This is a genomic window from Pseudomonas sp. NPDC087697 (genome assembly GCF_044743155.1).
Taxonomy (GTDB): Bacteria; Pseudomonadota; Gammaproteobacteria; order Pseudomonadales; family Pseudomonadaceae; genus Aquipseudomonas.
This window is the reverse complement of record NZ_JBIUVW010000013.1, coordinates 1-55,591: the sequence shown is the minus strand read 5'-3', so window position 1 is coordinate 55,591 and position 55,591 is coordinate 1. Positions and strand designations below refer to the sequence as shown.

At 58.6% G+C, this 55,591-nt stretch carries 50 protein-coding genes; 19 read left to right on the top strand and 31 right to left on the bottom strand.

The window, feature by feature from the left end; genetic code table 11:
• Nucleotides 1–292 precede the first annotated feature (292 nt).
• Nucleotides 293–859: a dCTP deaminase gene (gene dcd / locus ACIPIN_RS12160; RefSeq protein WP_401118794.1), complete on the top strand. Its 567-nt coding sequence runs from the start codon at nucleotides 293–295 to the stop codon at nucleotides 857–859.
• 107 nt (nucleotides 860–966) lie between these two features.
• A complete protein-coding gene (locus ACIPIN_RS12155) occupies nucleotides 967–1,185 on the top strand; it encodes a hypothetical protein (protein WP_071551564.1) in 219 nt (72 codons plus the stop codon).
• 33 nt (nucleotides 1,186–1,218) lie between these two features.
• Here the strand turns inward: ACIPIN_RS12155 and ACIPIN_RS12150 are convergent, their stop codons facing one another.
• The 6 genes from ACIPIN_RS12150 to ACIPIN_RS12125 all read right to left on the bottom strand — a co-directional run bounded on the left by ACIPIN_RS12150 (nucleotide 1,219) and on the right by ACIPIN_RS12125 (nucleotide 8,108).
• Entirely contained in the window at nucleotides 1,219–1,983 is a 765-nt protein-coding gene (locus ACIPIN_RS12150) for an ABC transporter ATP-binding protein (protein ID WP_401118790.1), read from the bottom strand.
• Between the two features lie 13 nt (nucleotides 1,984–1,996).
• The gene (locus ACIPIN_RS12145; protein WP_401118789.1) at nucleotides 1,997–3,115 is read right to left on the bottom strand and encodes a succinylglutamate desuccinylase/aspartoacylase family protein; all 1,119 of its coding nucleotides are present in this window, start codon (nucleotides 3,113–3,115) and stop codon (nucleotides 1,997–1,999) included.
• A 27-nt stretch (nucleotides 3,116–3,142) separates the two neighbouring features.
• Nucleotides 3,143–3,853 (bottom strand): ABC transporter permease, encoded by a 711-nt coding sequence (locus tag ACIPIN_RS12140; RefSeq protein ID WP_401118787.1) that lies wholly within the window; start codon nucleotides 3,851–3,853, stop codon nucleotides 3,143–3,145.
• Nucleotides 3,850–4,578, bottom strand: coding sequence for an ABC transporter permease (locus ACIPIN_RS12135; protein ID WP_401118784.1), 729 nt, complete (start codon nucleotides 4,576–4,578; stop codon nucleotides 3,850–3,852). The genes ACIPIN_RS12140 and ACIPIN_RS12135 overlap by 4 nt, the downstream gene beginning before the upstream one ends.
• A gap of 58 nt (nucleotides 4,579–4,636) precedes the next feature.
• Complete coding sequence (locus ACIPIN_RS12130; protein WP_401118782.1) at nucleotides 4,637–5,416, bottom strand: transporter substrate-binding domain-containing protein; 780 nt, start codon at nucleotides 5,414–5,416, stop codon at nucleotides 4,637–4,639.
• Between the two features lie 241 nt (nucleotides 5,417–5,657).
• A complete protein-coding gene (locus ACIPIN_RS12125; protein WP_401118780.1) occupies nucleotides 5,658–8,108 on the bottom strand; it encodes a penicillin acylase family protein in 2,451 nt (816 codons plus the stop codon).
• A 260-nt stretch (nucleotides 8,109–8,368) separates the two neighbouring features.
• Between ACIPIN_RS12125 and ACIPIN_RS12120 the strand changes: the two genes are divergently transcribed.
• On the top strand, nucleotides 8,369–8,926 hold the full coding sequence (locus tag ACIPIN_RS12120; RefSeq protein ID WP_401118945.1) for a cysteine hydrolase family protein: 558 nt from the start codon (nucleotides 8,369–8,371) through the stop codon (nucleotides 8,924–8,926).
• A 116-nt stretch (nucleotides 8,927–9,042) separates the two neighbouring features.
• Here the strand turns inward: ACIPIN_RS12120 and ACIPIN_RS12115 are convergent, their stop codons facing one another.
• The 4 genes from ACIPIN_RS12115 to ACIPIN_RS12100 all read right to left on the bottom strand — a co-directional run bounded on the left by ACIPIN_RS12115 (nucleotide 9,043) and on the right by ACIPIN_RS12100 (nucleotide 10,852).
• Nucleotides 9,043–9,261 carry an SEC-C metal-binding domain-containing protein gene (locus tag ACIPIN_RS12115; protein WP_046046248.1) on the bottom strand — a complete coding sequence of 73 codons (219 nt, stop codon included), beginning with the start codon at nucleotides 9,259–9,261 and terminating at the stop codon, nucleotides 9,043–9,045.
• 5 nt (nucleotides 9,262–9,266) lie between these two features.
• Nucleotides 9,267–9,752: an LEA type 2 family protein gene (locus ACIPIN_RS12110; RefSeq protein ID WP_401118777.1), complete on the bottom strand. Its 486-nt coding sequence runs from the start codon at nucleotides 9,750–9,752 to the stop codon at nucleotides 9,267–9,269.
• A 121-nt stretch (nucleotides 9,753–9,873) separates the two neighbouring features.
• A complete protein-coding gene (locus ACIPIN_RS12105) occupies nucleotides 9,874–10,350 on the bottom strand; it encodes a YchJ family protein (protein ID WP_401118774.1) in 477 nt (158 codons plus the stop codon).
• Between the two features lie 4 nt (nucleotides 10,351–10,354).
• Entirely contained in the window at nucleotides 10,355–10,852 is a 498-nt protein-coding gene (locus tag ACIPIN_RS12100; RefSeq protein ID WP_401118772.1) for a DUF6231 family protein, read from the bottom strand.
• A 253-nt stretch (nucleotides 10,853–11,105) separates the two neighbouring features.
• Here ACIPIN_RS12100 and ACIPIN_RS12095 point away from each other — a divergent pair, with 253 nt between their 5' ends.
• Together ACIPIN_RS12095 and ACIPIN_RS12090 are read left to right on the top strand one after the other, a co-directional pair.
• A complete protein-coding gene (locus ACIPIN_RS12095) occupies nucleotides 11,106–11,384 on the top strand; it encodes a DUF1145 domain-containing protein (protein WP_401118771.1) in 279 nt (92 codons plus the stop codon).
• Entirely contained in the window at nucleotides 11,377–12,135 is a 759-nt protein-coding gene (locus ACIPIN_RS12090; protein ID WP_401118769.1) for a collagen-like protein, read from the top strand. Before ACIPIN_RS12095 ends, ACIPIN_RS12090 begins: the two co-directional genes overlap by 8 nt.
• A 130-nt stretch (nucleotides 12,136–12,265) precedes the next feature.
• Here ACIPIN_RS12090 and ACIPIN_RS12085 read toward each other — a convergent pair whose 3' ends face one another.
• The gene (locus ACIPIN_RS12085; protein WP_401118767.1) at nucleotides 12,266–12,730 is read right to left on the bottom strand and encodes a CopD family protein; all 465 of its coding nucleotides are present in this window, start codon (nucleotides 12,728–12,730) and stop codon (nucleotides 12,266–12,268) included.
• A gap of 99 nt (nucleotides 12,731–12,829) precedes the next feature.
• On the opposite strand from ACIPIN_RS12085, the gene dinG reads away from it, so the two are divergent.
• The 5 genes from dinG (at nucleotide 12,830) to pdxH (ending at nucleotide 20,640) form a co-directional block, all read left to right on the top strand.
• A complete protein-coding gene (dinG, locus tag ACIPIN_RS12080; protein ID WP_401118764.1) occupies nucleotides 12,830–14,974 on the top strand; it encodes an ATP-dependent DNA helicase DinG in 2,145 nt (714 codons plus the stop codon).
• Between the two features lie 94 nt (nucleotides 14,975–15,068).
• Nucleotides 15,069–17,456 (top strand): beta-galactosidase, encoded by a 2,388-nt coding sequence (locus tag ACIPIN_RS12075; protein WP_401118762.1) that lies wholly within the window; start codon nucleotides 15,069–15,071, stop codon nucleotides 17,454–17,456.
• Between the two features lie 159 nt (nucleotides 17,457–17,615).
• A complete protein-coding gene (locus ACIPIN_RS12070; protein WP_401118760.1) occupies nucleotides 17,616–18,761 on the top strand; it encodes a serine hydrolase domain-containing protein in 1,146 nt (381 codons plus the stop codon).
• A 144-nt stretch (nucleotides 18,762–18,905) separates the two neighbouring features.
• The gene (locus tag ACIPIN_RS12065; RefSeq protein WP_401118757.1) at nucleotides 18,906–19,952 is read left to right on the top strand and encodes an OmpA family protein; all 1,047 of its coding nucleotides are present in this window, start codon (nucleotides 18,906–18,908) and stop codon (nucleotides 19,950–19,952) included.
• 40 nt (nucleotides 19,953–19,992) lie between these two features.
• A complete protein-coding gene (gene pdxH, locus ACIPIN_RS12060; protein WP_401118755.1) occupies nucleotides 19,993–20,640 on the top strand; it encodes a pyridoxamine 5'-phosphate oxidase in 648 nt (215 codons plus the stop codon).
• Between the two features lie 5 nt (nucleotides 20,641–20,645).
• Here pdxH and ACIPIN_RS12055 read toward each other — a convergent pair whose 3' ends face one another.
• Nucleotides 20,646–20,882 carry a hypothetical protein gene (locus ACIPIN_RS12055; protein ID WP_123428313.1) on the bottom strand — a complete coding sequence of 79 codons (237 nt, stop codon included), beginning with the start codon at nucleotides 20,880–20,882 and terminating at the stop codon, nucleotides 20,646–20,648.
• Between the two features lie 168 nt (nucleotides 20,883–21,050).
• On the opposite strand from ACIPIN_RS12055, the gene ACIPIN_RS12050 reads away from it, so the two are divergent.
• Nucleotides 21,051–21,515, top strand: a complete 465-nt coding sequence (locus ACIPIN_RS12050; protein ID WP_123428311.1) for a glycine zipper 2TM domain-containing protein — start codon at nucleotides 21,051–21,053, stop codon at nucleotides 21,513–21,515.
• A 76-nt stretch (nucleotides 21,516–21,591) separates the two neighbouring features.
• Here the strand turns inward: ACIPIN_RS12050 and ACIPIN_RS12045 are convergent, their stop codons facing one another.
• The 3 genes from ACIPIN_RS12045 to nhaA form a co-directional block, all read right to left on the bottom strand.
• Nucleotides 21,592–21,822, bottom strand: coding sequence for a hypothetical protein (locus ACIPIN_RS12045; protein WP_401118752.1), 231 nt, complete (start codon nucleotides 21,820–21,822; stop codon nucleotides 21,592–21,594).
• The gene (locus ACIPIN_RS12040) at nucleotides 21,819–23,003 is read right to left on the bottom strand and encodes a colicin E3/pyocin S6 family cytotoxin (RefSeq protein ID WP_401118750.1); all 1,185 of its coding nucleotides are present in this window, start codon (nucleotides 23,001–23,003) and stop codon (nucleotides 21,819–21,821) included. The genes ACIPIN_RS12045 and ACIPIN_RS12040 overlap by 4 nt, the downstream gene beginning before the upstream one ends.
• Nucleotides 23,004–23,124: 121 nt before the next feature.
• Nucleotides 23,125–24,312 carry a Na+/H+ antiporter NhaA gene (gene nhaA, locus ACIPIN_RS12035; protein WP_401118748.1) on the bottom strand — a complete coding sequence of 396 codons (1,188 nt, stop codon included), beginning with the start codon at nucleotides 24,310–24,312 and terminating at the stop codon, nucleotides 23,125–23,127.
• A gap of 283 nt (nucleotides 24,313–24,595) precedes the next feature.
• Between nhaA and ACIPIN_RS12030 the strand changes: the two genes are divergently transcribed.
• Nucleotides 24,596–25,690, top strand: coding sequence for a PLP-dependent cysteine synthase family protein (locus tag ACIPIN_RS12030; protein ID WP_401118746.1), 1,095 nt, complete (start codon nucleotides 24,596–24,598; stop codon nucleotides 25,688–25,690).
• A 131-nt stretch (nucleotides 25,691–25,821) separates the two neighbouring features.
• On the opposite strand, the gene ACIPIN_RS12025 is transcribed toward ACIPIN_RS12030, so the two are convergent.
• The 3 genes from ACIPIN_RS12025 to ACIPIN_RS12015 all read right to left on the bottom strand — a co-directional run bounded on the left by ACIPIN_RS12025 (nucleotide 25,822) and on the right by ACIPIN_RS12015 (nucleotide 28,914).
• On the bottom strand, nucleotides 25,822–27,435 hold the full coding sequence (locus ACIPIN_RS12025; protein ID WP_401118744.1) for an NAD(P)/FAD-dependent oxidoreductase: 1,614 nt from the start codon (nucleotides 27,433–27,435) through the stop codon (nucleotides 25,822–25,824).
• Nucleotides 27,436–27,545: 110 nt separating this feature from the next.
• Nucleotides 27,546–28,220 carry a COG3650 family protein gene (locus tag ACIPIN_RS12020; protein ID WP_401118742.1) on the bottom strand — a complete coding sequence of 225 codons (675 nt, stop codon included), beginning with the start codon at nucleotides 28,218–28,220 and terminating at the stop codon, nucleotides 27,546–27,548.
• A 94-nt stretch (nucleotides 28,221–28,314) separates the two neighbouring features.
• Entirely contained in the window at nucleotides 28,315–28,914 is a 600-nt protein-coding gene (locus tag ACIPIN_RS12015) for a short chain dehydrogenase (RefSeq protein ID WP_401118739.1), read from the bottom strand.
• Between the two features lie 104 nt (nucleotides 28,915–29,018).
• On the opposite strand from ACIPIN_RS12015, the gene ACIPIN_RS12010 reads away from it, so the two are divergent.
• Nucleotides 29,019–29,933, top strand: a complete 915-nt coding sequence (locus ACIPIN_RS12010) for a LysR family transcriptional regulator (protein ID WP_401118736.1) — start codon at nucleotides 29,019–29,021, stop codon at nucleotides 29,931–29,933.
• On the opposite strand, the gene ACIPIN_RS12005 is transcribed toward ACIPIN_RS12010, so the two are convergent.
• The 10 genes from ACIPIN_RS12005 to ACIPIN_RS11960 form a co-directional block, all read right to left on the bottom strand.
• On the bottom strand, nucleotides 29,924–30,427 hold the full coding sequence (locus ACIPIN_RS12005) for a DoxX family protein (RefSeq protein WP_401118734.1): 504 nt from the start codon (nucleotides 30,425–30,427) through the stop codon (nucleotides 29,924–29,926). The two genes, ACIPIN_RS12010 and ACIPIN_RS12005, sit on opposite strands and share 10 nt — an antisense overlap.
• The gene (locus tag ACIPIN_RS12000; RefSeq protein WP_401118732.1) at nucleotides 30,424–31,197 is read right to left on the bottom strand and encodes a DUF2063 domain-containing protein; all 774 of its coding nucleotides are present in this window, start codon (nucleotides 31,195–31,197) and stop codon (nucleotides 30,424–30,426) included. The genes ACIPIN_RS12005 and ACIPIN_RS12000 overlap by 4 nt, the downstream gene beginning before the upstream one ends.
• Nucleotides 31,194–32,087 carry a DUF692 domain-containing protein gene (locus ACIPIN_RS11995; protein WP_401118730.1) on the bottom strand — a complete coding sequence of 298 codons (894 nt, stop codon included), beginning with the start codon at nucleotides 32,085–32,087 and terminating at the stop codon, nucleotides 31,194–31,196. The genes ACIPIN_RS12000 and ACIPIN_RS11995 overlap by 4 nt, the downstream gene beginning before the upstream one ends.
• 23 nt (nucleotides 32,088–32,110) lie before the next feature.
• Nucleotides 32,111–32,419, bottom strand: coding sequence for a DUF2282 domain-containing protein (locus tag ACIPIN_RS11990; protein ID WP_401118728.1), 309 nt, complete (start codon nucleotides 32,417–32,419; stop codon nucleotides 32,111–32,113).
• A 135-nt stretch (nucleotides 32,420–32,554) separates the two neighbouring features.
• Nucleotides 32,555–37,810, bottom strand: a complete 5,256-nt coding sequence (locus tag ACIPIN_RS11985) for a dermonecrotic toxin domain-containing protein (protein ID WP_401118726.1) — start codon at nucleotides 37,808–37,810, stop codon at nucleotides 32,555–32,557.
• Nucleotides 37,811–38,023: 213 nt separating this feature from the next.
• On the bottom strand, nucleotides 38,024–38,725 hold the full coding sequence (locus ACIPIN_RS11980; protein ID WP_401118723.1) for an ABC transporter ATP-binding protein: 702 nt from the start codon (nucleotides 38,723–38,725) through the stop codon (nucleotides 38,024–38,026).
• Nucleotides 38,726–39,493 (bottom strand): high-affinity branched-chain amino acid ABC transporter ATP-binding protein LivG, encoded by a 768-nt coding sequence (gene livG / locus ACIPIN_RS11975; RefSeq protein ID WP_401118720.1) that lies wholly within the window; start codon nucleotides 39,491–39,493, stop codon nucleotides 38,726–38,728.
• On the bottom strand, nucleotides 39,490–40,746 hold the full coding sequence (locus ACIPIN_RS11970) for a high-affinity branched-chain amino acid ABC transporter permease LivM (protein ID WP_401118718.1): 1,257 nt from the start codon (nucleotides 40,744–40,746) through the stop codon (nucleotides 39,490–39,492). The genes livG and ACIPIN_RS11970 overlap by 4 nt, the downstream gene beginning before the upstream one ends.
• Nucleotides 40,743–41,666, bottom strand: coding sequence for a high-affinity branched-chain amino acid ABC transporter permease LivH (livH, locus tag ACIPIN_RS11965; RefSeq protein WP_401118716.1), 924 nt, complete (start codon nucleotides 41,664–41,666; stop codon nucleotides 40,743–40,745). Before livH ends, ACIPIN_RS11970 begins: the two co-directional genes overlap by 4 nt.
• A 231-nt stretch (nucleotides 41,667–41,897) precedes the next feature.
• A complete protein-coding gene (locus ACIPIN_RS11960) occupies nucleotides 41,898–43,025 on the bottom strand; it encodes a branched-chain amino acid ABC transporter substrate-binding protein (RefSeq protein ID WP_401118713.1) in 1,128 nt (375 codons plus the stop codon).
• A gap of 348 nt (nucleotides 43,026–43,373) precedes the next feature.
• On the opposite strand from ACIPIN_RS11960, the gene ACIPIN_RS11955 reads away from it, so the two are divergent.
• Entirely contained in the window at nucleotides 43,374–43,679 is a 306-nt protein-coding gene (locus tag ACIPIN_RS11955; RefSeq protein WP_401118711.1) for a DUF2288 domain-containing protein, read from the top strand.
• Nucleotides 43,680–43,941: 262 nt separating this feature from the next.
• Here the strand turns inward: ACIPIN_RS11955 and ACIPIN_RS11950 are convergent, their stop codons facing one another.
• A complete protein-coding gene (locus ACIPIN_RS11950) occupies nucleotides 43,942–46,119 on the bottom strand; it encodes a hypothetical protein (RefSeq protein ID WP_401118709.1) in 2,178 nt (725 codons plus the stop codon).
• Nucleotides 46,120–46,314: 195 nt separating this feature from the next.
• Here ACIPIN_RS11950 and ACIPIN_RS11945 point away from each other — a divergent pair, with 195 nt between their 5' ends.
• Complete coding sequence (locus tag ACIPIN_RS11945) at nucleotides 46,315–47,211, top strand: NAD(P)-dependent oxidoreductase (RefSeq protein WP_401118706.1); 897 nt, start codon at nucleotides 46,315–46,317, stop codon at nucleotides 47,209–47,211.
• Here the strand turns inward: ACIPIN_RS11945 and ACIPIN_RS11940 are convergent.
• Nucleotides 47,102–49,387 carry a putative bifunctional diguanylate cyclase/phosphodiesterase gene (locus ACIPIN_RS11940; protein WP_401118703.1) on the bottom strand — a complete coding sequence of 762 codons (2,286 nt, stop codon included), beginning with the start codon at nucleotides 49,385–49,387 and terminating at the stop codon, nucleotides 47,102–47,104. The genes ACIPIN_RS11945 and ACIPIN_RS11940 overlap by 110 nt on opposite strands.
• A gap of 294 nt (nucleotides 49,388–49,681) precedes the next feature.
• On the opposite strand from ACIPIN_RS11940, the gene ACIPIN_RS11935 reads away from it, so the two are divergent.
• Nucleotides 49,682–51,031: a spinster family MFS transporter gene (locus ACIPIN_RS11935; RefSeq protein ID WP_401118700.1), complete on the top strand. Its 1,350-nt coding sequence runs from the start codon at nucleotides 49,682–49,684 to the stop codon at nucleotides 51,029–51,031.
• 186 nt (nucleotides 51,032–51,217) lie between these two features.
• Here ACIPIN_RS11935 and rapA read toward each other — a convergent pair whose 3' ends face one another.
• Nucleotides 51,218–54,064, bottom strand: coding sequence for an RNA polymerase-associated protein RapA (gene rapA, locus ACIPIN_RS11930; protein WP_401118697.1), 2,847 nt, complete (start codon nucleotides 54,062–54,064; stop codon nucleotides 51,218–51,220).
• Between the two features lie 206 nt (nucleotides 54,065–54,270).
• Here rapA and ACIPIN_RS11925 point away from each other — a divergent pair, with 206 nt between their 5' ends.
• From ACIPIN_RS11925 to ccoM, 3 genes are all read left to right on the top strand, one after another.
• On the top strand, nucleotides 54,271–54,612 hold the full coding sequence (locus ACIPIN_RS11925) for an aspartate-semialdehyde dehydrogenase (RefSeq protein WP_123428264.1): 342 nt from the start codon (nucleotides 54,271–54,273) through the stop codon (nucleotides 54,610–54,612).
• Nucleotides 54,613–54,759: 147 nt separating this feature from the next.
• Nucleotides 54,760–54,921, top strand: a complete 162-nt coding sequence (locus ACIPIN_RS11920; protein WP_007906621.1) for a hypothetical protein — start codon at nucleotides 54,760–54,762, stop codon at nucleotides 54,919–54,921.
• Between the two features lie 144 nt (nucleotides 54,922–55,065).
• A complete protein-coding gene (gene ccoM, locus ACIPIN_RS11915) occupies nucleotides 55,066–55,182 on the top strand; it encodes a cytochrome c oxidase subunit CcoM (RefSeq protein ID WP_007926603.1) in 117 nt (38 codons plus the stop codon).
• Nucleotides 55,183–55,591 lie beyond the last annotated feature (409 nt).

Here is a 55,591-nt window from a genome sequence, read left to right as displayed (position 1 = left end):
CAAAGAGCAGGAAAAATTCTTGTAGATGGTTGGATCGAAATTCAACATATCGTGTAGAGATTCTCAGTGACACAAGCAGCACAGTGACGCCACCTTAACCCTTTTTCCTGAACGTGCCAATGGTCTTTGCGAAGGTTTCTCTGTTTTCATGACTGACGGTGCGCTGTATTGCCGCGAAGGCCCGGAAATCGTGGGGGATCGGCGAGAATTGTGCCCCGGACTTTGAACCGGCGGCGCGCCCCGGTAAGATGCCGGACAGAATTTTTCCACCTCGCTATTCAGGACACCCGCCATGAGCATCAAATCGGACAAGTGGATTCGCCGCATGGCGCAAGAGCACGGCATGATCGAGCCCTTCGTAGAGCGCCAGATGCGTGGCGAAGGCGCCGACCGGCTGATTTCCTTCGGTGTGTCGAGCTACGGCTACGACGTGCGTTGCGCCGATGAATTCAAGGTGTTCACCAACATCAATTCGGCGACCGTCGATCCGAAGAACTTCGACGAGAAGAGCTTCGTCGACGTCAAAAGCGACGTCTGCATCATTCCACCGAACTCGTTCGCGCTGGCCCGTACCGTCGAGTTCTTCCGTATTCCGCGCAACGTGCTGACGATCTGCCTGGGCAAGAGCACCTACGCTCGCTGCGGCATCATCGTTAACGTCACGCCGTTGGAACCGGAGTGGGAAGGCCACGTGACCCTGGAGTTCTCGAACACCACCACATTGCCGGCGAAGATCTACGCCAACGAAGGCGTGGCACAGATGCTGTTCTTCGAATCTGATGAAGAGTGTGAAGTGTCCTACAAGGACCGTGGTGGCAAGTACCAGGGCCAGCGTGGCGTGACCCTGCCGCGTGCCTGAGTCAGCCGTCTGACAAACCGTTGGAATTCCTGAGCGGGCGTACACTCTATGGAGTGTACTGCTTCGATGCGCGCAAGGCGCATCGGGCCATCGCTCAGGAGTGCTTCATGAAGATCGATCCGCGAATCAGTGCCGAACTGGCAAGGCTTGAGCCCAATCAAGTGGGCCTGCTGGCCTGGTCATTGCTGGCGCATCCGCCTGTCACGCTGGCCGGCGGAATCCCTGGTCAGCCCGACCCCGATACCCCGAACGAACAACCGACCGAACCTGGCGAGCCTGGCGAACCCACCTTGCCGGATAAGCCGCCTCCCGCGCCAGTTGCCTGACGAAAAGCGATTTTCCGAGGAGTTGGGCCGGTGTTATTTCAGGTTGCCGCTAAGGAATTGCTTGAGGCGTTCGCTTTTCGGATTGCCCAGCACGTCTTCGGGTGCTCCTTCTTCCTCCACCAGTCCCTGATGCAGGAACAGCACCTGATTGGACACCTTGCGGGCAAAGCTCATTTCGTGGGTGACCATGATCATGGTCCGGCCTTCTTCGGCCAGGCCCTGGATCACCTTGAGCACTTCACCCACCAGTTCCGGGTCCAGCGCCGAGGTCGGTTCGTCGAACAGCATGACTTCCGGTTCCATCGCCAGCGCACGGGCAATGGCGACACGCTGTTGTTGGCCACCTGACAGAAATGCCGGGTATTGATCCGCCACACGGGCCGCCAGGCCGACCTTGTCCAGATAGCGTCGGGCGCGATCGTCAGCGTCCTTCTTGCTGACACCCAGCACCCGGCGCGGAGCCATGGTGATGTTTTCCAGCACGGTCATGTGGCTCCACAGGTTGAAGTGCTGGAACACCATCGCCAGTCGGGTACGGATCCGTTGCAACTCGGCTTCGTCAGCCACCCGCATGCCGTGGTGGTCCTTGATCATGCGGACCGCTTGGCCGTCCAGGCTCATGGCGCCGTCGTTGGGTTGTTCGAGAAAATTGATGCAGCGCAAAAAGGTACTTTTGCCCGAGCCGCTGGCGCCGATCAGGCTGATCACGTCACCGGTCTTGGCCTTGAGCGAAACACCCTTGAGCACTTCATGGGTGCCGTAGCATTTATGCAGGCCTTCGATGGTCAGTTTGTACATGGGGCATGCATCCTCAAGGCGAAAGTAGGTAGCCGGTGCGATAGGCTTCGAGGCCTGCAACATGGGCGATCACCATGCCGGCGGTGGCCATCCGGCGGGTCGAACGGGCGTAGAGCAGGCCGGCGTTGGCGCAATGAACCGGGGTCACGCGGTCGCCGATCGGATCGATGATTTCGGCGATCAGTTGTCCCGCCTCCAGGTACTCGCCGGGCAGCACGCTGTACACCAGCAAACCGCCGACCGGTGTCGCGACCGGTTCTACCGCAGCCAGCGGAGTGGCGGGGTAGGGCAGTTCGGGCAAGGGCGCGGCCTCACCTTCGATGGCCCCAAAATGAATCAGATAGTCGATCAATGCCTGGCAGTCGAGGCTGGCCAGCGGATGATTGACGTCGCCTTGACCACGCAACTCGACGGTGACCGAGAAGCTGCCCAGCGGTATATCGAACTGCTCACCGAAGCGCTCTTGCATTTGCCACCAGACCAGGGTGAAGCACTCGTCGAACGAATGGCCGCCGGAGTCGGTGGCCAGCAGGCTGGCTTCTGCACCGATATAGCGTGCCAGTGGCTCGACCTGCGGCCAGGCCTCGGGCGTGGTGTACAGGTGCGCGACGGCTTCGAAATCACAATGCAGGTCGAGCACCATGTCGGCGTCGCAGGCCAGTGTTTGCAAAGTCAGGCGCTGGGATTGCAGTTGCGTGCTGGCGGTCTGCCGAGCCAGTGCGTTGCGCAGGCCGCTGCGGATCAGCTCAAGGTTGTGCTGCGGGTCGTCGCTCAGTTGTCCTTCGATCTCGTTGCCGATCTCTTCACCGAGGTCTACGAACCAGCGGTTGAAGTTCTGTCCGCTTTCCAGCTCGTAGCGGCCCAGAGGCACGTCCATCAACACTTGTTCGAGACCAATCGGGTTCGCCACGGGCACCAGCACAATCTCGCTGCGCAGACGGCCGGCGGCTTCGAGTTCCGCCAGGCGCAGCTTGAGGTGCCAGGCCACCAGCATTCCGGGCATTTCGTCGGCGTGCAGCGAGGACTGTATGTAGATCTTGCCTTTGGCCTGGGTCGGGCCGAAGTGGAAGCTGTGGATTTGTCGTGCAGTGCCCGGCAGCGGGGCAAGCAGGTCATGGATCTGGTGGCGCATTTGCTTTTGTGTCCTGAAGCAGGAGAGCTAGTGAGTCGGCCCAAGGAACGCCAGCCATCGGCGTTCGGCGAGTCGGAACAGGCCGACCAGCGCAAAGGTGACGGTCAGGTAGATCAGCGCGGCAATGCCGAACGATTGAAAGGTCAAAAAGGTCGCCGAGTTGGCGTCGCGAGCGACTTTCAGGATATCCGGGACGGTGGCGGTGAAGGCTACGGTGGTCGAGTGCAGCATCAGGATCACTTCGTTGCTGTAGTAGGGCAACGAGCGACGCAGGGCCGACGGCATGATCACGTAGGCATAGAGCTTCCAGCCCGTCAGACCGTAGGCCTTCGCGGCTTCGACTTCGCCATGGGCCATGCTGCGAATCGCCCCGGCGAAAATCTCCGTGGTGTAAGCGCAGGTGTTCAGGGCAAAGGCGAGGATGGTGCAGTTCATTGCATCGCGAAAGAACGCATCGAGCACCGGCTGCGCGCGGACCGCGGCCAGGCTGTAGATCCCGGTGTAGCAAATCAGCAACTGGATATACAGCGGCGTGCCACGGAACAGGTAGGTGTAGAACTGCACCGGCAAACGCACGTAGAGCTTGCGGGAAACCCGGGCAATCGACAGCGGGATCGACACCAGAAAGCCGATGAAGATCGAGGCGCTGAGCAGCCACATGGTCATGGCCAGGCCGGTGATGTGGTAACCGTCGGTGTAAAGGAACGGTTTCCAGTAGTCCTGTAGAAGATCGATCATCGTATGGCCTCCCGGGCACCGGCGGCATAACGGCGTTCTAGCCTGCGCAGGACATAATTCGAAGCGCTGGTGATCAGCAGGTAAATCAAGGCGGCCAGCACCAGGAAGTAGAACAGTTGATAGGAGCTTTTACCGGCGTCCTGAGCGGCCTTGACCAGATCGGCCAGGCCGATGATCGACACCAGCGCGGTGGCCTTGAGCATCACCATCCAGTTGTTACCGATACCCGGCAGGGCGAAACGCATCATTTGCGGGAACACCACGAAGCGGAACCGCTGGCCGCGTTTGAGGCCGTAGGCAGTGGCGGCTTCGACCTGACCCCTGGGCACGGCAAGGATCGCGCCGCGAAAGGTTTCAGTGAAGTACGCGCCATAAATGAAGCCCAGGGTGATGACCCCGGCGCTGAATGGGTTGATTTCGATGTATTCCCATTCCATAAAGTCGGTCAGGGAAGTCAGCCAGGTTTGCAGGCTGTAGAAAATCAGCAGCATCAACACCAGGTCCGGCACGCCGCGAATCAGTGTGGTGTAGACCTGGGCCGGAACCCGCAGCAGTTTGACGCTGGAGAGTTTGGCAGTGGCGCCGAGCAGGCCGAGCAACACGGCCACCAGCAGCGACAACACCGATAATTTGATGGTCATCCAGGTGCCTTGCATCAGCAGCGGGCCAAAGCCCTTCAAGCTGAAGGCAGAAAGCCCCAGGTTTTGTAATAGCTCTTCGAACATAAAATCTGCGACCTGATAGCGTGAAAAAAGCGCCCATCACGAGGATGGGCGCCGGGCATTATTTGCCGCTGTACAGATTCAGATCACCGAAGTGTTTCTTTTGAATGGTCGTGTAGGTGCCATCATCGTGTAACGCTTTGATACCTTTATCGAGAAGGGCTTTGAGCTCTTTGTTACCTTTCGAGATACCGACAGCAGTTTTGGCTGGCAGCAAAGGATCGTTGACCGGCTTGCTGACTTCGTAAGGAGCCCCTTGTGGAGACTTCAAAAAGCCCAGTTGGGCTTGCAGCATGTCCTGGATCGAGGCGTCCAGACGACCGGAAGTCAGGTCGGCGTAGACCTGGTCCTGGTTGGCGTAGGCCTGAGTGGTCACGCCAGCCTTGTCCAGCACGGCCTTGGCGTAGGCTTCCTGGATGGTGCCTTGCTCGTAGCCGACCTTTTTACCCTTGAGCGAGGCCACGTCAGAAACGCCGGAGCCTTTCTTGTAGACCAGTGCGGTAGGGCCGGAGAACAGCTCGCTGGAGAAGTCGATGACTTTTTCGCGGGCTTCGGTGACGGTCATGGAGGAGATCACACCGTCGAATTTATTGGCCTTGAGGCCCGGAATCATGCCGTCGAAATCGCTTTCGACCCATTTGCACTTGACCTTCAGCTCGGCGCAGATCGCGTTGCCCAGATCGATGTCGAAGCCCACCAGGCTGCCGTCGGCCGCTTTGGACTCGAACGGAGCGTAGGAAGGGTCAACGCCAAAACGCAGTTCTTTGTATTCCTTTGCCAGTGCGGAACCAGCGGCCATGCACAACGCCAGTGCAGAAAGGGTCAGCAATGCTTTTTTCATTATTCAATCCCTAAGAACCATTATGAGCGCTTGTGGCGCGGAATTATTGTTACTGGAAAGCGTAAGACCTTATGAAAGTAGCAATTTCCGAACCAGAGTCCCGAACAAGCGTTTTAAAAGATGATTCAAGACACGCCTGGAGAGGAATCGTGCCCGAAAACGGGCGCTAACAATTTGCCGCACCAAAGTAGAGCGATCTGTGGCGAGGAAGCAAGCTCCTTCGCCACAGATCGCCGTCGCGTTACTTGCCAGGTACCAGGGTCAGCCGCGTCTTGCCATACGCCTTGTCGAAGTTCTGCGGTTGCATCGGCAAGCTCATGTATTGGCCTTTGAGCCACGGGTCGATGCTGTCGATATAGTTCGGGCTGGCCGGGTTACCGGATTGGCCGGTACCGTTCTGCCCCATCAGCGGTTCGGCCTGGCCGAAGTCGACAATGAAGCGCATCGCCGGCACCAGCGTTACGTTGAAATCCTGTCCCCAGGTGTAGGCGGCCGCATTCAACGTGTTGTGGTCACCTCCGGCTGATACGGCGCCGCGCACGGTCTGGCCTCGGGTGTTTTTCCATTCGTAGTGGTGCAGTTTGCCCCACTGCCAGGCTTTGTGGTCGGCGCCCATCTGGCTTTCGCCGGCAGTGATGGCCGCGGCCAGGCTGCGGGCGAGAATGGCCGGCTTGTCTTCTTTCTGCGGCGTGCGGATGTCATCCCAGAACGGGCTGTCTTCGCGGCCCAGCAAATGGTCGGCCTGGGCCGAGTAGGACAATTTGCCGTTGGCGACGAAGGCCTTCCACGTCGGGCTGGACTCCGGGCCGAGTTCGTCGAGGAAGATCTGCTTCATGCTTTCTTGCAGGAACAGCTCGTAGATTGCAGCGTCGGTCGAGGTCGCGCTGAGCTTGCCATCGAACGCCATCAAGCGGCTGAACGCTTCACGCGCTTTGCTGGCGTCAGCGGCGGGCAGTGCGTTGATCGCCTGTTTGAGCGGCTGGGACATGCCCGGCGCTTCAAACATCTTTTTCAGTTTGGCGGCGAACAGCGTGGTCTGATCGTACTGCATGGCAATCATGCTGCGGCTGTCGTGCTTGCCGGCACCCGCCAGCTCGGCGATACGCTCGCTGCGCTCAGGTGCGGCCCAGGAATTGGACAGCTGCATGCCGTAACCGTGGGGGATGACCCGCTGGTTGGCGGTGCCGACCCAGCCCTGGGCCGGGTCCTGGTCGTAAGGGTGAAGCATCGGGTCGGCATAGCCGTCCCAGTCGTAACGACCTTCCCAGCCGGGCGATGGCAGTAAACCTTCACCTTCGCGGCGGTTCGGGAAACGTCCGGTGACTTGCCAGCCGATATGGCTGGCGTCGGCGAACACCATGTTCAAGGCAATGGCGCGGATCTCACGGCTGGCGTCCGAGGCTTTCTCTACGGTCTGCGCTCGTGACAGGTCGAAGAAGGCATCCAGGCTCTTGTCGTCCGTAAGGTTCGGCATCTGCAATGCCAGACCGAAACCATTGTCCAGTGCACTGCCTTGGGCACTGTTGAGCAGTGGGCCGTGGCGGGTTTCGTACACGACTTCGCGAATCGGCCGCTGACCTTTGACGAAGTAGGTTTCGTTGCGAACCATCGCCGGTTGCCATTTGCCCGCGACTTCGTAGGCAAGGCCATTGCCCTGACGCTTGAGCTTTTCGAGGAACAGGTCCTGGTTATCGCCCATGACCGCGGTCATGCTCCAGGCCACCTTGCCGTTGAATCCGCCAAGGACCATCGGAATACCCGCGATGGAAACCCCGGCAGCCTGGTACTTCGGCGCACGAATTTGCACGTAACTCCACAGCGACGGCACGCCAATCGGGAATTGGCTGTCGCTGGCCAGCAGGCTTTTGCCGCTGCGGCTGCGTTGCGGGGCAATCGCCCAGTTGTTCGAGGCCGTGGCGCCGAGCAGATTCAGTGCGGACAACTGATCGCTGGCTTTGCTGAGTTCGGTCAGGCCCGGGATCGTACCGTTGAGCTTCACATCTTTAAGCTTTTCAGCTTCGGCGAACGGCAGTTTTTCATCGGGATAGGACGGCGACAGCCACGCGAGTTTGTCTGTAGTGACGGTTTGCGCCATCACCAGCGAGGCGATTTCTTGCGGCAGGTTGGCTGACTGGCTGAAGTTCAGCAGGCAGAAAATCAGCGCCGAATCTTCCGGTTTCCAGTATTCCGGGTTGTAGCCAGTGGCGGCCAGGTCCGACGGCAGCTTGTCGCGATAGCGGAACAGGTAGGCGTTGACCCCGCGTGCATAGACTTCAAAGAAGCGTTTCAGGCGTGGTGAGGAGGCTTTGTAGAGCTCGTCAGCGCTTTTCTTCAGGTTGACCGCACGCATGTAGCGGTCAGCATCCAGCATCTCTGCGCCCGACATCTCCGACAGACGACCCTGGGCCAGCAGGCGCATGGTGACCATCTGGCTGATGCGATCACTGGCGTGTACGTAACCGAGGGTGAACAGCGCATCGTGGAATGTGTTGCTCTCGATCAGTGGCATGCCCATGGCATTGCGGCGCACCGAAACGTTCTGCGCCAACCCTTTGAGCGGCTGCACGCCTGCGGTCGGTGGCAGGCTGTCCTGGGCATTCCAGGTCTGGCAACCGGTGAGGCTGAGCACACTGGCCACTGCTGCGGCAACGCCTAACCGGGGAAGAAAAGATGTAAGGGCTGGCGAGGCCATGGCAAAGCTCCTGCGGGGGTCGTACCGATTAAAGGCGCTACGTTAGAGAGCAGGAGAAGGCCGCGCAAGCGGGTGCCGATCTTATTTCAAGGTTTGTCCGATAAATCACAGAAATTGACGCTTGTGGTGAGGGAGCTTGCTCCCGCGCCACAGGGGACTGCGCTGTTTTCAGGGGATTGGCGTTCACGATGACTTGCCTGGAGCAAGAGCTGATGCTCAAGTGTGGAAAATTCAATGACCTGTGCAAGAGAAAACCCGCCATGGAACTTCAGGCTAACGCCGCACTTATCCTTATCGATCAGCAAAAAGGCATTCACCACCCCAAACTCGGACCACGCAACAACCCAGGCGCCGAGGAGCGCATAGCTGAGCTGCTGAGCGAATGGCGGCGTATGGCGCGACCGGTGATTCATGTGCAGCACTTGTCCCGCTCGCCGGAATCCGTGTTCTGGCCGCAGCAGTCGGGTGTCGAGTTTCAGGTACGGTTCGAGCCGCAATCGGGCGAGCGGGTGATCCAGAAGCAGGTCCCGGATGCATTCTGTGGGACGACGCTTGCGGCGAGTTTGTGTGAAGCGGGGATCGAACAACTGATCATTGTCGGCGTGGCGACCCACAACTCGGTCGAGTCCACGGCGCGTACGGGGGGCAATCTGGGGTTTGAAACCTGGGTCGTGGAAGACGCCTGCTACACCTTCGACAAGGTCGACTTCTTCGGCAAGAAGCATTCGGCGCAGGAGGTGCATGCCATGTCGCTGGGCAATCTGCACGGGGAATACGCGACGGTGGTTTGCACCACCGAGATTCTGATGGCTGATTAAACCCTGTAGGAGCAAGGCTTGCCCGCGATAGGGGCACCTCGGTATCCGAGGCATTGCGCGTCATCGTTCATCGCTGGCAAGCCATGCTCCTACAAAGCGCACGTTTGGCTAACGCATCAAGCACCGTGGCACTTCTTGAATTTCTTGCCATTGCCGCATGGGCAAGGGTCGTTGCGGCCGACGTCTTTCAACGCGTTGCGCACCGGCTCCTGGTGAGCGTGGCCGCAGTTCGGGCCGTGAACATGGCCATGGTCGTGATCATGGTGGTCATGGTGGTCGTGATGGTCATGATCGTGGTTGCAGTCAGGGCCATGGACATGGGGTTGCTGGGTCATCGAGGTTACTCCGGAATAAAATCGCCGGGAATTATCTCGCCATAACGGGCCTGGTGCACGTCATTGCCAAACAATAATCCGGTTTTCAACTCACCTTCCAGGCGATAGGGGATCGGCTGGTCAGGTTTCTTCAGCAATTTCACCACGTCGCGCAGGTGTTGCCAGAGGTTGGTACGAATCGGCACCTGGAAATAGCTGCTGCTTTTCGGGTCGACAGTGAACCATTCGCTGGACTCGCCTTCGGCCAGCAGGAACTCGCTCAAATGAATCCGGTACACCAGGCCGCGAACGATAAGGTCGGAGTCGTTGGGGTTGTCGACGCGAAAATACAGCATGAATTTCTGCTCAAGGAGTTTGGCGCGCACCACTTCGACTTTGAGCAGATGGACTTGCGGGTCGAGGGTGTCGTCAGCGAACCAGGACGCGCAGCCGCTGAGCCCCAGCATTACGAGCAGGGTGACGGTTTGTAAGGCGCGCCGCTGACTGGTCATAGTGATGCTTCCCCCTTGAACCCTAGTCTAGTCCTAAAAGATCGCAGCCTTCGGCAGCTCCTACATGGAATGGCGTACACCCTGTAGGCGCTGCCGAAGGCTGCGATCTTTTAGGGGCACCTCAAGCAGTGAAATAACTCGCGCAGCATTTCTTGAATTTCTGCCCGCTGGCACAAGGGCATGCATCATTGCGCCCGGCCTTGAGCTGCACAGTCGGGTCGATGAAGTACCAGCGCCCGGCGTTTTGCACAAAGGATGAACGTTCGCGGTGGCTGTGCTCGCCGGTGCTGTCGTGCCAGCGTGCGGTGAAGGTGACGAACGCATGTTCGGGCTGGCCACCGAATACCTCGGAGCTTTCCACTTCAAGGCCAAGCCAGGTGCTTTGCGCGCTCCAGTCGCTGATCGACTGGCGATCCAGTCCAGCCTGTTGGGCGGGCAGGGTGGTGGCCACCAGATAGTCGATCAGGCCCAGCACATAGGCGCTGTAGCGCGAACGCATCAAGGCTTCGGCGCACGGCGCGGGGTGGCCGGCGTGGTAGTGGCCGCAGCAGGCATCCAGCAGGGTGCCACTGCCGCACGGGCAAATGGATGTACTCATCGCGTTACCACCAGTATTTTCCGAAGTTTTCCGGGTTGGCCCAGAATCGTGAATTGAGCCAGTCGGGTACTTGTTTGTAGTCAAGCAGATCGTAGGTGAACAGTGTCAGGACCTGTTCGTCGCGCTGGAAGCGTTCGCTGGCTTGCAGTGCCAGGGAAAAGAAGTCGGTTTCTTGCCAACCGCAGGCTTTCAGATCTGCAAGCACGGCAATGCGGCTGGCGTTGAGATTGCGAATCCCGCCGAGCAGGTTCAGGCCATCGCGTTTGGGCAGATGCTCAAGGCAATCGAGTGCCAACGCCAGGTCGAAGCGTTGCGCGGCAAGTGCAGGTGGCAGCGGACCGGGTGCGACTTGAGCGACGCAGGCATCCGGGTGCGCGAGCTTGAAGGCTTCCAGCGCGGGGAAGTCGCTGGCGCCGATCAGCAACAGACGTTGTGGCGCATAACGGTCGAGCAAGGCGGCGAGTGCTTGCTGGGGTGTGCGCGAAGAAATACCTGCGGTCATCGAAGATCCTCAATCAGATCTGCAAAGACTAGCCTGCTCGAACCTCCGGGCCTAGAGCCGGTTTGCAGACAATGGCGAGGTCTACCGTAAACACGGGGCAAAACAACCGTCGGGTCGAACGGATGACTGGCCGCTGATTGACAGTCTCGGGGCCCTAGACCGCCCGTTCAGAAGATTTTTCGCTGGCCTCTGGCTTATCCCTAGCGGAAGTCGGTACTGTGCGCGCAAAGAATAATGATCTGCGGGAGCGTATATGAAGGTGCTTTGGGGCTTGGGGAAGTGTTTGACCCTGTTGTTCTGGCTGGTGGTGCTGGTCAATCTGATCAGTCCGTTGATCAGTCCGTTTCATCTTATGGTCAATCTGGTCGCCAGCCTGTTACTGATGACCCATTTTGTGGAGCTGGTGCTCTATAACCGCAACCTCAACGAGCGGGCTCATCCGTGGCGTGACCGCTTGCAGATCCTCGTTGTCGGTATCTTCCATATACAAGCCATTGCGACCCCTTCAGCTGCGGAGGTCCGCCATGCGTAAGCTCTGCCTGCTCGCCGTTTTGATCAGCCCGTTGGCGACGGCCCAGGTGGTCACGGTCGAGACCAACTCATTGCTGCGTTTGCCCAATACCGCCAGCACCTTGCAGCTGGAGCGTCTGGAAGTCGCCGACTATGGCACGCTGCTGATCCCCTCCAATGTGACCGAACTGAGCGTTGGCGAGTTGCGCCTGGGGCGTGAGGCGCGGATCGCTATCGTCCCCAGCGAGCAAAGCCTGGAACTGAAGATCAGTCGTGCACAGCTTTCCAGTGGCAGTCAGATCACCTCCCGAGGCGCACCGGGGACCTATTTCAAGGCTGCTCGCGCCGGGCGAAACCTGAACGTGCGGATTGCTTCGCTGAATGCTCCCGAGTTGTTGGTAGATGCACGCGGCGGAGCTGGTGCGCCGGGTTACGTCGGGCTCGATGGGGCCAACGGTGAGGAACCAGGCTGCACATGGGGCCAGGCCGGGCGTGGGGCTGATGGCGATAACGGCGGTGATGGTCGTGCCGGTGCGCCGGGCGCGCAAGTGCGTGTGGAGTTACCACGTGATTATCCGGCCCAGCAGATCAAGGTGCTGGTCGACGGTGGCGCCGGTGGCGTGGCCGGAGCCGGTGGCAAGCCGGGCGCCGGCGGCGAGGCCAAAGGTTGCTTCGTCTACCGTACCGACGGCGGCAAGAGCGGCCGGGCGGGTGCGCAAGGTCAGCCAGGCCCTGCCGGAGCAGCCGGTGCGGTGACGGTGCAGCGGTTGTAAGCAGCTTTTGTAATGTGTGTTGCCTGATGAATTGTCATCGCGGGCAAGCCTTGCTCCTACGGATTTGGGTCGATTGCATGATTGATAAACGACACAAAACCTGTAGGAGCAAGGCTTGCCCGCGATGCTTTTAAAGCATCGGCCGAGCCGAAGCCACCGCCACCAGCAGCAACCCCAACAGCAGATTGATCCCTACCAAGCGCCGAATCTTGCCCAGGGTCGCCGCACCCGTCGGCCAATCCTCGGCCAGCACCGCGTTACGCAACTCCGGCAGTTTCAACGCCTGAATGCGGATAAACAGCGCGGTCATCACCAGATACAATCCCATCATGATCTGCACATAACGCGGCGCGGTTTCAAAGCCGCTGAAGCGCAGATAAATCAGCCCGACGCCACTGATCGGCAAGATCACCACGGCGATCCAGACCCAGACAAAAAAACGTTGAAACACTTCTACCCACAGCTTCAGTCGCGCAGGCCCCTCAAGTGCCTTCATCGCGGCGGGGCGCAGGACCATCCAGGCGAAAAACATGCCGCCGACCCAGATCAGGGCGGCCAGCACATGCAGGGTATAAATGAGGGCGAAAGGTGTCATTGAGGTACTCCGTTCTGCGCGGGATTAATTAGCGGGGTATGATAGCGGCCGAACCGAACCACTGAAAATTTATCCAGCGTTTTTTGCGCCCGACAATCCATGATCAGCACCGAACTTAAAACCACGATCCAGGGCGCCTACTCGCGTTTTCTCGAAGCCAAGAGCCTCAAGCCGCGCTACGGCCAACGCCTGATGATCGCTGAAATTGCCAAGGTCCTCGGTGACATCGACACCGACGACGAAGGCCGGCGCAGTGGCGACCCCGCGATTGTCGCGGTGGAAGCCGGCACCGGTACCGGGAAAACCGTGGCCTACAGCCTGGCGGCGATTCCGAGCGCCAAGGCCGCCGGCAAACGCCTGGTAATCGCCACGGCGACCGTCGCCCTGCAGGAACAGATTGTCTACAAGGACCTGCCGGACCTGATGCGCAACAGCGGGCTGAATTTCAGCTTCGCGCTGGCCAAGGGCCGTGGCCGCTACATGTGCCTGTCCAAGCTCGACATGCTGTTGCAGGAAGGCCACGCGCAAACCGCTACCGCGCAGCTGTTCGAAGAAGAAGGCTTCAAGATCGAGGTCGATGAAGCCAGTCAGAAGCTGTTTACCAGCATGATCGAAAAGCTTGCCGGCAATAAGTGGGATGGCGACCGCGACAGTTGGTCCACGGCCCTTGAGGATGCGGACTGGGCACGGCTGACCACCGATCACAGTCAGTGCACCAACCGTCATTGTCCCAACTTCGGTCAGTGCGCCTTCTACAAGGCCCGCGAAGGCATGGGCAAGGTCGACGTCATCGTCACCAACCACGACATGGTCCTGGCCGACCTGGCATTGGGCGGCGGTGCTGTTCTGCCCGACCCGCGCGATACGATTTACGTGTTTGACGAAGGTCACCACTTGCCAGACAAGGCGATCGGCCACTTCGCCCATTACACGCGTTTGCGCTCCACCGCCGATTGGCTGGAAGCGACCGCCAAGAACCTCACCAAATTGCTGGCCCAGCACCCGCTGCCCGGCGACCTGGGCAAGCTGATCGAGCAAGTGCCGGAGCTGGCGCGCGAGATCAAGACCCAGCAGCAGTTCATGTTCACCGCCTGCGAACAGGTTGCCGATTTCAAGCCCGGCGAAGACGTCGAGGGCCGCGAACGGCCGCGTCATCGCTTCGTCGGCGGGGTGATTCCCGAGCATATGCGCGAAATGGGCATCGAACTGAAGAAAGGCTTTTCACGCCTGACCGATGTCTTTACCCGGCTCACCGAGCTGCTGAAGGAAGGCATGGATGGCGAGGTCAACATCGGCATCGCCAGCAATCAGGCCGAAGAGTGGTATCCGCTGTTCGGCAGTCTGCTGTCCCGTTCTCAGGGCAACTGGGAGCTGTGGACGGCATTCACCGCCGAAGACCCGGAAGACAATCCGCCGATGGCGCGCTGGCTGACCCTGGCCGAAAGTGGTTCGCTGTTCGACATCGAGGTCAACGCCAGCCCGATCCTGGCGGCGGAAATGCTCCGACGTAACCTGTGGAATGTGGCATACGGTGCGCTGGTGACTTCGGCCACCTTGACCGCACTGGGCACCTTCGACCGTTTCCGCATGCGCGCCGGTCTGCCGAAAAAAGCCGTGACGGCGGTGGTGCCGAGCCCGTTCCATCATGCCGACGCTGGCGTGCTGCGGGTCCCGGACCTGCGCGCCGACCCACGGGACGCACCGGCTCATACTGCAGCGATCATCCGCGATCTGCCGGAACTGGTCGAAGGCTCGCGCGGCACGCTGGTGCTGTTTTCTTCGCGTAAACAGATGCAGGACGTGTTCGACGGCCTGGACCGTGACTGGCGCAAGCAAGTGTTCATTCAAGGCAACCTGTCGAAACAGGAAACCCTGAACAAGCACAAGGCGCGCGTCGATGGCGGCGACTCCAGTGTGCTGTTCGGTCTGGCGAGTTTCGCCGAAGGTGTCGACTTGCCGGGCGCTTACTGTGAGCACGTGGTGATAGCCAAGATCCCGTTCTCGGTGCCGGACGATCCGGTTGAAGCTGCATTGGCTGAATGGATCGAAGCCCGGGGCGGTAACCCCTTCATGGAAATCTCCGTGCCGGACGCTTCGCTCAAGCTGGTTCAGGCCTGCGGGCGCCTGCTGCGCACCGAAGAGGATCGCGGCACCATCACCTTGCTTGACCGGCGTCTGGTCACGCAACGCTACGGCAAAGCGATCCTCAATGCGCTGCCGCCGTTTCGCCGCGAAATATCTTGAGACACGGTGGGCGAAATCGCCCACTTCGTTGTCTATCCCCCGTCACCGATTCCACACAGGCCGTTCACTGGTCGTTAGGGAGAACCTGGTTCATATGATTCGCCGTTCGTTACCCGCTGTTTTTGCCCTGATGTTCGCTGCGCCACTGCTGGCGGCTCCGGCCGGACAACAGACGCTGTTCAACTTTGTCCGGCCCGCCGATGTGGTCCAGGTGGCGACTCAGGACGCCAGCCTGCCGCAATCCAATGCAGAGCAAACGGCTGAGGGTGAAGTGCTGCGTCGGGTGACCTTCAATCCGGCGGCGCAACCGAATCTGCGCCTGACCCCGCAAACTGGCGCCTGGGACTGGTCGCAGTCCGGTGTCATGAGCTTGCGCATCCAGAGCGCGATGAACTGGGCCGTAACGCTCTACGTGAAAATCCAGAGCAACGACGGCAAGACCCTGGTCAGCCGCATCGATCTGCCGGCCGGGCCTGCGCAAACCTTGCTGGTCCCCCTGACACCGAGTTCGCCGCTGAGCCAGGGCATGAAAGCCGGGCCGCCGATGCCGATGACCGTCGAAGGCCAGCGCGTATTGCTGGCCAGCAGCGCGGGTGAACTGGATCGCAGCCAGGTGGTGTCGGTGACGTTGTCGATGGATCAGCCAAAAGTCGCTCAGAGCATCATGCTGGAGCGCTTTGGTGTGCAGGACGCAGAGGCGGTGTTCAAAGCTGCCTACGGCTCGTTAGTGGACACTTATGGTCAGTCCACTCGTGCGAAATGGCCGGAAAAAGTCGCCAGCAACGAGCAGCTCAAAGCCGCGGCGAATAAAGAACAACAGCAACTGAAAACCTGGCTGGCCGAGCGTGAACGCTCGTCCCTGGACAAGTTCGGCGGCTGGAGTAAAGGCCCGGCCTTCAAGGCCAGTGGCTTCTTCCGTACTGAAAAGCGTGATGGTCGCTGGTATCTGGTGACACCGGAAGGCCACCCGTTCTATTCCCTGGGGGTCAATACAGTGACCGCCGACACCAGCCAGACCTACGTCGCCGGGCGCGAAGCCATGTTCGAGTCGTTGCCCGCCAGCGACGAGCCATTGGCCAGCCATTACGGTGAAGGTAACAACCGGGGGGGCAATGGTGCTGATCAGGGGCGGGGATTCAATGCGGGTCGCTGGTATGACTTTTATGGCGCTAACCTGCAGCGCACCTATGGCCAACCGTGTGCGGTGGTGAGTGAAACCAAGGCAGACGAAGCCAAGGCCGACACTGCCGCAACGCCGTGCGCGTCCCCTGCGTTCGATGAAAAGCGCTGGACCGGCCATACCCTCGACCGTCTGCAAGCCTGGGGTTTCAACACTATCGGCGACTGGAGCGCCCCGGCTCTGGGCCTGAATGATCGCGTGCCGTACACCTTGCCGCTGTCCATCGTCGGCGATTACGCAAGCATCAGTACCGGCACCGATTGGTGGGGCGGTATGCCCGATCCGTTCGACCCACGTTTCGCCATGGCCACCGAGCGTGCCGTGGCCATTGCTGCTCGCGATCACCGCGACGATCCATGGCTGATCGGTTACTTCGCCGATAACGAACTGGCTTGGGCCGGTCCCGGCGATGATCCGAAGGCCCGCTATGCGCTGGCGTATGGCACCTTGAAAATGACTACCGACGTGCCGGCCAAACGGGCGTTCCTCAAGCAATTGCGCGACAAATACCGTAACCAGGAAGGGCTGTCGAAAGCCTGGGGCATTGATCTGCCAGCCTGGGAACTGATGGAAGATCCGGGTTTCGTGCCGCCTCTGCCAAGTCCGGAGCACCCGGAAATCGAAACCGACTTCAAATATTTCCAGAAAGTCTTCGCCGATACCTACTTCAAGACCATTGCCGATTCGCTGAAATGGCACGCTCCCAACCACCTGCTGCTCGGTGGCCGGTTTGCCATCAGCACACCTGAGGCTGTCGAGTCTTGCGCGCAGTATTGCGACGTCCTGAGCTTCAACATGTACACGCTTAAACCTCAGGACGGTTATGACTTCGCCAAGCTACAGGCGCTGGACAAACCGGTGCTGATCACCGAATTCAACTTCGGCTCGCGAGATCGCGGTCCGTTCTGGGGCGGTGTGACGGAACTGGCGAAGGAAGAGGACCGTGGGCCGGCCTACGCCAATTTCGTAAAGCAAGCGGTGAGTGAACCGTCGATTGTCGGCGTGCATTGGTTCCAGTACCTCGATCAACCGGTGACCGGCCGTCTGCTGGACGGTGAAAACGGTCATTTCGGTCTGGTCGGAATCACCGATCTGCCGTTCCAGGGCTTTGTCGAGAGCGTGCGCAAGGCCAACTTGCAGGCCGTCGATCAACTCGGCAAAGAGGCCGAGAAGGCCAAGGCTGCGGCAGATAAAGCCGAAAGTGCCAGTCATGAAGACGCAGGCGGGAAAAAAGGCCGCGACAGCAAGGGTGCAGGGCTGGGCGCCGGCCATACGGGTGGGCATTCCGGCAATGGTCATTAAAGCCCGCAGCCTCTGTAGGAGCTGCCGCAGGCTGCGATCTTTTTATCGTTGACCGATCAACGATAAGGGCAACCGCCCAGCCTGCCCCTGTTCCCAAATCCTTCAAGGGCTGGAACAATGCAGGTCATTGTGTCGAAACGCTTTTCTGGGGAGTTACGGGTGCAGATTCAGGGTCATTACGAGCTTAAATTCGAAGCGGTGCGCGAAGCTTTCGCCGCACTTTTCGACGATCCTCAGGAACGCGGTGCGGCATTGTGCATTCAGATCGGCGGCGAAACCGTTGTCGACCTCTGGGCCGGTACCGCCGACAAGGACGGTAGCGATGCCTGGCACAGCGACACCATCGCCAATCTGTTCTCCTGCACCAAGACGTTTACCGCCGTTACTGCCCTGCAACTGGTCGCCGAAGGCAAGTTACAGCTCGATGTGCCGGTCGCCAGGTACTGGCCGGAATTCGCCGCTGCCGGCAAAGAAGCAGTCACTTTACGCCAGCTGCTCTGCCATCAGGCCGGTCTGCCGGCCCTGCGCGAGCTGCTACCACCTGAAGCCCTCTACAACTGGCAAACCATGGTTGACGCGCTAGCTGCCGAAGCGCCTTGGTGGACACCGGGCGAAGGCCATGGTTATGCGGCGATCACCTATGGCTGGCTGGTTGGGGAGTTGTTGCGCCGCGCTGATGGCCGTAGTCCGGGCGAGTCGATCGTGGCGCGTGTTGCGCGGCCGCTGGGGCTGGATTTTCATGTCGGCCTGGCAGATGAAGAGTTTCATCGCGTGGCACACATCTCACGCGGTAAAGGCAATGTTGGTGATGCGGCGGCGCAGCGCTTGTTGCAAGTGACCCTGCGTGAGCCGACGGCCATGACCACCCGGGCCTTCACCAACCCGCCGTCGATCATGACCAGCACTAACAAGCCCGAATGGCGTCGAATGCAACAGCCGGCAGCGAATGGCCACGGTAATGCTCGCAGCTTGGCCGGGTTCTACAGTGGTCTGCTTGATGGCAGCCTGCTGGAAAGCGAGATGCTCCAGGAACTGACTCGCGAGCACAGCCTGGGCGAAGACAAGACTTTACTGACCCGGACCCGTTTCGGTCTGGGTTGCATGCTCGATCAACCGGACGTACCCAACGCGACCTTTGGCCTCGGCCCTCGAGCGTTTGGTCATCCGGGTGCTGGTGGCTCCATCGGTTTCGCTGACCCGGAACACGATGTGGCCTTCGGTTTTGTGACCAATACCCTTGGGCCATACGTGTTGATGGATCCGCGTGCGCAGAAGCTTGTGCGGGTTTTGGCCGCTTGTCTGTAAAGGGTGGCTGTAAGGCATTTTTTCGAAAAAAACTTGCCCAATGGTCGCAGGACGGAACCCTGTGGCTTCTATAGTTTCATAGCGTCTGTTTTATACGGGTCGTAGTGACCCACAGCTTTCTATCTCATTTTGTGGATATCCCCCATGTCACCGAACAAATCTCTAGCCTTGGCCCTGTGTCTCAGCATTACCGGTTGCGCACAGACCCCACAAAATGATGCCGACGGTGGCCACTGGTGGTCATTCGGTTCCGGTTCGGACAAGGTGGCGAGCAAAGACGCCACCAAACCGGACGTTAAACCGGATGCCAAGGCGGCTGAAGCCGCTGCCGCCGCCAAGGCCAAATCGACCGCAAGTGCTGCTGCGCCAGCTACCCCGGCAGCAGTTCCAGGCTCCTCAGCTGCCGCAGCCGCCAAAGCTGATAGTGAAAGCAAATGGTGGTGGCCGTTTGGCGACCAGCCAAAGGCCATAACCAAGGCCGATATCAAAGACGTGCCAATGCCTGATCCGAAAATCACCCAGGCCTGGCTGGACAGCCACGAGCCAGGCTTGCGGGCTGCGGTCCAGGACGGCCACTCGACAGTGGAACGTCGCGAGAACGTACTGGTGGTGGTCGTGCCGGTGGATGACTCTTTCAACCCGAAACGTCCAGCCATGTTGCTGCCGTCGGCCTTGGGTCAGTTCACCAAGATCGCCAAGCTGGTTGAGAATGACCCCCAGACTTCCATCCTGGTACTCGGCCACGGCGACACTACGGGCACAGCGTCTGAGACTAAACAGCTGAGCAAGGACCGTGCGACTTCCGTTGCGTCGATCTTCAGTCTCAGTGGCTTGAAGCAAGATCGTCTGATGTTGCGTGGTATGGGTGACTTGATGCCGCGCGCCGCCAATGACAGCGCTCAGGGCCGTGCCTTGAACCGTCGTGTGGAAATCATGCTGACCCCGCGCACCACCATGCTGGCGTTGCTGAACAAGTACAGCCAGCCGACTCCACCGGCAGTGGAAATGGTTGCAGCACCGGCCGCGAAGCCTGCAGCGCCAGCCGTGGCCGAGAAAAAAGCGACGTCGAAGAAAAAAGGCGCTGCCTCGAAAAAGGCACCGGCGAAGAAAGCTCCGGCCAAAAAACATCCGGCCAAAAAGCCTGCTGCAGACAAAGCGGATACAGCGGCAAAAAGCACCAGCGGCCAGTAATCAGGCCAGGAACTGATTGATCAAGCACAAGGAAAACGCCATGACCCGGGCTCTGGCCGATATGCGTCGTGACTACACTCGCGATGGTTTGACCGAGGCTCACGCCCCGGCCGAGCCATTCGCGCTGTTTCATCAGTGGTTCGCCGAAGCGGTGAAAACCGAACAACCTCCGGTCGAGGCCAATGCCATGACCCTGGCCACTGTTGATCCGGACGGTCGCCCGCATTGCCGGATCCTGTTGCTCAAGGGGCTTGATGAGCAGGGATTTACCTTCTTCACCAACTACGACAGTGCCAAGGGTCAGCAACTGGCGGCAAATCCGTTTGCTGCCATGACCTTCTTCTGGCCGACCCTGGAACGCCAGGTGCGCATTGAAGGACGGGTGGTGAAGGTCACGCCGCAAGAATCCGATGCCTATTTTCAGGTGCGGCCTCTGGGCAGTCGCCTGGGGGCCTGGGCGTCACCGCAGAGTCAGGTAATTGCCGATCGTGCCGAGCTGGAAGGGTTGCTCAAGACTACCGAGCAGCGCTTTAGCGATAGTCAGCCGCATTGCCCTGAACACTGGGGCGGCTATCGTTTGCTGCCAGAACGCATCGAGTTCTGGCAAGGTCGAGCGAGCCGTTTGCATGACCGTCTGAACTATCGTCTGCAAGGCGCCGACTGGAGTCGCGAGCGCCTGGCGCCGTAAACCGGTTACACAGTGGGGTAGGCGGCAGCAGCCGCCTCCAGCCACTGTGGCAGGTCCCTGCGTTTGATATTCTGCTGCCGGGCACTGGCCAGTTGTTGCAGCATGAATGCCTTTTTCCGCTCATCATTGCCGGCAAGTGCCAGCGCCAGATCACGGTCCATCCAGCGTTTGATTCGCACGTACAGCCACCAATGGAAGTACAGTCCGGCAACGGTGGTGACGACAATGATGAAGTAATCCATGGAAATCCTTGGGGCGATGGCGCAGGTTCTGTAATTTGGCGCTACTGTGTGATGAGTTCTCAAGTGCGACTGTACTGCACCTGAATCAAACCAATTTTATCCGGGCGGTGCCGTGACAGGCGTCAAGCTGCGGAGTTTAATGAATACCTGTCCTTTGGAGTTGATGCTATGCGTAAGTCTGTTTTGCTGGTTGCTTCTTTTTCTACGATGGCGATGTTGCTCACTGGTTGCCAATCGAGCCTGACCGGTGACTCCTACTCCCGTGACGAAGCGCGTCGGGTGCAGACGATCCGCATGGGTACCATCGAGTCCCTGCGTCCGGTGAAAATCGAAGGCACCAAAACCCCGATCGGCGGCGCAGCCGGTGCAGTCGTTGGCGGCGTCGCCGGTAGCTCCGTCGGTGGTGGCAAAGGCAGCATCGTCGCTGCGGTGATCGGCGCAGTGGCCGGCGGTCTGGCGGGTTCTGCCATCGAAGAAGGCGCGACCCGTACCCAGGGCGTGGAAATCACCGTTCGCGAAGACGACGGCAGCATGCGTGCCTACGTTCAGGAAGTTCAGCCAAACGAAGTGTTCCGTGTTGGCGAACGTGTGCGCATTTCCACTGTTGGTGGCACCAGCCGCGTTTCACACTAAGTTTTACGCGGTTAAAACAAAACCCCGGCCAGGTAACTGGTCGGGGTTTTGTGTTTTTGGCTGAGAATTTTATGAGCTACACATTACAGCTGAGTTGATAGAGGTACGCTGAGTCGTAGATTTTCTTGCCCAGTATTTCCTCTATGGCTGATAGCTGGGAGCTTGAGAGGTCATATCCCTCCCAACCTTGTTGCTCTGTAGTCCAGCCCATTATTGCTCTTAGCTGTTCATCGCTTCCCTTCGGTAGTTCTTCCTCAAAAACCAGAAGCTCCGTTACTTTGTCGTAAGCTTCTACGAGATAAATCATGGTTCAACGCTCCTTGTGCTATCCACGGGTTTAGTCTGTTTCCCTGTAATCGGGTCATATTCACCGAGGTGCTTCCCTCGCTTGTCATACATTTCGACAGTCCCGTGTTGCGAGTCCCATTCAAAAATTATCCCTTTAGGGGTTTTCCATCGTTTTCGAAGTCCACCGCCGCCTTTCACCGGAGTCTTACGCTTCGCTTTTGTTGCATCAGGAAAAGCCGTAAGGCCTCTCGGCGCAGGATGATATGTGTGGTCAGTAACACTCACCACAATATAAACCGGCTTCACCCCCGAGTCCGCCGGGAACACAAGAATGAAGTCCTTGTACTCAGGCGGATAAACCGGGTCGACGATGATGCTGTCGGCGGCGGGCGTCGGTGGGTAGACCCAGATGTGCGGTGCCTGGGGAGCGGCTTCCAGGGCCGGGATGCCAAGGATGCCCGAGGGATCCATGGCCGGGGTCCAGATCAGTTCGATGCCATCGCCCAGGTCCACCACCTGTTGAGTGCCGCGCAGTTTGAACTGCACGACATCGACCATTTCCCAGTCGCGGTTCTTGCCGGTGTAGAAGCCGTAACCCTTGAGGCTGCCGTCGGTTTGTTGTTCGACCCGCAGACGAACCCGGGTGCGGGCCTGTTTGAGGCCGAGTAACTGATCTTCGGTATAAAGCGAGCTGTCGCCCAGGTTTGATGGCCAGACCAACGCCACTAATCCAGCCAGAGCGCCGGCAACGACGCCGGTAGTCGCTAGCGATACGGAGCCAAGGGCCGAGCCACCAAGGGCCAGGCTGCCAATACCGGCAGGCATTCCGGCACCACTGATTTTCTTCAGTGGCAGCAGGCCGGATTCATCCGCGCCACGCGTTCCCAGAAGGATCAGGTCGCCGTAGTCTTTCAGGCTGTCGGTGGGGACGGCTCCTGAAGGATTTGAGTAGTCGATGATCGCATTCGGAAGCTTGCAGGACTTGGCGAAGACGCACCCGGCCCGGATAGGAGAGGTTTGTTTGACGGCGAATTGGCGATGCTTTTCGAAGGCCACCTGTCTGGCGAGCATGTCGTCGTAGGATTTCTGTCGTGCATCACGGTCTGCCAGCTCGGTGGCAGTCATGTACCGTTCGGTGACGTGGTGTCCATCGCCTGACGGTGGATTGCGAACCTTGGGAATGTTCTTGTTAACAGCCACTGATTATCCTTGCTCGGTTCGTCCATCGGCAGCCCTGTGAGGGGCTGCACGACGTTATCGAACGTGGCTGATCGTGGCTGTAGGACGAGTCTTGAATGCGCCCGGGTTCTGTCTTTGGTGATTAAGAGGTGAGCGCCGCGTTCTTGCGACTGGCAGCTGCGGTCACCGCATAACCGATCAATGCGGCGAGGATCGAGCCGGTGAGGATGCCCATGCGGTCCATGCCCGCGTATTCGCTGCTGCCGGGTACAAAGGCCAGGGAACCGACAAACAGGCTCATGGTGAAACCGATACCGCAGAGAACCGCCACGCCGAGTACCTGACCCCAATTGGCGCCAGCGGGAAGGGCCGCGATACCGATTTTGACGGCCAGCCAGGTCAGACCGAAGACGCCGACGGTCTTGCCCAGCAGCAGGCCCGCAGCAATACCCATCGGTACGTGGTGGGTGAAGCTCTCAAGGTTGACGCCAGCCAGTGAAACGCCGGCATTGGCGAAAGCGAACAGCGGCAGGATGCCGAAGGCTACCCACGGATGCAGCGCGTGCTCCAGGGTCAGCAGCGGCGAAGGCTCGGCATTCCGGGTACGTAACGGGATACAGAACGCCAGGGTTACACCAGCCAAAGTGGCGTGGACGCCGCTCTTGAGCACGCAGACCCAGAGAATCAGGCCGATGATCATGTACGGTCCGAGCTTGACCACGCCAAGCCTGTTCATCGCCACTAGCGCGACAATGCAGGCTGCGGCCAGCATCAACGACAGTGTCGACAGTTCACCCGAATAAAAGATCGCAATGACGATGATCGCACCCAGGTCATCGATGATCGCCAGGGTCATCAGAAACAGCTTCAGCGACACTGGCACGCGCTTGCCCAGCAAGGCGAGCACCCCCAGGGCGAAGGCGATGTCAGTGGCCATCGGGATGGCCCAGCCGCTCAGGGCTGGCGGGTTGTCCTTGTTGAGGAACCAGTAGATCAGCGCCGGCACGACCATGCCGCCGATGGCCGCCGCACCCGGCAGGACGATCTGCGAGGGTTTGGACAGATGGCCTTCAAGGATTTCGCGTTTGACCTCCAGGCCGATCAACAGGAAAAACATCGCCATCAGGCCGTCGTTGATCCATAACAACAGGGGCTTGGCGATTTTCAGGGCGCCGATCTGAGCGACCACTGGGGTGTCCAGCAGGCCGTTGTACAGCCAGGACAGCGGTGAGTTGTTGATGATCAGGGCAAGAGCTGCAGCGGCAATCAATAACAGACCGCTGGCAGCTTCCAACTGAAAGAAACGCGTGAAAGTGCTACGCAGAGGCAAGGTCGCTCTCCATCTATCGATTCAAAAGGTGGACCACCCTAACCCGTACGGTTAGTTGTTAAAACAAAAGTTATATTCTTTTTTGTTATATGCCGTTACAACGATGACTACCGGACCTGGACTGAGCCTAGCAGTTGGCTGGTGTATTGAGCCTCAGCTGTACCTGTGCGTTATGCAGGTTTTTTCCTAAGCTTAGTGATTGAGCCTTTCGACAAGGTCAATTCGTTGCCTGTTGTCACCGCCAGGTTTCCCTACGCCTAATCGATTCAACGAGAAAAAGACCATGAGCGACAACCGTCAGTGGGCCCGCGAAGCCATCCGGATCATCGAAGCCGACTTCCAGCGTAGCGCCGATACGCACCTGATCCCTTTGCCACTACCGGGATTGCCGGGCATCGAGTTGTACTTCAAGGATGAATCCAGTCACCCCACCGGTAGCCTCAAACATCGACTGGCGCGTTCGTTGTTCCTGTATGCGTTGTGTAACGGTTGGCTCAAGCCGGGGGCGCCGGTGATCGAGGCATCCAGCGGTTCGACGGCTATTTCCGAGGCGTATTTCGCGCGCTTGCTCGGTTTGCCGTTCATTGCCGTGATGCCGGCCACGACCTCCCGGGAAAAAATTGCGCAAATCGAGTTCTACGGCGGCAAAAGCCATCTGGTGCAGGATCCGACGCAGATCTACGCCGAGTCCGAGCGTTTGGCCCGGGAGCACGATGGTCATTTCATCGACCAGTTCACCTATGCCGAACGCGCCACTGACTGGCGAGCCAACAACAACATTGCCGAATCGATTTTTCAGCAGATGCGTTTCGAGCGTCATCCTGAACCGAGCTGGCTGATTTCCAGTCCTGGAACGGGTGGTACCACTGCGACCTTGGGGCGCTACGTGCGTTATCGCCAGCATTGCACCCGCGTGCTGTGCGCCGATGCCGAGCGTTCGGTGTTCTTCGAGTACTACCAGACCGGCGACGCGAGCCTGCGTCTGGATTGCGGCTCACGGATCGAGGGAATCGGCCGGCCTCGGGTTGAAGCATCGTTTTTGCCGAAGGTGATCGATGCGATGGTCAAGGTGCCGGATGCATTGTCGCTGGCGGCCATGCATTACCTGGCGCAGCGTCTGGGCCGGCACGTGGGCGGTTCCAGCGGGACCAATCTGATCGGGGCCCTGATGGCTGCCCAGCAGATGATTGCAGCGGGGGAGAGTGGTTCGATCGTGGCGATTCTGTGTGATGGCGGCGAACGCTACGCAACCACCTATTACGATCAGGACTGGCTGAAGGCTCAGGGTTATGAGTTGAGTGGTCTGATCGCGGCCGTTGCGGCCAGTGTCGAACGCGGCGAGCCGCTGCCGGCCAGCGTGTTGCGCGCCAATATCTGAAACCGTTCAGACGCTGAAGACCAATGTGGGAGCGAGCTTGCTCGCGATGGCGGCATCACATTCAACACTCATGTTGATTGATCTACCGCTATCGCGAGCAAGCTCGCTCCCACAGGGTTTTGTGTTGTGTGTCAGGCCTCGATACCGAGAATATCCCGCGCCACCGCTTCGGCAATACGAATCCCGTCGACACCCGCCGACAGAATCCCACCGGCATAACCGGCGCCTTCACCGGCCGGGAACAGGCCTTTGACGTTCAAGCTCTGCATCGACTCGTTACGGGTAATCCGCAGCGGCGAAGAGGTGCGGGTTTCGATCCCGGTCAGCACTGCATCGTGCAGCGAGTAGCCGCGAATCTGCTTTTCGAAGGCCGGCAAGGCTTCACGAATGGCGTCGATGGCAAACGCCGGCAAGGCCAGCGCCAGATCGCCCAGTGCAACCCCGGGTTTGTAGGACGGTTCGACGCTGCCCAGGGCAGTCGACGGCTTGCCCGCGATGAAATCACCGACCAGTTGCGCCGGTGCTTCGTAGTTGCTGCCACCCAGCACAAAGGCGTGGGACTCCAGACGCTCCTGCAACTCGATCCCGGCCAGCGGGCCGCCCGGATAGTCGACTTCCGGGGTGATGCCCACCACAATCCCGGAGTTCGCGTTACGTTCGTTACGCGAGTATTGGCTCATGCCGTTGGTGACCACGCGGTTCGGCTCGGACGTCGCCGCTACCACGGTACCGCCCGGGCACATGCAGAAGCTGTAGACCGAGCGGCCGTTCTTGGCGTGGTGCACCAGTTTGTAGTCGGCGGCACCGAGTTTCGGGTGACCGGCGTATTTGCCCAGACGCGCGCTGTCGATCAGCGATTGCGGGTGTTCGATACGGAAACCCACCGAAAACGGCTTGGCTTCCATGAACACGCCACGGCCGTGGAGCATGCGGAAGGTGTCGCGGGCACTGTGGCCGAGGGCGAGGATCACGTGTTTCGAGTGGATCTGTTCGCCGCTGGCAAGCTCGATACCGGTCAACTGGCCGTCTTCGATCAGCACGTCGGTGACGCGCTGCTGGAAGCGTACTTCACCGCCCAGCTTGCGAATCTGCTCACGCATGTTTTCGACGACGCCGGTCAGACGGAACGTACCGATGTGCGGTTTGCTGACGTAGAGAATCTCTTCCGGCGCACCGGCTTTGACGAATTCGTGCAGGACTTTGCGGCCGTGGTGCTTAGGATCCTTGATCTGGCTGTACAGCTTGCCGTCAGAGAATGTCCCCGCGCCGCCTTCACCGAATTGCACGTTGGACTCCGGGTTGAGCACGCTTTTGCGCCACAGACCCCAGGTGTCTTTGGTGCGCTGGCGCACTTCAGTGCCGCGCTCGAGGATGATCGGCTTGAAGCCCATCTGTGCCAGCAGCAGTCCGGCGAAAATCCCGCACGGGCCGAAACCGACCACGATCGGCCGTTGGTTCAGGTCCTGTGGAGCCTGGCCAACGACTTTGTAGCTGACATCCGGCGCCGCATTGACGTTACGGTCGTCGGCGAACGTGTGCAGCAATTTCGCCTCATCGCGCACGCTGAGGTCGATGGTGTAGATGAAGCACAGTTCGGAAGACTTTTTGCGCGCGTCGTAGCTGCGCTTGAACAAGGTGAAATCGAGCAGGTCATCACTGGCGATGCCCAGACGCTGCACGATGGCAGGCCGCAGGTCTTCTTCGGGATGGTCGATCGGCAACTTGAGTTCGGTGATTCGTAACATGACGGGATCCGGTTCGCGGGGCGCACAAATGCGCCAAAGGCGTTTCACAAACCGGCGATTATAAGCCTCAAAGGGCAATTCCAGTGAGGCTAAAACAGCAGCTCGTCGAATCAGTCGTTACGCGAACCACCAAAATACGCGCAGCCACGTTGTACCTGGCCGTTGACCCGCAGCTCGGCGCTCATGAACTGAACGCTGCCACGGCTGCTGTCGACGCAGCGTTGTGGCGCGATCCAGAGTTCAACGTGTTGGTCATTGGCTTCGCTACTGAGGCTGAAACGCCCGTCACCGAGTTGTTCTTCCAAAAACGGTAAAGCCAACGCTGGCTGGCCGGCGCGCTCGACCACCATGCCCTTGGTGTTGACCTTGACGTTCCAGTCAGGTGTGTTGCCGCTGGCGCGCAGGATCAGCCGCTGGAAGTTAGGGTCTTCACAGGCCGTGCCCGAACGTTCGACGCGGTATAGCTGCTGTACGTCGAACTGGGCACCCGCATCAGCTGATTTGCCAGCGGCAACCCGACCACGCACATCGGCGAAAATCTTGTGCTGCGCGCCCGCCAGTGTTGCGGCTTCCTGCAGGATGCTGGTGCTGCCGGCGTCATTGATGACATACAGCTTGTTTTCCTGGCACGGCTGAAACATCAGCTTGCCGTTGGCCATGCTGAGTTCGCCCTGCATGCGGGTCTGGCCCGCCGTGGACGGTTTCTCAGGCTGGCTCTGCAGCAGCTGGCAACCGGCGAATACCGGAAGCAGGGCGACAAACATCAGGGAACGGGCAGCACGCATCGTTGGGTCTCCAGACAAGTGCCGACACGTTACTCAGGCTGACCGTTCATCACAACCCTGCAATGCGCCTGCCTTCCAACAAAACGTGTTGGTCTTAGCCGACGTTGTAGGTCTGGCCGGTCTGCAATCCTTCGACACTTTTCGCGTAGGCCAGCGCCACATCGGCGGCCGGAACCGGTTTGAAACCACGGAAGTACGGCGCGTAGCTGCCCATGGCTTCAACCAGCACGTTCGGGCTGACCGAGTTGATCCGCAGACCGCGCGGCAATTCAATAGCCGCCGCTTTAACGAAGCTGTCCAGGGCACCGTTGACCATGGCTGCCGAGCTGCCAGTACGAATCGGATCGTGGCTGAGAATGCCGGTGGTGAAGGTGAAGGAAGCACCGTCGTTGGCGAACTCGCGACCGATCAGCAGCAGGTTGACCTGGCCCATCAGCTTGTCCCGCAAGCCCAACTCGAAGTCTTTTTCGGTCATGTTGGCCAGCGGCACGAAGTTGACGCTGCCGGCGGCGCAGATCAGCGCATCGAAACTGCCGGTCTGTTCGAACAGTTTGCGGATTGATTTGCTGTCACTGATATCCACCTGAAAGTCACCGCTCTTGCGGCCAATGCGGATGATTTCATGGCGCGGTGCCAGTTCGCGATCAATGGCTGAGCCCACAGTACCGCTGGCGCCAATCAGTAGAATTTTCATCGTGCTGCTCCTTTATGGGTTGGACTAAGTTTCAGTTTAGTGTGGTTTTTTTCGTTGATAAGCGCGCTAATGGGCAACCTTTGGTTTTCAAATGGAAACAATCCATGAGTGAAATGGACGATCTGGCGGCGTTTGCGGTGTTGATCGAAGCCGGTAGTTTCACTTTGGCGGCGCAGCAACTGGGGTGTAGCAAGGGCCAGTTATCCAAGCGCATCAGCCTGTTGGAAGCACGTTTTAGCGTGGTGCTGTTGCAGCGAACAACACGGCGCTTGAGCCTGACGGCGGCCGGTGCGGCGTTATTGCCGCAAGCTCAGGCGCTGGTGATTCAGGTTGAGCGGGCGCGTCAGGCCCTGGCACGTCTGAAGGACGATATGGCGGGGCCCGTGCGAATGACGGTGCCGGTGTCGTTGGGAGAGACTTTTTTTGACGGGCTACTGCTGGAGTTTTCCCGGGAGTATCCCGAGGTGCAGATCGAACTTGAGCTCAATAACAGCTATCGCGACTTGTCACGGGATGGTTTCGATCTGGCGATTCGTTCAGAAGTGGCCAACGACGAGCGATTGGTGGCCAGGCCGCTGTTGGCCTGGCACGAGATGACCTGCGCCAGCCCGGCTTATCTTGAGCAGTTTGGTGAGCCGCAGACACCTGCGGACCTGATCAATCATCGTTGCCTGCTCAACAGCCATTACAGCGGCCGCGAAGAGTGGCTGTATCACCAGCAGCATGAATTGTTGCGGGTGCGGGTTTCGGGGCCGTTCGCCAGCAACCACTACAACCTCTTGAAGAAAGCCGCGCTTGTCCATGCGGGAATCGCGCGCCTGCCTTCTTACTTGCTCCAGGCTGAACTGGCCGATGGCCGTTTGCGCTGGCTGCTGCGCGACTATCAGACCCGCAGTATGCCGATGTATCTGGTGCACCCGTATCAGGGCGGTTTGCCCAAACGCACGCAGGTATTGGCCGACTACCTGATGGGGTGGTTCAAGCGCAGCGGCGAAGCGCTGGATCGGCTTCAACGATAACGCTTGGCGATCAGATGATCGATCGACAGCACGCCCGGCCCCCTGGCCATCAAATACAACAGAATCGCCGCCCAGGTGCCGTGAGTCGGGTAGGCGTCCGGGTAGACAAAGGTTTGAATGGTTAGAGTCATGCCTAGCAGCGCCAAGGCCGAGAAGCGTGTGGCGAAGCCCACCAGAATCAGGATTGGGAAGAAATGCTCGGCGAAGGCCGCCATGTGCGCCGCCAGTTCCGGGGACAGTAGCGGAACGTGGTATTCGCTCTGGAACAACGGAATGGTCGAGTCTGCCAGACGCGGTATCCCCAGCTCGAAGGTCCCGGAAATCAGATCCACGGCAAAACCCTCGACCTTGGTCTGACCGGACTTCCAGAACACCGCAGCAATGGCGAAACGCGCAATGAAGGCGATCAGGCTATGGGGGATCATCTTGAACAGTTCGATGATCCGTTCGATCAGGCGGGCGATGGCGTTCGGATGTTCGGTGCGCGCGTTCATGGCGATACCTTGTCGTGTTGTAAGTGGGTAATGGCGTTGTGGCCAATCAACAGCGCCAGGCACTGGCTCAGGTCAAATGCCGGTACAACGTTCAGGGCATCGGCCACGGCCTGTCCCAGCGGACGGCTGTTTTGCAGGCTGTGGATGAAGGTCGTTGTGCCGACATCGACGGCGAAGACCTCGACCTCCAGGCCGTTGCGCAGCACCAGCGCGCTTTGCGGGTGATACGGCTCAAGGTTCTGGGGAGGGGTGTCAGCCTGATGGGCCGCCCACAGTGCAACCACGGCGTACGCCGAGTTCAGCGTGAACGTTGAGGGATGCAGATCAATGTGTAGTTCTGCGAGAGCTTCGGGCTCGCTTATGGCCGCTGCAATTCGCGCTGGCTCGACGGCGTTGGCATCCGCCGCGTGATAGGCCCTGACCCGCAAGCGTTCCAACCGCGCAACGTCCGTCAGGTACGGCACCGAAGCGGCTGGCGCAAAGTGTTCAATGAAACTGGCGAAGTCGCTGCCGTAGTCGTTGATCAGTGGGCTGGTGGGTGCAAATTTCTGTACGTAGAGCTGGGCCATGGCTCGAAAAAACTCATCTCCGACCAACTGCGAAACCACCGGATAACTGTCGGCCAAGGCGTTAATCAGCGAGCTCTGCACGTTGTTGCGGTACACCGCGAAGCGGCTGGCCGGATCAGCCCCGTTGGCGCTGAACAACCCATCAGGGCAGGGCAATTGTGGATCAAACAGGGCGGCGCTGAAGTCTGCTTGAGTGCTCATGGGCGTACCTCGGCGTAACCCAGCAGTTCATCGGCCTGACGGGCTTCGGCGTGCAGCACGGAGAACGTCGGCAGCTGATTGTCGCGTTCAATCAGCGTGGCCACTGGGCCGATACGCTCCAGAACGCGCGCGTACAGGGCCCACACCGCGTTATCGATGGGCGCTCCGTGATCGTCGATCAGCAGGCGATCGCCGAGGCTGTCGGTGTCTTCGGCGAACCCCGCCAGATGAATCTCACCCACTGCGTGCAGTGGCAGTGCGTCGATGTAGGCCAACGGATCACGTTGGTGATTGATACAGGAGACGTAGACGTTGTTCACATCCAGCAGCAAGCCGCAGCCAGTGCGGCGGATGACTTCAGCGATGAAGCGTGTTTCTTCCATGCTGGAGCGCTGGAACTGCAGATACGTCGCCGGATTTTCCAGCAGCATGGGACGTTTCAGATGGTGCTGGACCTGGTCGATATGCTCGCAGACACGCTGCAGTGTCGGCTCGTCATAGGCCAGCGGCAGCAGGTCATTGAGAAACACCGGGCCGTGGCTCGACCAGGCCAGGTGTTCGGAAAAGGACTGGGGTTGATAGCGTTCGATCAGTTTGGCGAGGCGGTCGAGGTGCTCGGTGTTCAATGAACCCTCGGCACCAATCGACAGGCCGACGCCATGCAGCGACAGCGGGTACTGCTCGCGGATCAATCCCAGGTAGTGATGAAACGGGCCGCCGGCCACCATGTAGTTTTCGGCGTGGACTTCGAAGAAACCGATGTCCGGGCGAGTACCGAGTACTTCACCGAAGTGCCCGGTCTTGAGCCCCAGCCCCGCACGGGGCTGGAGCTTGGACGCCAACGCCTGAGTGTGAGGATGTACGCTGTGCAGCGATGAAGTGGTCATCATCAACACTCAGGCAGAGGTGGGGGTTACGACTTGGCTTTGTAGGCGGCCAGTTGACCGAAGCCAGTCGGAGAGGTCGGGCTGGGGGTCTTCTCGCAAGTGCCTTTAGGCACCAGCTTGAAGTGGTTGCTCTCGTAGTCGACTTTTGAGGTGCCAGCACAGGTGGTGCCAGCGCCTGCGGCACAATCGTTCTTGCCTTTCATGGCAACGCCAAAGCATTTTTCCATGTCGGCGGCTGCGGCATGGGCGGTGGTCGGCAGAGCCGCGATGCTCAAAGCAGAACCCAAGGCCAGGGCAAGGGCAGCGGCGGACAGGGTGCGAGTGGTAGCAGTCATGATGTTTCTCCAGTGGTGGGTGTGGTCAAGAAAGCGTTTGTGCTTGCTTACCCTAGTAGAGAAAGGTCATACGGGTTCGTTACACCCTTCCCGAAAAACTTTTTTTCGATTCTTGCAGGAAGCACCGCGGGAAATCTAGGGAGTGGATATTCCGCCCAGAGCCTCTTCCAGGCTACCTGTCAGGCTAGGCATCGATTCAAGCCGTCGCCCCATTTTGCTGATCAGCAAGGCGACGGAATCAGCATTGCCGAGAATGGTTTCGACCCGTTTCAGCGGATCGGTTCGAAATATCCTGCGTGCATCGTCCAGGGTCTGTCCCTCGGTTATATCCAGGATGTGATTCAAGATCACTTCGGAGGCGCTGCCAATTTGGGGATCGGTTTTGAGCCCGGTAATCAAATTAGTGACCTGAAAGAGCTCATGGCGAGGCGTGCTGAGGGACAGAGCTTTACGCTGATCCTCTTGTAAACTGGCCTTCACCATCCTGCCAATAGGAGTGTTGCCATTGACCAGATCGAGGTGGGGATGGCAGGCGTTCAAATAGGTAATGTCTTCAGTTTGGCAAACCTGATGTGTGAGTTCATGAATCAGTGTGACCGCTCGGGCGTGGGCGTCAACGTTGAAGGGTGCCGTTAGCAAGTTTTCATAGCCAAGTTCCGGTTTGAAAAATGATCTTGTCAAGTACAACCGTTGTGCACTGTCAGGAATAAGTGTGAAAGCCATAACTTCCCCTTTTGTATTACGGGAAGAGCGCCGCTGAGAGCCTATGGCAAATCGCTTTGAGGTGGGTGAGTTGAGTGAGGGGGCAAGCAAGGCAGAGAGCAGATCGTCGATAACTTCCTTGATCCTTTCGATATGTAGGGGCTCTACGATCTGTAAATCAAAAAAATCCTTAATGAGTTTTAGCGTTTGGGTGTTGGCTGGGGAGGTCGATACTAACAACCGCAAATTGCCCTTGCTGTTTTTAACGTAGCGAGTGGCTAAACTCAGTGCCTCGGTAATCATTGAGGCTTTACGCAGGTAGAGTCGTCGAATGGCTTCCATTCCGGTTGCATGTATGTTCATGCCACGCCGGGCAATGGGGTTTGAATAGGCGCGATTGGTGATTCTTGATACGACTCTTGCGCCAAGGACAAGAGGATTCCTGGTGCTCCATTGCAGTCTGGCGTTTTTATATACAAGCGGTCCAACGTCGTGATCATTAGTGATTTGCCAGTGTTCACCATGCTTGCCGATACGAAAGACTTTGCCCTCGATCGGTGCATATTGACGACTTGTGATTGGGTCACGATAGAGACCAAGGTTTGAATCTTTATGCAGGTCCTGCAACGCTATATCAGTCACTTCATGGGGCTGCAGTTCGGTTCGTTGCGCAGCTGTTATATCGATATTTGCCCAGCTGGACTCCGAGTCAACGGTGGAAGGTGAGGGTGCGGGAAGAGGCGTAACTTCAGCAGGGGTATCTGGAACACCTTCAGGTGCTTCGGGCATTGACTGCCTGAGCATCACCATTTGCGCGGCACCCTTTACGAAATCGCCAATCCCCCTGCGCCAGTGATGTTCTTGCAGCGCTTCAGCAGAGCTCTTGAACAGCTTGAAACTGTTCCAGACTACCAGTGGATAGGCCAGCTTTCCGGGGATGAACTGCAAGGCCTGATTCACACCCGATGTGAACACATGTTTTACAGCGTTCCATGCCTCATGGGCCTTTGCGATGGATTGGCATCCCAGCAGCTTGAACAGCACCTCGATGTTGTCGGTGAACAGTTGCTTGAACAGATGGCCTTTAATGGGATTGGACGCAAGGCTGATTGATGGCGTCGTGCCGGCGGGGGAAGCCAATAAGGGAGCAAACGTTGCCCGCGCAGCGTCCGGGAGGCTGCGAAGTACCCACTGCTGCAATGCTCCGGGGGCGGTCAATTCTGCCAGCAAACCGGCCTCGTCCTTGTACTCCTTGAGGTGATGGCTTTGGCTGTAGGGTGCATACAGGACCTGCGGTCCTTGGGTACCAGGCTGCGGACCAATCAAGTAGAGCCCGAGGGCTTTGACCGCCGTAGCGCCGCTGGAGGCGACCAGTTCGAGTGGCCGAATTATGGCCCTTGCATTGTTGACGGCCGCGCGGGCGATCGCGTCTGGCATATCCATGATTTGTTGGATAAAGCTGAACGCACCTCCCGTAAGGCGTTTTTGCAGCATCTCGGCATGGGCGTGCTGCATGAGCTGCCAGGGGAGTTGCCTGGCGAATCGCTGCTGACGTTCTGTCAGGCCTTGGCTGTTAGGGGCTAATAAGGTTTGTAGGTGCTTAAGGTACTCAGCCCCGATGTTCAGCTGTTTAACCTGCCGTGTCAGCGTTTCTGCGAGCATCTCTGGCGGGAGCGCCAGTGCCGTTCTGGATTCAATTTTCAGGTTTGTCCCACCCATGTGGTCGTGATGGGACAGTGCATATTCAGCCAGGGTCAGCTGTAGTGGGGTAGAGGTATTGGCAGGCGTTAGCGTGATCTTGATGTCGTCAGGCGCATGAATAGTCGGGTTATAGGTGGTTCGTAACAGCGTTGAGAGTTTCTCCTGTGCAAAGTCCGCCAGAGAGCGGATACCGTGCAAGTAGTCTTCATCTGCTTCCACATTGTTTCGGTACTGCTCCAGCAGTTCGATCTGCAGTTGTTGGTCTTGCACCGATGCCATGCCAAACCAGCCTGGCAAAGAATGCTGAGTGATCAGCGCCTGAGCCATCGCCATGGTCCGTTGTAGATTGGTGGGAGGAAGGCTTTGCGTCATCCAGACTTGCCATTCATTTTCAAGCTGGCTGCTGGAGAGCGTAGAGCCAAGTACCTGGTCAACTTCTGCCGCTTGCAATGTTGCGTATGACTGTTGCCGGTTCTCAACCAGATTGCCAACGATGGGTTCCAGCGAGTCGAGGGAATACACGTGATGAGCTGATCGCTCCGGTTGTTTGAGGTTTTCCAGGAGTGCAGGACGTTCGTCCTCACTCAGCAAACGCCGATTGAGTTCAGTTTTGAAAAGGCTCAACGAGTTGAACGTTTCAATTCCCCATTGAGGTGTCCAAAGTACGATGCGGCCGGAATGAACAGGGTCCAGGCCGCCTCGCTCTGTCAGGAGAAAACAGTTGGCCAGGCTCGCCAGAGTGTTCTCTTCGGTGGCTTTGAGCATCAAGCAAAAAGCGCCAGGCAAGAATCCGTTCAAGCCATGCCGTGTGTGCGGCTCAAGGCTGTTGAGGACCGTTTCGACAATCGCCCGGTCAACAGATCGGAGTGTCTGGTTCAGTGTTCTGAGCTGGAGCTCCCCGCGCAGCCCGGCCAGCATCGCCGTCACGAGGGCGGGTTGCAAATTCGGGATGGAGTTCCAAACCTGACGCAGATGTACGGGGAAGTCTTCAAGCGTATTGTCGACCAGTGCGTTGAACGTCTGTACGTCCAGACCTGGAATCTTTAACGAAACGCCGGCAGAAGGCGCTCCGAAGAAGCCGACATTCGGCGAGTCATCGAGGTGATCGGCCTGCTCGCTGATGCGCGCCAGGAAATGCTCGATCAGGTTGAGCGAAGATTCCGGCTGTCGGGTTTCTGATCCGGTGGGTGGGCTGCTATAGCGGTTCACATAAATGTTTGGTGCCCACAGGTCTCCCGGTTCTAAAGCTGCCAGTTTCGTATTCAACAAGGTCGTGGCCGAACGTTGAATGGAGGGCTGGGTGGCGAGCTGCTTTTCGATGTCGGCGTTCAATATTTCGAGTCGCTGCAAAGATTGCTTGGCTGACTCCAGAACCGATGTTGTGGGCTTGCTGGAAGTGCTCTCGGCAGAGGACGATTCACTCCACGATGGCGCCAGATGTGTACTCCAGCGAGCTTGTGAATTGAGCGTCAGCAGCCGATTGCCAACCATGGCTCGGATGTCGAGCACATTGTCGATCAAGGCATCGATATCGATTGTGCCCTTGCTTTGGCGATAGAGGCCCAGAGCGTAGTCGAGGTTTTGTAGCTGTTTTTTGGCGATATCCAGCAGCATGTCACGAAAGACCGAGCCACTGACGGGGACCGTCACTATGCTCGGCGAGCCCAGCCCCTGCAGGATTGTGCGCTCGCTTCGTGCCACATAACTCAGTAGTTCGTCTCGCTTGCCAATTGTTTTCAGCGTGTCCAGCAGATCGGTTTTCACCTCGGCATGGTTGTAGAACACTTGCAGGCCTCGAGCCTGGGTGTACAGAAACGCATGGGATTGCGGTTCGTCCGGGGTGCTGATGATGAGGGTGCTACAGAGGTCTGTGGACTGTTTGCCCAGTTCGGTCAGACGAATTTTTTCAACCCGTGGCGGGTTGGATGACGGTCCGCTTATCGTGGCGTCGATCATCAGCAACGTCATCAGAGTCTGGTATTGCCGTGCAGAGATAGTGGTTTGTTGTCGTTGATCGAGCAGGCTCGCACTGTATTTGTCACGCATGGCTTCTACGAAGAAGTCCTGCCGCGATTGACCTGTGGTGAGCTTGTGTTGCCAAAACGCGTTGAGCTGATCTTTCAAATGCTCTGTCAGTCCAGCGGCAAGCCCAGGTACGGACCTCTCCCAGAGCAGGTTGTCATTAACGTTTCTGTTGGCAGGGTCAGATTCCAGTGTTCTTTTAGGGTTGGTGAACACTCTGGTTTGCCCGACTGGCCAGGCATTGCTGACGTGGTAGGCGAGAACCGTCTCGCTCAACGATTGCGTGGACACTCGTCGAACGTTCGATACGCTGGCGCTCGAAGCATCAGACGTTCTCTCTGTGACAAAGCTGTTTACCCGGGTTTCTCGCTGATCCACACCGGGGAAGCTTTCGGCTAGCTTAGTGTTCAGGTACTGCTCGATCATCGACGTACAAGAGGGGAACTCGACGAGTTCGTTCAGCAGGTCCTGGGCGTTCTGGAGTTGGCTCTGGGTGATGATACGTTGTTGCTCTTCGAACACGGCGCCCTGGATTACCCGCGTACTCAGCATGAATTCGTTGGCAGGGTTGAACGTATTACGCTGGGCGATGGAAAGGTAACGCAGTAATCCGGTCGCCTGTGCCGGGATTTTCAACCACTTGATCAGCTCGGATTTTAGTGTTTGTTGACTGTCGAATTTTTCCAGACCACGTGAGGGCGTGTAGAGAAAGGCTCCGCCCTCGGATGCTGGGCTCATGATAAAAGCACCGGCAAGTTCTATCGCCGTCTGGCCTTTTGGGTTCAGAAAAACCGTTTCAACGGTCATCGGTGTATCGAGTGTGGCTCGGGCCGTATGGCTCGCCAGATACACTGCGTCCAGCCAGTCGAGATCCTGAAGCGTGAAGTGACGGGCGCGCTGTCGCTCCGTTAGCTGTTCTCTGAGAGCCAGGGTTTCGGGGAAGAAATACGGTAAGGAAGTGCTCATGCCTGTGACCTCAATGTGTGTCGCCGCTGTTGTTGGCAGAGCGGATGACACTAAAGCGAGGTCGGCGGGTGAGGGCGGTAAATAGATATTGCTCAGAATTAAGGGGCTGTCAGCACAAAAGCAAACGCCCCGAACAAGTCGGGGCGTTTGCTTTGGCCGCTATAAGGGCGTTTTAACACAACCTGAGAAGGCCGTTTTTTGTTGCCGCCGTGCTTAGCCGCCCAGGTACGCGTCGCGCACTTTAGGGTCGTTCAGCAGAGCTTCACCGGTGCCTTGCATCACTACCCGGCCGTTTTCCAGTACGTAGGCGCGGTCGGCGATTTTCAACGCCTGGTTGGCGTTCTGCTCGACCAGGAACACCGTCACACCATCCTTGCGCAGCTGTTCGATGATGTCGAAGATCTGCTGGATGATGATCGGCGCCAGACCCAGCGACGGCTCGTCGAGCAGCAGCAGCTTGGGTTTGCTCATCAGCGCCCGGCCGATGGCGAGCATTTGCTGCTCACCGCCAGACATGGTGCCGCCGCGCTGGGCGAAGCGTTCTTTCAAGCGTGGGAAAAGTCCCAGGACCTTATCCATCTGCTCCTGATAATCGCCCTTATCGGTGAAGAACCCGCCCATGGCGAGGTTTTCTTCCACGGTCAGACGGGCAAATACCCGACGACCTTCCGGAACCACGGCGATGCTTTTACGCATGATCTGCGCGGACTCCTGGCCGACCAGTTCTTCGCCCATGTAGCGAATACTGCCGCTATGGGCTTGCGGCGAACCGCACAGGGTCATCAGCAGGGTGGACTTGCCGGCGCCGTTGGCACCGATCAGCGTGACGATCTCGCCCTGACGGACTTCGACGTTGACGCTGTGCAGGGCCTGGATCTTGCCGTAGAAAGTGGAAACGTTTTCGAACTGCAGCATTTACGCTTCCCCCAGGTAGGCTTTGATCACTTCAGGATTATCGCGGATCTGCTCCGGCGTGCCGTTGGCCAGAGGCGTGCCCTGGTTGATCACGAAGATGTGGTCGGAGATGCTCATGACCAGTTTCATGTCGTGTTCGATCAGCAGCACGGTCACGCCATGCTCTTCACGCAGGGTGCCGATCAGCGCCTTGAGGTCGTCGGTTTCCCGCGGGTTGAGGCCGGCGGCCGGTTCGTCGAGCATGAGGATGCTTGGACGGGTCATCATGCAGCGGGCGATTTCCAGGCGGCGCTGCTGACCATAGGCCAGGGTGCCGGCCGGACGGTTGGCGAACTCCTTGAGGTTGACCTTGTCGAGCCAGAACTCGGCGTATTCCATGGCCTCGCGTTCGCTGCGGCGAAACGCTGGCGTCTTGAACAGACCGGCCAGGAAGTTGGTATTCAGGTGCCGGTGCTGAGCAATCAGCAGGTTTTCCACGGCGGTCATTTCCTTGAACAACCGCACGTTCTGGAAGGTCCGCACCACGCCTTTACCGGCGATCTTGTGACCGGGCAGGCCTTCGATCGCTTCACCGTTGAGCTGGATGGTACCGGCGGTTGGCTGGTAGAACCCGGTCAGGCAGTTGAACACGGTGGTCTTGCCGGCGCCGTTAGGGCCGATCATCGAGACCACCTGTTTCTCTTTCACGCTCAGGGCAACGTTATTGACCGCCAGCAAGCCGCCGAAGCGCATGCTCAGGCCATCTACTTTCAGGATCTCTCTGCTCATTTACGCAGCTCCATGTGAGGACGTTGCATGGGCAGCAGACCTTGTGGACGCCAGATCATCATCAGCACCATCAAGGCGCCGAACATCAACATGCGGTATTCGCTGAAGTCACGCATCAGCTCGGGCAACAGGATCATCACGACAGCCGCGAGGACCACGCCCAATTGCGAGCCCATGCCGCCCAATACCACGATGGCGAGGATGGTGGCCGACTCGATGAAGGTGAACGACTCCGGCGTCACCAGACCCTGACGTGCGGCGAAGAAGCTGCCGGCGAAACCGGCGAAGCAGGCACCCAGGGTGAAGGCCGACAGCTTGATCACGGTCGGGTTCAGGCCCAGTGCACGGCAGGCGATTTCGTCTTCACGCAGTGCTTCCCAGGCACGGCCGATCGGCATGCGCAGCAGACGGTTGATCACGAACAGTGCGAACAGCGCCAGCAACAGCGCCACCAGGTAGAGGAAAACCACCTTGCTGACCGGGTTGTACGTCAGGCCAAAGAACTCGTGAAAGGTCTGCATGCCTTCGGCGGCCGTTCTGTCGAAGCTCAGGCCGAACAGCGTCGGTTTGGGAATGTTGCTGATACCGTTCGGTCCGCCCGTGAGGCCGGTCAGGTTACGCAGGAACAGACGGATGATCTCACCGAAACCCAGGGTCACGATCGCCAGATAGTCACCGCGCAAACGCAGCACCGGGAAACCGAGCAGGAAGCCGAAGGTCGCCGACATCAAGCCGGCGATGGGCAGGCAGATCCAGAAGCTCAGGCCGTAGTAGTGCGACAGCAGCGCATAGCTGTAGGCGCCCACCGCGTAGAAGCCGACGTAGCCCAGGTCGAGCAGACCCGCCAGACCGACCACGATGTTCAGGCCCAGACCGAGCAGCACATAGATCAGAATCAGCGTGGCGATATCCACCGCACCGCGCGAGCCGAAGAACGGCCAGACCAGAGCGACGACGATCAATCCCATGATGACCCAGCGCTGGGTGCTGGGCAGGGTCAGGAAGTGGCTCGCGCCAGGCGGGATCAATTTACCTTTGGGCACGGAGCGCATGGCGGCCGTGTATTGGCGGTCGAATATCACACGCAGGAACATCAGCACCGAACAGGCGGCGATGATGATCAGCGTGGAGGTGCTGGCACCTTGAACTTCGAGGTTGATGCCGGCGATGGACAGTTTCAGACCGAGTACCGGGTACGCCACAGCCCAAACCAATAGCGCGCTGAAAAGCGCCTGTTTAAGATTCCTGATCATACTTTCTCAACCTCCGGACGGCCCAACAGGCCGGTCGGCCGGAATAACAACACCAGAACCAGAAGACCGAAAGCCACCACGTCCTTGTACTGGTCACCGAATATATCGGCGCCGAATGCTTCGGCCACCCCCAGCACCAGACCACCGAGCATGGCGCCCGGAATGCTGCCGATGCCGCCCAGAACCGCCGCGGTAAAGGCCTTGAGGCCCACCAGGAAACCGGCGTTCGGATTGATCACGCCATACTGCATGCTCAGCAGCACAGCCGCCACGGCCGCCAGGGCTGCACCGATGACGAAGGTCAGGGCGATGATGTTGTTGGTGTTGATGCCCAGCAGGTTGGCCATCTTGATGTCTTCGGCACAGGCCCGGCAGGCACGTCCCAGACGTGAACGCGAGATGAACTGGGTGAGGCAGAGCATCACCACCAGGGTCACGATGAACACCAGGATCTGCATGTAGGAGATCAGCACTTCCTGTGCGCCGCCCGGACCGAAGCTAAAGCTGCCCGGAATCAGGTTGGGGATCGATTTGTCCTTGGAGTCCTGCGAGAGCAGTACGGTGTTTTGCAGGAAGATCGACATGCCGATGGCCGAGATCAGCGGGATCAGACGGTTACTGCCCCGCAGAGGGCGGTAGGCGATCCGTTCGATACTGTAGCCGTAGGCACTGGTAACAACGATGGTCGCCAGGAATGCGGCGGTCATCAACAGCGGTAGAGAATGGATACCCAGCATGGCCAGTCCGGCAAGGACGATGAAGGCCACGTAGGAACCGATCATGTAGACCTCGCCATGGGCGAAGTTAATCATTCCAATGATGCCGTAAACCATCGTATAGCCGATGGCGATCAGGGCATACGTGCTGCCAATGGTCAGACCATTAACCAGCTGTTGGAAAAAGTGATAGATCTCAGGCATTACAGCGCTCCTAAAAACCTGATACGCATTTCACTGGTGGAGTCATTTTCCCGCTCAGGCCCCGTAGATCTGCATCCACTTCGAACGTGAGGTTTGCCAGCGAACCGCTGATGACGGTTTTGAGATTTTCAGGTGGGGAGGCTTCCGGATCACGGAGGCACGGCCCATTACCTCGTAAAACAAAGCCCACGGCACGCCGTGGGCTTTATTGGCAGTCAGTCAGGCAGCGCCTTACTGAGGCGAAACTTCGGTTTTAGGTTTGCCAAAGTGCCACTGGTAGACCACGAACTTGAAGTTCTTCAGGTCACCCTTCGAGTCGAACGACAGGTCGCCGGTCGGGGTCTTGAAGGTGCCGGCGCGGATAGCGGCGGCCACTTTGGCGGTGTCTTCGCTCTTCGCTGCCTTGATGCCTTCAGCGATCACTTCGACTGCCGAGTAGGCCGGGAACACGAACGGACCGGTCGGGTCCTGCTTCTTGGCGGCGAACGCGTCAACCAGCGCCTTGTTGGCCGGGTCCTGGTCGAAAGACTTCGGCAAGGTCACCAGCAGGCCTTCGGAAGCGTCCTGGGCGATCTGCGAGATGGAGTCGTTGCCGACGCCTTCCGGACCCATGAACTTGGCGTTCAGGCCTTTTTCCTTGGACTGACGCAGGATCAGGCCCAGTTCCGGGTGGTAGCCACCGTAGTAAACGAAGTCGACGTTGGCTTGCTTGAGTTTCTGGATGATCGAGGAAAAGTCCTTGTCGCCGGCGTTGAGGCCTTCGAACACGGCAACCTTGACGCCTTTGCCTTCGAGGGTTTTCTTCACGGCGGTGGCGATGCCTTCGCCGTATTGCTGTTTGTCGTGCAGAACAGCAACGATTTTCGGTTTTACGTGATCGGCAATGTAGTTACCGGCGGCAGGGCCCTGGGCGCTGTCCAGGCCGATGGTGCGGAACACCATTTTGTAGCCACGGTTAGTGATGTCCGGGCTGGTGGCGGCTGGGGTGATCATGATCACGCCTTCGTCTTCGTAGATGTCGGACGCTGGCTGAGTGGAGCTGGAGCAGAGGTGACCGACCACGAACTTGACGCCGTCGTTGACCACTTTGTTGGCGACGGCAACAGCCTGTTTAGGGTCGCAGGCGTCATCGTATTCCTTGGCTTCGAGCATCTTGCCGTCGACACCGCCTTTGGCGTTGATCTGCTCGATGGCCATTTTAGCGCCGGTGAACTGCATGTCACCGTACTGGGTCACAGGACCGGTTTTAGGGCCGGCGATGCCGATCTTGATGGTGTCAGCTGCGAACGAATGGCTGGCGACTCCGGCCAGAACCATAGCGGCAAACAGTTTGGAAATCTGCTTAGTAGCCTTATTCATAGTGCTCCACTCTTACTGTTGTATTTTTTATAGTCCTGGCGGCCTGAGCCACAGAACCGGATCGATATCCTGGATATCCTCCGGAAATGCCCCCGGCAACTGTACCGGTACAGTGTAGAGCGCCGATTGTTCGCTTGGAAAGCTGGCGCTCAGGGGCAAAACCTGAGGGTGTCGCATTTTTGAAAGAAGAAGACAGAATTGCGGCGGGATTTTGGCTGGGTGGTGGCCTGATTCAGCGGCTATCCTTGGCTTTCCTGCAGTTCTCGATCAATGACTCTATTGCATCCGGGTTTTTCTGCCAGAGCACCGACGTTATGATTGCGCCGATTTCTTTTCCGGACAGGACCCATGACTCAAGAACCTAGCACCCTCTATGCCAAGCTGCTTGGTGAAACCGCATCTATTACCTGGAAGGAACTCGAACCGTTCTTCGCCAAGGGTGCCCTATTGTGGGTCGAGGCCGATCTGGATTTGATCGAAGCAGCCGAAGCCGTGGCCGAGGATCAGGGCGAGAAAGTGGCTGCCTGGCTGGCTGCCGAGAAGGTTGCCAAGGTGTCTGCGACACGGGCGCTGGATCTGGTCGAGCGTGATCCGCAGCTCTGGGCGGTGGTGGTTTCGCCGTGGATTCTGATCCAGGAAAGGGCGCAGGCCTGAAGGCTTGCACCGATTTGGTGCTGATGGCGCTGGTGCAAAAGTGTGTAGCCGAGTAGCGTGATGGCAGGTTGCCGTAGAGAAATGCCACAGACCGGATGGGGGAAGGTTACGTAAACGTAACGGGAACAGTTTAATAAGCAGCCGAATGGCTGCTTAATTGTTTCTGATTGTTTGAAAAGTAAAAGATCGCAGCCTGCGGCAGCTCCTACACCGACCCCGCGTAGGAGCTGCCGCAGGCTGCGATCTTTTCGGGGTTACTCCATTACGCCGTCTTGCCAGTATGGTTATTCAGCGAAATGACCTTGGTCTTGCCGATGCGGTGACGGTAGATCTCGCGCAGGTACTTGATGGCCTTTTTCACGCAATCGCGTGACAGACGGATATCGTTGATCGAGACAAACTTGTCTTTGTCGTTGATCAGCTCGCGGTACTTCTTCTCGTACATCGGCTTGATCGCGTACCAGTTGGTGTCGAGGATCTTCGCCGGATTTTCGAACTCGTTGAGCAGCTCGTCGATCCTGGCCTCGTCGAAGTCTTCATGGATGATGAAGTCGAGGATCGAATTGTCCAGCGTTTCGTCGAAACGGTACGGGTTGCGCGCAAAGCAGCGTTTGATGAAGGCCACGATCAAGGTCAGGAAATCATCCGACAGGCACGGGCTCTTGGCGATCAGGGTGGTCAACGAAAGGTTGGCCGAGGCGCCAATCACCAGTGCATAACGCTTGAGCGTGGTGTTGGGGAACAGGCTGTTGAGGTGGGTCTTCAACCGGTTCAGGTCCATATAGGACAGCTTGTAATCCTTGGGCAGCGACACGATCGACACTACCGACGAGCAGTTCTTGAAGAAGTGCAGGTCATGCAGGGCGGCAGCGTCGTAACCCGAGTTCTTGTATTGCTCCAGCGACGCGCGATAACGCTTGGACTCGATCGGCAACAGGCTGATGCCTTCGATGGCCTGGGTCACTTTGTTGAAGTGCGGCAGGTCGATCGAGCGGAAGAACAGGTCGTCGATGTTCAAGCGCTGTGGCTCTTTGTCGAACACCTTGAACTTGTCACTGCTCGGTGCCGGTTGTTCTGGTACCACCGACTCGGCGTAGGCAATCGCCACTGGCCCGGCCAGACTCATGAACAGGTCGTTGGCGTCCAGGCGAATGGTTTCGCCGATGTCGATGCCTGCCCGACGGAAATAGTTCTGGTCGTAGTCGGTGGTGACCGCCTGGGCCGTCAGAATGTTGAAGATCTGCTGCGAGATGTACTGGTTGGCGTGCTTTTCCATGGCATTGACATCAATGTTCTGGATATTGCCGTCATCGTTCTCTTCGGCGTAACGCATGATGTCGTTGGAGATCAGCATCATCGCGTTCCATGGACGGATGCGGCCCATGACGCTGGCTTCACTGCTGTCTTCATTGGCGAAGTTGTACGAAAAATCCCATTCTTCCGACAGGTACTTACACAGCAGGCGACCGGCATTGATGTGCAGTGCTTCAGACATTTCGCTGCGGTGATCGGAAATGTTCGGCAGTACGCAAATGCCGCTGGTGAAGATCGGCTCGAACACGAAGGAGTGGCCGCTCTTGCTGTCGTGCTCGTCCACCGGTTTGGTGTCGAACGTCTTGTTCATGTACGAGTGCTGCTGGGCCAGGCCGAACTCCGACGCCATGCCCGAACCGGTACCGCCGCCGGCGCTGAAGATCGAGAAGTACAGGCGCGACTGGTTGGCCTTGATGCCGCAGCTGTCGATCAGGTACGAGTGGATCATCTTCCAGTCAGGGCTGGAGAAACGCTGGGTGTCCTTGTTCAGGATGATCTTCGCCAGGTACTGGCCGAGGATCGGCGCGTTACCGGCACCACCGGCGTGGACTTCCGAGAGGTCCATGATCTTCATTTTGCTGTAGTCGCGCAGGAAGCCGCTTTTTTCGCCCTTGCGCGAGAAGCGGATACGTCCGGCGATGTCTTTGTCCAGATCGCCGAGCATCACCAGCGGTTCGACCAGGAACACCGGTTTGCTAGCCTTGCCGGCACCCAGTTTCAGGTTGTTGCGAATCCATTGCGCTGGGCTGTAGCCCTTTTCAGCATAGGGCTTGTCTTCGTTGTTGAACTCGTTGAGGTAGAACTTGCGGGCGTTGTACACCAACTCCGCGACGTCCAGCGCAATGTTCGAACCGCAGCGACCCAGACCGATCAGGCACACCGAGGGGAACTCCTGCTGATGCAGTTCGTGGGTGTCTTCCAGGTGCGGCGGCTTGGGGAATACCAGATCGCGCAGACCATCGAGGTTGTCGAGGATGCGATCGGTATTGGTCTCGGTAAAATACAGGTACTGCTGAGTCGCAAGCGGGCGTGAGCTGGTCAATGGCTTCGGGACTGAGGGTTTATCCGTGGCGGCGGTGAGCGTCAGTTCGGATACCGCAGGGGCAGGATTATTTTTAGAAGTCATTGTGCGCCATGTGCCTGGACGGGTTGGTTCGGCGGCGAGATATCATCAAGCCATCACGAATAAAGAACTCGCGACTTTACAGCGCGATATTGTTCCCAGCGATAGGGCTTTACCTGAGTGTCGCTAGGGGGAATCCTTTCCTGATTCATGATGAATCGGCCAATATTTGGCGATCTTTAATCGAACAGAGGCAAAATGATGGCAACGTTACCTTCGCTCGCGTTCGCTGGAATCGGCTTGATGGGTTTACCGATGTGCCGGCGTTTGTTGGCCGCGGGCTATCCACTGACCGTCTGGAATCGCAACCCCGACAAGTGCGCGCCCTTGGTCGAGGCCGGGGCGCGACAAGTGGCCACCCCTGCCGAGCTGTGTCAGCACGCCGATCTGGTGATGTTGTGCCTGGCCAATACCGAGGTAGTACGCGAGGTGGTATTCGGTGTGGCGGGCGTGGTGTCTGGTGCGAAAGCCGGTCAGTTGCTGGTGGATTTTTCCAGCCTGGAACCCACGGCGACGCGGGAAATGGCTGCCGAACTGGCCAGCCGTACCGGCATGGGCTGGCTGGATGCACCGGTATCCGGTGGTGTGGCGGGAGCCGAGGCCGCAAGCCTGGCGATCATGGTTGGCGGTGCATCAGCGGATGTTGAGCGAGTGCGTCCGGTGTTGTTGAGCCTCGGTCAGCGGGTCACACACATGGGCGCGGTCGGCGCAGGGCAGGTGACCAAGGCCTGCAACCAGATGATTGTTGCCTGCAATGCGTTGGTGATCGCTGAAGTGGTAGCGCTGGCCGAGCGTTCAGGTGTGGATGCGAGTCTGCTGGCCGAGGCGTTGAGCGGCGGGTTTGCTGATTCGAAACCTTTGCAGATTCTCGCCCCGCAAATGGCCGAGAGCCGTTTCGAACCGGTGAAATGGCATGTTCGAACGTTGCTCAAGGATCTCGACGGCGCGGTGAAATTTTCCCGCGAACAGGGCTCGGCGACACCGATCAGTGGACTGGCTGCACAGTTGATGCGCCTGCATGGTGGCCAGGGGTTTCTGGAAAAAGATCCCGCGACATTGATCCATCTATACCGTGAGCCAGGCTTAGAGGACTGACAGGGTGTGAGTGTTTGCGCTGGTTGATTTCGTTCAGTACCGGGCGCAATTCAGCCAGCGGCACCGGGCGGCTCAACAAGTAACCCTGAACAAAGTCGCAACCGAAGCGTTCGAGAAACTGGTATTGCTCCAGAGTTTCGACCCCTTCGGTGACCACCTGCAAATGCAGGGTATGGGCCATGACGATAATGGCCTGGACGATCTCCATGTCCTGGGTGGCCTTGGGAATGTCCTGGATAAACGAACGGTCGATTTTCAGGGTGTTCAGGGGCAAACGCTTGAGGTAGGCCAGCGACGAGTAACCGGTGCCAAAATCGTCGATCGACAGCGAAACACCGAGCGCCCGAATTTTGCGCAACAGCACCAGCGTATTGGCGATGTTGCCCATCAGCGCATTTTCCGTGACCTCCAGCTCCAGCCTCTGCGGTGCGACGCCAGCCGCTCGCAGCGCATTCTCGACTTCTTCGGCGAGCTCTTCGCGAGCGAGATTGAGAGGTGAGCAGTTCACGGCTATTTTCAACGACTCGCAGTCGTGCCTGGACAGCTCGCTCAGGTCTTCGCAGGCTTTGCGCAGCACCCAGTTGTCGAGTTCGGCGATCAAACCGTTGGCTTCGGCAATCGGGATGAAACGGTCGGGTGCGAGCAAACCGTGCACCGGGTGCTGCCAGCGAACCAGTGCTTCGAGTTTGGTGACCTGGCCGCTTTTGAGGTCGTAAATCGGCTGGTAATAAAGCAACAGCCCGTCTTCGTCACGTAAGGCATTGCGCAGCTCTTCTTCGAGTTGCAGTTCCATTGTCGCCTTGGTTTTCAGGTTGGGGCTGAAAAAGTGCAGGCTGTTACGGCCATTGCCCTTGGATTGGTACAACGCCAGATCGGCGTTTTTCAGCAGTTCTTCGCAGCTCTTGCCGTCGTCGGGAAATACGCTGATACCGATGCTGGTGGTCATGACCATGCGGCGACCGGCCAGCTCGATCGGTTCCTTCATCTTATGCATGATGCGCTGCGCCATGTGCCGCGCTTCGTCGCGATCATGCAGGCTGATGAGGATGCAGAACTCATCGCCACCAAACCGTGCGACCACATCGTCATGGCTGCGGGTCGAGCCTTTGATGTGGTTGGCGAGGACTTTCAGCAGTTCGTCACCGGCGTCATGACCCAGACTGTCGTTGATCCGTTTGAAATGATCGATGTCCAGAAACATCACCGCCAGCATGCCGCCATGGGTGCTTTTCTCGATGAGCTTTTCGGCGAAAATCTGATTGAAGCCGCGGCGGTTGATCAGGTTGGTCAGGGCGTCGTAGTGCGCCACTTGTTGCAGCGACATGCGCGCCTGATCCAGCTGACTGAGCAGCGCGTTGACCCGACGCAGGTCATGTTCCTTGTATTGCAGCTTTTTGTCGGCCAGGGCGGCGCTGATGCTGCTGCCGATGATCAACAGCGCGATCACGGTAATTGTCAGCCCCAGTTGCAGGCGGTCGTTGTCGAGCGACAGTTGCATCGGGATACCGGCTGGCAACACCAGGCTCATGGACTGCATGCCGGTGAAGTGCATACTCACGATGCCGGCGCCCAGTACCAGGCTGGCGGTGTATTTGAGCATCTGATGGGCGATGCCATTGCCGTTGCGCAGAACGTGCGACAGCAGCAAGGCAATACCGCTGGCGCCGATGGCGATCAGGATCGACACGCCGAACAACATTGGCTGGTAATAGGCCACGGCGTTCGAGCGCATGGCGGCCATGCCCACGTAATGCATGGTGGCGATGCCCAGTCCGATGCAGATCGAGGTTTGCACATATTGCCGGACGTTCAGTTGCGCATTGCTCAGGGTGTTCATTGCCACAAAGGCTGCAATAAAGGCGATCAGCAGGGAAAGCAAGGTGGCTGGCAAGTCGTAGTGGATATCGATGGGCGCCTGGAACGCCAGCATGCCGATGAAGTGCATGGCCCAAATGCCGCCCGACAGGCAGCAGGCACCGACCCAGCGCCAGAGCCGTTGAGAGGCAGGGTTCTCGGCGTGATTGACACGTTCGGCCATGTCCAGCGTGGCGAAGCTGGCCGCGCAGGCAACCAGATAGGCCAACAGCACCAGAAAGGGGTTATGACTGCAACTGAGTACTACTTGCCCGCTGCTCTCTGGCAGCTCGGTAATGAAATGCAAACCAAGCCACTCCATAGCATGCCCCGTCTCTGAGTCATCTCGCACCGGCACCATGAACGCTGGCGAATGTCTGGAGTATAGAGGCCGTGCGCAGAGTGCAAGGGGTAGTGGCACATTGATTCTAACGATTTTGTAATGAGCCCAAGAGCGTTTGGAAATAAATTGTCGCGCTCGGAGGCTGGCCCTCATGGGCGGATATCAGCCTTACGAATAATGACAGACAGCGGCCATGGCGCTGACTAGATTGCTGGTTCCGGGCTCGAATGCCGTCGGCAGTGAAGCCCTCATAACAATAAAAGAGACGGACTCATGCAGAACTCGACCCAAGCGGCGAATGCCTGGCGCATTCTGTTCCTGCTGTTCCTGGCCAATCTGTTCAACTTCTTCGACCGCACGATCCCGGCGATCATCATCGAGCCGATTCGCATGGAATGGCACCTCAGCGACTTTCAACTGGGGATTATCGGGGCTGCGTTTACCATCGTTTATGCCGTTGCCGGTCTGCCGTTAGGGCGCATGGCCGACACCGGTTCACGCAGCAAGCTGATGGGTTGGGGATTGGCCGTGTGGAGCGGGCTGACGGCGGTCAACGGTCTGGTGGGGAGTTTCTGGAGTTTTTTGATCGTGCGCATGGGGATCGGCATCGGTGAGGCCAGCTATGCACCGGCCGCCAATTCGCTGATCGGTGATTTGTTCCCGGCGCACCGTCGGGCGCGGGCCATGGGCCTCTTCATGTTGGGATTGCCGCTGGGCCTGTTGTTGGCTTTCTTTACCATCGGCGCGATGGTCAAGGCGTTCGACAGCTGGCGTGCGCCGTTCTTCATTGCGGCGATACCGGGTTTGATCCTGGCGATTTTCATGTTCTTCATCAAAGAACCCAAGCGCGGCGCGGCAGAAACCGTGCAGGTGTCCCAGGAGCGGGTGGATCGGCCGATTCGTCGGGTGCTGGCCATTCCGACCTTCCTCTGGCTGGTGATGGCGGGGTTGTGTTTCAACTTCGCCACCTATGCCTGCAACTCGTTTCTGGTGCCGATGTTGCAACGCTACTTTCAGATGCCGTTGCAGCAAGCCGCGGTGGCGACCGGGGTGATCGTCGGTGTGACCGGCTTGTTCGGTCTGACGCTGGGCGGTTGGGTGGCCGACAAGATTCACCAGCGCGTGGCCAACGGTCGATTGCTGTTTGCCGCGTTCAGTCTGATCATCTCGACCTTGTGCACGGCTTGGGCGCTGCACGCCGGGCGGGTTGAAATCGGTGTGTTTGTCGCGGTGTTCAGTGTCGGTTGGTTGTTTGCCTACAACTTTTATACCTGCGTTTACACGGCCATTCAGGACGTGGTCGAACCGCGTTTGCGTGCTACGGCGATGGCGTTGTTTTTTGCCGGTTTGTATCTACTGGGTGGTGGTCTTGGGCCAGTGGTGGTGGGCGCTTTGTCCGATCATTTCGCCCATGCCGCGATGCTGATGGCCGGTGCCGAGCAAATGAGCGAGGCGTTCAAGGCAGTGGGGCTGCATGATGCGATGTATCTGATCCCGGTGGCGCTGTTTTTCACCATGGTGTTTCTGTTCCTGGCTTCGCGGTGTTTTGTGAGGGATGCCAAGCGGATGAAAGAGGGATTGGTTGCTGTGGTTGAGCCTGGGATTGCTGTGGCGACTGCCTGATCGCCATCGCGAGCAAGCTCGCTCCCACAGGGATTGCCGTTAAGCACAAATCCTGTGCGCGCTGAAGATCAAATGTGGGAGCGAGCTTGCTCGCGAAGAGGCCATCAGCATCAACTCAACAATCAAGCATAAAAAAGGCCCGCATCGCTGCGGGCCTTCTTTGTTTTAGCGGTGGAGCAGGGGGGCTTAGCCCGCCACCAGCACCCGGATCGCTTCCAGTCGCAGTGCGGCTTTGTCGAGCATGGCCAGGCCTTGCTCGCGCTGCTGACGCAGGGCAACCAGTTCGCTGTCGCGTACCGTCGGGTTGACCGCTTGCAGAGCGGTCAGGCGCGCCAGCTCTTCTTCGGTGTCAGCGGCCAGACGGCGTTGCGCTTCGGCTACACGTTCGGCGTGACGCGGGGTGATTTTCTCTTCACCGGCATTGATGCGCGGTGTCAGTTGATCACGCTGGGCCTGGACGAATTTGTTGGCGCTGGCGCGTGGCACGCTTTCGAGCTGGTCGTTGAGGGTTTCGAACGAGACGCGGCCCGACAGGTCGTTGCCGTTGGCGTCCAGCAAGCAGCGCAGCGCAGCCGGCGGCAGGTAACGGCCCAGTTGCAGCGAGCGCGGGGCAACCACTTCGCTGACATAGAGCAGTTCCAGCAACACGGTGCCAGGCTTGAGGGCCTTGTTCTTGATCAACGCGACGGCGGTGTTGCCCATCGAGCCGGACAGGACCAGGTCCATGCCACCCTGAACCATCGGGTGCTCCCAGGTGATGAATTGCATGTCTTCGCGAGACAGCGCCTGGTTGCGGTCGTAGGTGATGGTCACGCCTTCGTCGTCGCCCAGCGGGAAGCTGGCGTCGAGCATTTTTTCGCTCGGCTTGAGGATCAGCGCGTTTTCCGAATGGTCTTCGCTGTCGATGCCGAACGCGTCGAACAAGGTTTCCATGTAGATCGGCAGGGCGAACTGATCGTCTTGTTCAAGGATCGCCTCAACCAGCGCGTCACCTTCGCCAGCGCCGCCGGAGTTGAGTTCCAGCAGGCGGTCACGGCCGCTGTGCAACTCGGCTTCGAGGTTTTCACGAGTGGTACGGGCTTCGTCGATCAGCGCTTGCCACTCGCCGTCGTCGGCGTTTTCCAGCAGCGGCAGCAGGCGTGGGCCGAACTGATGCTGCAAGGCGTTGCCGGTCGGGCAGGTGTTGAGGAACGCGTTCAGCGCTTCGTGGTACCACTGGAACAGGCGCTCTTGCGGGCTGGTTTCCAGGTACGGCACGTGCAGTTCGATGATGTGTTTCTGGCCAATCCGGTCGAGACGCCCGATCCGCTGTTCCAGCAGGTCCGGGTGCGACGGCAGGTCGAACAGCACCAGGTGGTGGGAGAACTGGAAGTTGCGACCTTCACTGCCGATTTCCGAGCAGATCAGTACCTGCGCGCCGAACTCTTCGTCGGCGAAGTAAGCGGCCGCGCGGTCACGCTCGAGGATGTTCATGCCTTCGTGGAACACCGTGGCCGGGATGCCGGAACGTACGCGCAGGGCGTCTTCCAGGTCCATCGCGGTTTCGGCGTGGGCACAGATCACCAGTACTTTGGTGCGCTTGAGCATTTTCAACTGGTCGATCAGCCACTCGACCCGTGGGTCGAAGCGCCACCAGCGTTGTTCTTCATCTATATCCGGCTGCGCCTGGAAGCTGACTTCCGGGTACAGCTCGGCGTGTTCGCCCAGCGGCAGTTCGAGGTATTCGTCCGGGCACGGCAGCGGGTACGGATGCAGTTTGCGTTCCGGGAAGCCTTGCACCGCGGCGCGGGTGTTACGGAACAGCACGCGGCCAGTGCCGTGGCGGTCCAGCAGTTCGCGCACCAGACGGGCGCTGGCTTCAGCATCGCCTTCGTTGACGGCGTTCAGCAGTGCTTCGCCTTCGTCACCGAGGAAACCCTGGATGGTTTTATGTGCCGCCGGGGACAAGCGGCCCTGGTCCATCAGCTCCTGAACGGCTTCGGCCACCGGGCGATAGTTTTCGCTCTCGGCGCGGAAGGCTTTCAGGTCATGGAAACGGTTTGGATCGAGCAGGCGCAGGCGCGCGAAGTGGCTGTCCTGACCCAGTTGCTCTGGCGTCGCGGTCAGCAGCAGTACGCCGGGAATGGTTTCTGCCAGCTGTTCAACCAGCGAGTACTGAGGGCTGACCTGATCTTCGTGCCATACCAGGTGGTGCGCTTCGTCGACTACCAGCAGGTCCCAACCGGCAGCGAACAGCGCGTCCTGGGCCTTTTCGTCGTCCACCAGCCATTCCAGAGCCACCAGCGCGAGCTGGGTGTCTTCGAACGGGTTGCCGGCATCGCTTTCGATGAAGCGTTCTTCGTCGAACAGCGCGACTTGCAGGTTGAAACGACGGCGCATCTCCACCAGCCACTGGTGCTGGAGGTTTTCTGGAACCAGGATCAGCACGCGGTTGGCGCGACCCGAGAGCAGTTGGCGATGGATCACCAGACCGGCTTCGATGGTTTTACCCAGACCGACTTCGTCCGCCAGCAGGACCCGCGGTGCGATACGATCCGCGACTTCACGGGCGATGTGCAATTGATGGGCGATTGGCTGCGCACGCACGCCACCCAGGCCCCAGAGCGAGGATTGCAACTGGCGGCTGGTGTGTTCCAGGGTGTGGTAACGCAGGGAGAACCAGGCCAGTGGGTCGATCTGCCCGGCGAACAAACGGTCGCTGGCCAGACGGAACTGGATGAAGTTCGAGAGTTGGGTCTCAGGCAGGGTCACTACTTCGTTCTGCGCGTTGAGCCCGTGGTAGACCAGCAGGCCGTCGACGTCGTCGACTTCGCGCACGGTCATTTTCCAGCCTTCGAAGTGAGTGATCATGTCACCCGGCGAAAACCTCACGCGAGTGAGGGGCGCATTCCGTAGCGCGTACTGGCGAGTGTCGCCAGTGGCCGGATAGAGCACGGTCAGCAAGCGACCGTCCTGTGCCAGAACGGTGCCTAAACCTAGCTCGGCTTCGCTGTCACTAATCCAGCGTTGCCCCGGTTGATACTGCTGCGCCATGCTGCCTGACTCCCGCCTTGAAAAAGCCGACTATGTTAACGGATCGGTGCCTCCAGAGCCAAAGGACTCTCATAAAAACTACTAGGCTTACGGTAGCGCATGGAGGCGATTGTCGATTGTGAGTGTCAACCGGGTCGCAAGTTTGCGACCGATGGCTCAAGTCACCCCTCCAGCAGCCGACAGCCTGCCGTCAGGAGACTAATACTATGCTGCCACCGATGCTCCCCTTGAGTGCCGTGCCGATCACTTCCCAGCAGGACCCGATTCGCCAGCGGCCGGATATTCCGCCGGTGGTGCCGGTGGAGGCGAGCTCCAGCGAAAGCACGATCGACCTGCACAAGCGCCATGCCGAAGAGTCGGCGCTGTTGTTGCGCGAAGAGCAGCGGCGTCAGCAGGAACGCGACAGGCGTCGTCGCGAAGCCGAAGAGGATCCTGAAGAGCACCTGGCTGTGCCGGGTGACGAGTTGAACGCCGACAATACGGTGCCGGTGGTCCCGTTGATGGACGATCAGCCGCGTCAGGGGTTGTGGGTCGATATCGAGGTCTGACGCTCGCAGACTTTTTGTTGCGCTCTGATGCTGCTGGCGGCTGGTCAGCGCCGGTCATTGGCCGCATTATTGGCAAACTTTGAGCGGGCAGGGTGACGGTGGTCGCTGTGCTGCGCCTGTATTGACTATGAAGATGTAAGCCACGCCATGAGCCAAGACGACAAACTGATTGACCTCAATACCGAGCGTGCCAAGCGCGTGCATGACCTTAATGAAAAGCGCCTGAATGAAGTGCGTCAGGCTTTCGAGCAGGCCATGCCTTTGGGTAAAGCGAAGAAAAAGCCGAAAAACAAACCGAAAAAGCGTTGATCCTCCCTGCATCTGTTGATGCAGGTCAGTTATTTCCCTTCCTTTACGCCTTGTCTTGGGCGGCATTGATCCCGGTCAATTTTCTCTCGTGCCTGATTGGTTAACTTAGCCCCATCGCAACAGGGCAAGTGCAGGAGGCCAGTCATGTTTTTCGATAATGTGGTGATCGCCGGAGTGCTGACTGTCGGCCTCATGGTTCTGTTTTTTGCCGGGTTTGGATTCTTTATCTGGAAAGACGCACATAAGCGTAAAAAGCCTTAGGTCTTTCTGGAAGCACGAGCACGCAAGGCATTTTGGGCGACTTCGGTCGCCCTTTTTTTTGCCTGCGGTTTCTTGCCGAGTCAGCGCTTGCGGGTGTGCACCGCTCAACTGTGGGAGCGGGCTTGCTCGCGAAGGCGGCCTGACAGCCGACCAATCTCTTGCAGGTGTACATATCCATTTCTGCGGTAACGGCCACTTAGGGTTTCGCCCTTACGGCGCCTCACTTTTTTTACAAGCGCCTAAAAAAAGTAAGCAAAAAAACGCTCGCCCCGAGCGTCCGGCACCTCGCTTAGGCTCGGCGTTCCCTCGCTCCAGCATTCATCAGGGGGCATCGCCTACGGTCTGCTGCGCGACGACCTCCTCTCGATGTGTCCGGCTGCGCCGTACGGCGCTGCGCGCCAACCCCCTG

Bases quoted from the DNA above. Each gene is read 5' to 3' on its own strand.
- ACIPIN_RS11995 (WP_401118730.1), bottom strand. From the start codon at position 32,087: ATGATGACCACTTCATCGCTGCACAGCGTACATCCTCACACTCAGGCG.
- ACIPIN_RS11950 (WP_401118709.1), bottom strand. From the start codon at position 46,119: ATGACTTCTAAAAATAATCCTGCCCCTGCGGTATCCGAACTGACGCTC.
- ACIPIN_RS11980 (WP_401118723.1), bottom strand. From the start codon at position 38,725: ATGCTGCAGTTCGAAAACGTTTCCACTTTCTACGGCAAGATCCAGGCC.
- ACIPIN_RS12130 (WP_401118782.1), bottom strand. From the start codon at position 5,416: ATGAAAAAAGCATTGCTGACCCTTTCTGCACTGGCGTTGTGCATGGCC.
- ACIPIN_RS11920 (WP_007906621.1), top strand. From the start codon at position 54,760: ATGAGCCAAGACGACAAACTGATTGACCTCAATACCGAGCGTGCCAAG.
- ACIPIN_RS12085 (WP_401118767.1), bottom strand. From the start codon at position 12,730: ATGACACCTTTCGCCCTCATTTATACCCTGCATGTGCTGGCCGCCCTG.
- ACIPIN_RS12125 (WP_401118780.1), bottom strand. From the start codon at position 8,108: ATGGCCTCGCCAGCCCTTACATCTTTTCTTCCCCGGTTAGGCGTTGCC.
- ACIPIN_RS12145 (WP_401118789.1), bottom strand. From the start codon at position 3,115: ATGCGCCACCAGATCCATGACCTGCTTGCCCCGCTGCCGGGCACTGCA.
- ACIPIN_RS12055 (WP_123428313.1), bottom strand. From the start codon at position 20,882: ATGGATTACTTCATCATTGTCGTCACCACCGTTGCCGGACTGTACTTC.
- livH (WP_401118716.1), bottom strand. From the start codon at position 41,666: ATGCCTGAGATCTATCACTTTTTCCAACAGCTGGTTAATGGTCTGACC.
- ccoM (WP_007926603.1), top strand. From the start codon at position 55,066: ATGTTTTTCGATAATGTGGTGATCGCCGGAGTGCTGACTGTCGGCCTC.
- ACIPIN_RS12110 (WP_401118777.1), bottom strand. From the start codon at position 9,752: ATGACCAGTCAGCGGCGCGCCTTACAAACCGTCACCCTGCTCGTAATG.
- dcd (WP_401118794.1), top strand. From the start codon at position 293: ATGAGCATCAAATCGGACAAGTGGATTCGCCGCATGGCGCAAGAGCAC.
- dinG (WP_401118764.1), top strand. From the start codon at position 12,830: ATGATCAGCACCGAACTTAAAACCACGATCCAGGGCGCCTACTCGCGT.
- ACIPIN_RS12050 (WP_123428311.1), top strand. From the start codon at position 21,051: ATGCGTAAGTCTGTTTTGCTGGTTGCTTCTTTTTCTACGATGGCGATG.
- ACIPIN_RS11970 (WP_401118718.1), bottom strand. From the start codon at position 40,746: ATGATCAGGAATCTTAAACAGGCGCTTTTCAGCGCGCTATTGGTTTGG.
- ACIPIN_RS12135 (WP_401118784.1), bottom strand. From the start codon at position 4,578: ATGTTCGAAGAGCTATTACAAAACCTGGGGCTTTCTGCCTTCAGCTTG.
- ACIPIN_RS11985 (WP_401118726.1), bottom strand. From the start codon at position 37,810: ATGAGCACTTCCTTACCGTATTTCTTCCCCGAAACCCTGGCTCTCAGA.
- ACIPIN_RS12005 (WP_401118734.1), bottom strand. From the start codon at position 30,427: ATGAACGCGCGCACCGAACATCCGAACGCCATCGCCCGCCTGATCGAA.
- ACIPIN_RS12090 (WP_401118769.1), top strand. From the start codon at position 11,377: ATGCGTAAGCTCTGCCTGCTCGCCGTTTTGATCAGCCCGTTGGCGACG.
- ACIPIN_RS11940 (WP_401118703.1), bottom strand. From the start codon at position 49,387: ATGGAGTGGCTTGGTTTGCATTTCATTACCGAGCTGCCAGAGAGCAGC.
- ACIPIN_RS12015 (WP_401118739.1), bottom strand. From the start codon at position 28,914: ATGAAAATTCTACTGATTGGCGCCAGCGGTACTGTGGGCTCAGCCATT.
- ACIPIN_RS12095 (WP_401118771.1), top strand. From the start codon at position 11,106: ATGAAGGTGCTTTGGGGCTTGGGGAAGTGTTTGACCCTGTTGTTCTGG.
- ACIPIN_RS12140 (WP_401118787.1), bottom strand. From the start codon at position 3,853: ATGATCGATCTTCTACAGGACTACTGGAAACCGTTCCTTTACACCGAC.
- ACIPIN_RS12020 (WP_401118742.1), bottom strand. From the start codon at position 28,220: ATGCGTGCTGCCCGTTCCCTGATGTTTGTCGCCCTGCTTCCGGTATTC.
- ACIPIN_RS12025 (WP_401118744.1), bottom strand. From the start codon at position 27,435: ATGTTACGAATCACCGAACTCAAGTTGCCGATCGACCATCCCGAAGAA.
- ACIPIN_RS12030 (WP_401118746.1), top strand. From the start codon at position 24,596: ATGAGCGACAACCGTCAGTGGGCCCGCGAAGCCATCCGGATCATCGAA.
- pdxH (WP_401118755.1), top strand. From the start codon at position 19,993: ATGACCCGGGCTCTGGCCGATATGCGTCGTGACTACACTCGCGATGGT.
- ACIPIN_RS12150 (WP_401118790.1), bottom strand. From the start codon at position 1,983: ATGTACAAACTGACCATCGAAGGCCTGCATAAATGCTACGGCACCCAT.
- ACIPIN_RS11955 (WP_401118711.1), top strand. From the start codon at position 43,374: ATGACTCAAGAACCTAGCACCCTCTATGCCAAGCTGCTTGGTGAAACC.
- ACIPIN_RS12105 (WP_401118774.1), bottom strand. From the start codon at position 10,350: ATGAGTACATCCATTTGCCCGTGCGGCAGTGGCACCCTGCTGGATGCC.
- ACIPIN_RS12045 (WP_401118752.1), bottom strand. From the start codon at position 21,822: ATGATTTATCTCGTAGAAGCTTACGACAAAGTAACGGAGCTTCTGGTT.
- livG (WP_401118720.1), bottom strand. From the start codon at position 39,493: ATGAGCAGAGAGATCCTGAAAGTAGATGGCCTGAGCATGCGCTTCGGC.
- ACIPIN_RS12075 (WP_401118762.1), top strand. From the start codon at position 15,069: ATGATTCGCCGTTCGTTACCCGCTGTTTTTGCCCTGATGTTCGCTGCG.
- ACIPIN_RS11935 (WP_401118700.1), top strand. From the start codon at position 49,682: ATGCAGAACTCGACCCAAGCGGCGAATGCCTGGCGCATTCTGTTCCTG.
- ACIPIN_RS12065 (WP_401118757.1), top strand. From the start codon at position 18,906: ATGTCACCGAACAAATCTCTAGCCTTGGCCCTGTGTCTCAGCATTACC.
- ACIPIN_RS11945 (WP_401118706.1), top strand. From the start codon at position 46,315: ATGATGGCAACGTTACCTTCGCTCGCGTTCGCTGGAATCGGCTTGATG.
- ACIPIN_RS12155 (WP_071551564.1), top strand. From the start codon at position 967: ATGAAGATCGATCCGCGAATCAGTGCCGAACTGGCAAGGCTTGAGCCC.
- ACIPIN_RS12000 (WP_401118732.1), bottom strand. From the start codon at position 31,197: ATGAGCACTCAAGCAGACTTCAGCGCCGCCCTGTTTGATCCACAATTG.
- ACIPIN_RS12010 (WP_401118736.1), top strand. From the start codon at position 29,019: ATGAGTGAAATGGACGATCTGGCGGCGTTTGCGGTGTTGATCGAAGCC.
- rapA (WP_401118697.1), bottom strand. From the start codon at position 54,064: ATGGCGCAGCAGTATCAACCGGGGCAACGCTGGATTAGTGACAGCGAA.
- ACIPIN_RS12115 (WP_046046248.1), bottom strand. From the start codon at position 9,261: ATGACCCAGCAACCCCATGTCCATGGCCCTGACTGCAACCACGATCAT.
- ACIPIN_RS11990 (WP_401118728.1), bottom strand. From the start codon at position 32,419: ATGACTGCTACCACTCGCACCCTGTCCGCCGCTGCCCTTGCCCTGGCC.
- ACIPIN_RS11925 (WP_123428264.1), top strand. From the start codon at position 54,271: ATGCTGCCACCGATGCTCCCCTTGAGTGCCGTGCCGATCACTTCCCAG.
- ACIPIN_RS12120 (WP_401118945.1), top strand. From the start codon at position 8,369: ATGGAACTTCAGGCTAACGCCGCACTTATCCTTATCGATCAGCAAAAA.
- ACIPIN_RS12100 (WP_401118772.1), bottom strand. From the start codon at position 10,852: ATGACCGCAGGTATTTCTTCGCGCACACCCCAGCAAGCACTCGCCGCC.
- ACIPIN_RS11960 (WP_401118713.1), bottom strand. From the start codon at position 43,025: ATGAATAAGGCTACTAAGCAGATTTCCAAACTGTTTGCCGCTATGGTT.